Source organism: Serratia sp. HNCC26DJ206, from assembly GCF_057180605.1.
This window is the reverse complement of record NZ_JBXUGP010000007.1, coordinates 114,310-171,980: the sequence shown is the minus strand read 5'-3', so window position 1 is coordinate 171,980 and position 57,671 is coordinate 114,310. Positions and strand designations below refer to the sequence as shown.

Genomic DNA, 57,671 nt, shown 5'->3' with positions numbered 1-57,671 from the left:
GGACTCATCGTCGATCGTCTGGATCTTGATCTTCACGCTGCCGGGCCGCTGGTTAAACACCGATTCTGCGACTTTGATACCTTCGTGCATGCCTGTGCCGCCCCGGGCATTGACCCCGGTCAGTGAGATCACTTCACCGACCTGATATTCCGCCGCGTTAACGGCAGAGAGTGGGGAGAGTGCTGCGGTACAGGATAAGCCGATTACTAGCCATTTTATTAAGTTCATCGTTCCTCCCAGGATAACGGTGCGTTTTGCATCCCCGCGTGGGGATGCAAAACGACGACCGGATTACTTTTATGTGAATAACTCTTTTGCCGTAGCGATGGGTACGGCGCAGAAGCGTTCCTGTTTCTCTGGTGTTGGCTAAAGACAGGGTTTACTTATGGGCATTGCAGGTCAATAACGATGTCATTCTCAATTAATATAGACATAATGGAATAATTTATACAAAATATTGTTACCAAAAATAGTCAAAAGTTAGAGTTATGTTGCAAATAATGAGTATTTATTTACAAGTAAACGTAACGGAGAGTCGCTTCATTGCGCAGGTTCAACCGGTGATGAAATTATTTAATGTGATGTTTTTATTGAGGAAAATACTATGCGGTACGCATTTATCTGTGACGGAGTACGGACACCCATAGGCCGTTATGCTGGTCAACTTGCCAGCTTGCGTGCCGATGATCTCGCCGCGATCCCTCTTCAGGCATTATTGGCGCGCTATCCGGCACTGGATTGGCAACGGGTCGATGATGTCATTCTCGGTTGTGCCAATCAGGCCGGGGAAGATAACCGTAATCTGGCACGCATGGCCGCTTTATTGGCGGGCTTACCGATTGATGTCCCAGGGGCTACCATTAACCGCCTGTGTGGTTCAGGTCTGGATGCGTTAGCCATCGCGGCGCGCAGTATCAAATCGGGTGAGGCGGGTTTGTTGCTGGCCGGAGGGGCAGAGTCGATGACGCGCGCGCCGTGGGTGATGGGTAAAGCCGAGACTCCCTTCAGCCGTCAGGCACAGATGTTTGATACCACGCTGGGCTGGCGTTTTGTTAACCCATTGATGCATCAACAGTATGGTACGGACTCTATGCCGGAAACCGCCGAGAACGTTGCCAGCAAGTTCGATATCAGCCGCGAGGCGCAGGATGCCTTCGCGTTACGCAGCCAACAGCGTACCGCCCGTGCGCAACAGCAGGGCTTGCTGGCAGAGGAAATCACTCCGGTCACCGTGCGCAATCATAAAGGCGTGGAAACGCAGATCGCCGAAGATGAACATCCGCGGGCCAGCACCACGCTTGAACAGCTGCAACGTTTGAAAGCCGCTTTTCGAACCCCCGGCACGGTCACGGCGGGTAATGCCTCCGGCATCAACGATGGCGCAGCGGCTTTGATTGTGGCTTCAGAAAGCGTGGCACTGCAACAGGGGTTAACGCCGCGCGCCCGGATTGTCGCCACGGCGGTTTGCGGCGTTGAACCAAGCCTGATGGGCATCGGCCCGTTACCTGCTACGCGGAAAGTCCTGGCAATGACCGGGCTAAGTTTGGCGCAGATGGACGTGATCGAACTCAACGAAGCTTTTGCCGCACAGGCTCTGGCGGTATTGCGCCAGTTGGGGCTGCCCGATGATGCCGAGCAGGTGAACCCGAATGGTGGTGCTATCGCCTTAGGGCATCCTTTAGGCATGAGTGGCGCACGGTTGGCGTTGGCAGCGACCTTAGAACTGGAGCGGCGCAAGGGGCGTTATGCGCTTTGCACCATGTGCATTGGCGTGGGGCAGGGGATTGCGATGATTCTGGAGCGTGTTGGGGATTGAGCGGGGAGCCGACACTCCCCTGAGGTTGATGACAAAGTCGTCTTTTAGCCCGAGATACCCGGGTCTAGCGCACCGAGGGGCACTCCGACGGCTTACGCCGTTACGACCCCTTCGGCACGCTCCCCCTAATAACCGGCTTTGTCAGTAGTCTGCGGGGAGCCTAACCCCCCACTTAAGATTACTGGTGAGTGACCACCACCAGACGGATGGCATCCAAGCGCCAGCCCGCTTCGTTCAGGTTAACCAGCACCTGTTTACGGTTGAACTCCAACGCTTCCACTTCGTCGTCACGAATGTTCGGGTTCACCGCTTTCAGGGCTTCCAAGCGTGCCAACTCGGTACTCAGCTTGTCATCGGCTTCCTGCTTGGCCAGCTCGATCAGTTCGCGCGCCTGCGCTTCCACCAGGCTTTCTGCCTGTTGCAGCATTGCGTGCACATCCTGCTGCACCGCATTGACCAGCTTGCTGGAGGTGTGGCGATTCACCGCGTTCAACTGGCGGTTAAAGCTTTCGAACTCCACCTGCGCCGCCAGATTGGTGCCTTTACGATCCATCAGCATACGGATTGGCGTTGGCGGCAGGAAACGGGTCAGTTGCAGGTGTTTCGGCGCCTGTGCTTCGACCACATACACCAGTTCCACCAGCAGCGTACCCACCGGCAGTGACTTGTTCTTTAGCAGAGAAACCGCGCAGCTACCGGTATCACCGGACAGGATCAGATCCAGGCCGTTGCGGATAATAGGGTGTTCCCAACTGACGAACTGGGCATCTTCACGCGACAGCGCCTGTTCGCGATCGAAAGTCACGGTACAGCCATCCTGCGGCAACCCTGGGAAATCCGGCACCAGCATATGGTCTGACGGCGTCAGCACGATCAGGTTATCGCTGCGGTCTTCCTGATTGATACCGACAATATCGAACAGGTTGAGGGCGAAACTCACCAGATTGACGTCGTTGTCCTGTGCGGCAATGGCTTCCGCCAGCGCCTGGGCTTTTTCGCCGCCGTTGGAGTGCATTTCCAGCAAGCGATCACGGCCCTGTTCCAACTGGGCTTTGAGCTGATTATGCTGCTGACGGCAGGCGTGAATAAACTCGTCCAGCCCTTCCTGCTCGGTCGGCGCGGCCAGGTAGCCAATCAACTGCTCGTAGCTGCTGTCATAAATCGGCCGGCCGGTGGGGCAGGTGTGTTCGAAGGCATCCAGCCCTTCATGGAACCAACGGCCCAAGATCGCCTGCGCGGTGTTTTCCAGATAAGGCACCATGATCTGGATGTCGTGCATCTGGCCGATACGATCCAGGCGGCCAATACGCTGTTCCAGCAGATCCGGGTTGAACGGCAGATCGAACATCACCATCTGGCTGGCGAACTGGAAGTTACGCCCTTCGGAGCCGATTTCAGAACACAGCAGCACCTGCGCGCCGTCTTCTTGTGAGGCGAAGTAGGCGGCGGCGCGGTCGCGTTCGATAATCGTCAGCCCTTCGTGGAATACGGCGGCGCGGATCGCTTCCCGCTCACGCAGCACCTGCTCCAGTTGCAGCGCGGTGTCGGCCTTGGCGCAAATCACCAGCACTTTTTCGTGGCGGTTGGCGATCAGGTAATCCAGCAGCCATTCCACGCGTGGGTCGAAGTTCCACCAGGTGGCATTTTCCCCTTCGAATTCCTGATAAATCTGCTCTGGATACAGCATATCGCGGGCGCGGGCTTCGACGGTTTTCTTCGCGCCCATAATGCCGGAGACTTTGATCGCCGTTTGATACTGGGTTGGCAGCGGCAGCTTGATCTGATGCAGATGGCGGTGCGGGAAGCCTTTCACCCCGTTGCGGGTGTTACGGAACAGCACGCGGCTGGTGCCGTGGCGATCCATCAGCATGGTGACCAGTTCCTGGCGCGCCTGCACGCTGTTATCGCTGTCGCTGTTGGCGGCTTTGAGCAACGGCTCAATGTCCTGCTCGTCGATCAGTTCGCCCAGCAGGTTGAGTTTGTCATCGGCTAACCGTTCACCGCTCAGCAGCAGCGTGACCGCATCGGCGATCGGGCGGTATTTCTCCTGTTCGTTCACAAACTCTTCGTAGTCATGGAAACGGCTTGGATCCAGCAGGCGTAGGCGGGCAAAGTGGCTTTGCTGGCCGAGTTGCTCGGGGGTTGCGGTCAGCAGCAGCACGCCGGGGGTATGTTCCGCCAACTGCTCGATAACCTGATATTCGCGGCTGGGTGCCTCTTCGCTCCACGCCAGATGGTGGGCTTCGTCCACCACCAGCAGATCCCAGTGGGCATCGGCCAACTGCTCCAGGCGCTGCTTGTTGCGGCGCACGAAATCCAGCGAGCAGATTACCAACTGTTCGGTTTCGAACGGGTTGCTGCTATCTAGCATCGCTTCGGAATAACGGCTGTCGTCAAACAGTGAGAAATAGAGGTTAAAGCGACGCATCATCTCGACCAGCCACTGGTGCTGCAAGGTTTCTGGCACCACGATCAGTACGCGTTCGGCACGCCCTGCCAGCAGTTGCTGGTGAATGATCATCCCGGCTTCGATGGTTTTGCCTAGGCCAACTTCATCCGCCAGCAGCACGCGCGGCGCATGGCGCTGGCCTACTTCATAGGCGATATGCAACTGGTGTGGGATCAGGCTGGCACGCATGCCGCGCAGGCCAGCGAACGGCAGGCGGTACTGCTCGCTCTGGTATTTACGTGCGCGAAAACGCAGCGCAAAGCGATCCATACGGTCAATCTGGCCGGCAAACAGACGGTCCTGTGGCTTACTGAAGGTCAGCTTGCTGTCCAACAGCACTTCGCGCATGGCGACGCCCGCTTCCTCGGTATCCAGCCGCAGGCCGATATAGGTCAGCAGACCGTTCTCCTCTTTGACTTCCTCCACCTGCAACTGCCAGCCTTCGTGGTGGCTGATGGTATCGCCCGGGTTGAACATCACGCGGGTGATCGGCGAGTCGTTTCTGGCATAGAGGCGGTTTTCACCGGTGGCGGGGAAAAGCAAGGTAACCATACGCACGTCCAGCGCTACCACGGTTCCCAGTCCCAGTTCGCTTTCCGTATCGCTGATCCAGCGTTGACCAAGTGTAAAAGGCATAGTTTGTCGGCTCGATTCTTATTAAGTAAGTCTTATCGCCAGGCAGGTGAGGGCTGGCGACCTGTTTCAAATACTTTTTATTCTCTAATGCTGGTCAGTTAAGACTAACCAATTCCCTCTCCTTGGGGAGAGGGTTAGGGTGAGGGGAAGATCATCGAACTAAAAGCCCCTCACCCCGGCCCTCTCCCACAGGGAGAGGGGGCGCAATTTTCAGCATTGTGCCGAATGGTGATGCACTTTCTGCTTAACTGACTGACATTATGCTATTCCCGGTTTGTTTTCATTTGACGGGCAATAGTTATTCACACCATGAATACGTCATCAATACGGCACGGTGAGTGGTTCAGAATTTGGGAAGGGCGCTATGGTAATGGAAGGCGACGCATTCGTCACCTGCAAAACCCGATGATTTTTCTGACCTGTTCCTACAGCTTAGCTTGTAGGAATAATATCAGAATAGCCCCATCTGCCCGGTCACCAAGGTGGTGAAATCATCGTGCAGAAATGGAAGTATAGCGTCTGCTACCGGTTGTAGCTGACGTTCGAAGTAATGATCGTAATCGATCGCCGAATGTTGGGTTTCCAGCGGCTCTGGCCCGGAGACGGTCATCACGTAGCTAATCCAGCCGCCGTTCTGATACTGCAATGGCCGCCCCTGCTGGCGGTTATAGTCGTCGGCGAGGCGTGCCGCACGCACATGGGGTGGCACGTTGCGTTGATAGTCGCTCAGTTTGCGCCGCAGGCGCTTGCGGTACACCAGTTGATCGTCAAACTCGCCGTTGAGCGTTTTCGCCACGTAGTCACGGACAAAATCCTGATAGGGCAACTGCTTGAAAATCAGCCGGTAAAGCTGCTGTTGGAACTGCTGTGCCAGCGGGGTCCAGTCGCTGCGCACCGTTTCCAGGCCTTTATACACCATCTGTTCGCTGCCGTCTGGTTTGGCTATCAGCCCGGCGTAACGCTTTTTGCTGCCCTGTTCCGCACCGCGAATGGTGGGCATCAGAAAACGGCAGTAGTGGGTTTCAAACTCCAGCTCCAGCGCGTTTTCCAGCCCATACTGCTGTTGCAGATGCTGCTGCCACCACTGATTGACCTGTGCAACCAGCCTGCGGCCGATCTCGGTTGCCTGCTGCTCGCTGTGCGCTTGCTTCAGCCAGACAAAGGTTGAGTCGGTATCGCCGTAGATCACCTGATAGCCTTCTGCCTCAATCAGTTCCCGCGTCTGGCGCATGATTTCATGACCGCGCAGGGTGATCGACGAGGCCAGACGAGGATCGAAGAAGCGGCAGCCGCTCGAGCCCAGCACGCCGTAAAAGGCATTCATAATGATCTTCAGCGCCTGCGACAGCGGCTTGTTCTGCTGGCGTTTGGCCGCCTCGCGCCCTTGCCAGATCTGGCTGACGATGTCGGGCAGGCAGTGCTTGCTGCGCGAGAAACGGGCCTGACGAAAACCGGGGATGGAATCAGCATCGTCAGGGTGCTGCATACCTTCCACCAGCCCAACCGGGTCGATCAGAAAAGTGCGGATGATCGATGGGTACAGGCTTTTGTAGTCCAGCACCAGCACCGAATCATACAGGCCGGGCTGTGAATCCATCACAAAGCCGCCGGGGCTGTGCTCTTCGGGCAGTTCGCCCAGATTGGGGGCCACATAGCCCTGCCGATGCATGCGCGGGATATACAGGTGGCTGAACGCTGCCACCGATCCGCCACTGCGATCGGCCGCCAGCCCGGTGACGGTGGCGCGCTCCAGCAGAAAGGTCAGCAATTCGGTTTTGGCAAAGATGCGCGTTACTAATTCGCAATCTTTCAGGTTGTAGCGCGCCAGCGCGGGTTTGTCTTCGGCAAAGCGCCGATCGATTTCCGCCATGCGCTGATAAGGATTGTCGATCGACTTGCCTTCTCCAAGCAGCGTTTGCGACACCGATTCCAGGCTGAAAGAGGGGAAGTTCCAGGTCGCTGATTTCAGCGCCTCGATGCCGTCGATAATCAAGCGCCCGGCGGCGCTGGCGAAAAAGTGGTTTTGCTTGAAACCGTGCTCGCGCCACTCCAGCAGATTGCCGCCCCGGCCAAAGCGCAGCGGGATCTGGTAGCGTTCGGCGTGTTTTTGCAGCACCCGCAGATCGAACTGCACCAGATTCCAACCGATAATCGCATCGGGATCGTGCTGCTCCAGCCACTGATTTAACCGCTCCAGCAGCTGTGGGCGGCTGTTGCAGTATTCCAGATCGAAATCCAGCGTTTCATTGCCGCCATTGGCCGGGCCGAGCATGTACACCTGGCGCTGGCCGCAGCCTTCCAGCGCGATGGAGTAGAGCTCGCCGTGAGCGGTGGTTTCGATGTCCAACGACACCAGTTTGAGGTTCGGGCGATAGTCCGGTGCCGGTTTCATCTGGCCGTTGAGTAAGGGGCCATTGCCATGGGCTTGGCCGCTGAACCACACCGGTGCGGTGATAAAACGCTCCATCAGATAGCGCTCGGGCGGGCGGATATCGGCCTCATAAACGTTAATGCCGCCTTCTCTCAGCACTTTTTCCAGCTTGATCAACTGGCGGTGTTGGCGGCAATAGAGGCCGACCACCGGGCGGGAATGGAAATCCAGCAGCGGCAAGGGTTTGAGTTCGACATGGCGTTCTTCACGCAGCAGTAACTCGGCGCGCGCTTGCTGCTCGGCAGGGATAAAAGCCACCGAAGGCTGAGGAGCCAGTTTGAGCTGTTGTGGCCCGCTGTCGGTCGCCAACCAGAATTCGACTTCGGTTCCGGCCGGAGTGTCGCGCCAGTGGCGAGTGAGTAGGAAGCCTTGTTGGAGAGATCTCATATACCCTTCGTCTTTCAAGCCGCAGCGTTGTTGGCTGCGTGCGCTTACCCCAGTCACTTACTTGAGTAAGCTCCTGGGGATGCTCGCCCTTGCCGCCTAGCTGCAACTTGAAATCCATTGGGTATATACCCTTCTTCAAGCCGCAGCGTTGTTGGCTGCGTGCGCTTACCCCAGTCACTTACTTGAGTAAGCTCCTGGGGATGCTCGCCCTTGCCGCCTAGCTGCAACTTGAAATCCATTGGGTATACACCCTTCTTCAAGCCGCAGCATTGTTGGTTGCGTGCGCTTACCCCAGTCACTTACTTGAGTAAGCATCCTGGGGATGCTCGCCCTTGCCGCCTAGCTGCAACTTGAAATCCATTGGGTATATACCCTTCTTCAAGCCGCAGCGTTGTTGCGAAATCAAATGAATTTTAGCATGGTCTTTTATACAGTATTTTTTCATGATCGTCTTATCTAAACAAAAGCACATATAATTCATTGGTTGACTCGCTGTGAGGTGAGCCGGACAATCCTTCGCCCACACGCTCTTGCTAACGAACAGAGGTCTAATGGAAGCCTATTTACAGCATCTGATCACTCAGTCATTGGCTTTCACCCTGCTGGTGGTGATGTTAGTGGCGTTTCTGGAGTCACTGGCGCTGGTCGGCCTGCTGCTGCCCGGCACGGTGATGATGGCCAGCATCGGCGCACTGATTGGCAGCGGCAAGGTGGATTTTTACATGGCCTGGGGGGCCGGGATTGTCGGTTGCCTGCTGGGCGACTGGAGTTCCTATTTTATCGGCCGTGCCTTTAAGGGGCCGCTGCACCGCTGGTCATTTCTGCAAAGAAATCGGGCGATGCTGGATAAAACCGAGCATGCGCTGCATCAGCACAGCATGGTTACCGTGTTGATTGGCCGCTTTATTGGCCCAACGCGGCCGTTGGTGCCGATGGTGGCCGGTATGCTCGATCTGCCGCCCTACAAATTCGCCCTACCGAATATCATCGGCTGCCTGACCTGGCCGCCGGTCTATTTCTTCCCCGGCATTCTGGCCGGTGTGGCGATCGATATTCCTAACAGTGATGGCGGCGGTTTATTCAAAGGGTTACTGCTTGAGGTGGCGCTGCTGATTTGTCTGGCAGCTTGGCTGAGCTGGCGCTGGTGGCGTGAAGGTAAACGTGGGGCTGATAAGTTGGCACTCTGGCTTACGCCGCTGCGTCTGCGCGTCGTCTGTGTTGTGAGCTGGGTAGCTGCGCTGGTCAGTTTCTATTATTTGCTGCAACAACCGTTGATGCCGGTTTATCGTCACTTACTGTGGAAGGTGTTGGCGGGTTGAGATACCCGCCAACGGGCAATCGGGGTGCCGTCAATCTTATTGGAAGAACGCTTCCAATTGTTCAAACACCCGCATATCTTCGCTGTGGCGCTTCACCTGCAACACATCTTCCAGCTTTTCTACCTGGCTGATCATCTGCACCAGGCGCTGATCGTCGGCCACCAGCAGCCAGATGCGGCTTTGCGTGCCGTCTTTCAGCGGCATACAGAGGATCCCTTCCACGTTGAACGCGCGACGGGCAAACAGGCCACAAACGTGCGTCATGACACCCGGATGGTTACGCACGGCCAGCTCCAGGATCACCTGCGGATTCTTTTGTAGTGACTGCATGGCTTATTCTCCAATCATTTCGATGTTGGCGGCACCCGGTGGCACCATCGGGTAAACTTTTTCATTGATATCGATCAGCGCATGAATCAGGCATGGGCCAGGGCGCTGGATGGCGGCCATCAGCGCGGCTTCTGGATCTTCCTCTGCGTTCAGATCGCAGGTGTCCAGGCCGAAACCGGCGGCAATTTTCAGGAAGTCGGTACGCTTCGGATAGGTGGCGGCATAGATATGTTGCTGATAAAAAAGGGTTTGCTGCTGATGCACCAGCCCCAGCGCCTGGTTGTTCATCAGGATAATTTTAACGTCCAGATCGTGTTCAACCGCCGTCGCCATTTCCTGAATGTTCATCATCAGGCTGCCGTCACCGGAGAAACACAACACCTTGCGCTGTGGTTCGGCCAATGCAGCGCCGATCGCCGCTGGTAGGCCAAAGCCCATAGTGCCTAAACCGCCGGAGGTCTGCCATTGGCGCGCGCGGCTCAGTGGATACGCCTGCGCAACCCACATCTGATGCTGGCCAACGTCGGTGGTGATAATGGCGTTTTCATCCACGCAGCGCGCGGCGGCTTTCACCAGCCCGTAATGGCTCAGCGGATCCTCAACATTCGGCATGTTGAACGGGAATTCACCCTTCAGATCGTTAACGATTTTCAGCCATGCGCTGCGTGGCTGCGCTTCGATCAGCGGCAGCAGTTGTTGCAGCACCTGACCGACATCGCCATGAATCGCGATATTGGCCTGCTTAACCTTGCCGAGTTCGGCGCGATCGATATCCACGTGGATGATGTCGGCGTTCGGGCAGAACAACTCGGTTTTGCCGATGGCGCGATCGTCGAAACGGGCACCCAGCACGATCAGCAGATCGGCTTCCTGCAAGATAAAGTTGGTGCTGCGCGCCGCATGCATGCCCAGCATCCCCAGCGACAATGGATGTTCTACCGGCATCGCGCCCAGCGCCATCAGCGTCATGGTGGTGGGCAGATTGGCGCGCTCGGCCATCTGCAAGGCGGCTTTATGCGCTTCGCCACTGATAATGCCGCCACCCAGATACAGCACCGGGCGCTTGGCCTGGTTGATCATAGCGGCAGCCTGAGTGACTTGTGCGCTATCAAAGGCAGGTGCGGCATCCGGCACGGCGATCGGCGGCAGCTCATCCAGCTCAATCACTGCGGTTTGCACGTCTTTCGGGACGTCGATCCATACCGGGCCTGGGCGGCCAGATTCGGCAATGCGGAAGGCATCGCAGATCACCTGCGGCAGATCGCGGATATCGCGCACCAGGTGGTTGTATTTGGTAATTGGGATCGAAATACCGTAGGTATCGACTTCCTGAAAGGCGTCGGTGCCGATCATCGAGGAAGGCACCTGGCCGGTAATACACACCAGCGGAATGGAATCGAGCTTGGCATCGGCGATGGCGGTGACCAGATTGGTGGCCCCTGGGCCGCTGGACGAGATGCAGACCGCCGCTTTGCCGTTAGTGCGCGCCATGCCCTGGGCCATAAAACCGGCACCCTGTTCATGACGGGCCAATACGTGCTTGATCACGGTGCTTTGGCTCAGTGCGTCATACAGCGGCAGCGCAGCGCCGCCGGGGATCCCTGCAATGGTGGTAATGCCCTGGCGCTCCAGCAGATGTACGATCAGCTCTGCGCCGGTGAAGCGGTGTTTCTGGTGTGGCGTACCCGAAATTGCCATGTTCCTATCCTTAGTCAAGGCCGGTTCGCATTTCTGGGCAGGGGACTAAAACAAGAAACCCCGCCCGGTTTGCGCCGGCGGGGTTTGGGAATCGATGCGTTGATTCGGACCCTACGGCGCACTGCCGACGACCACCACCACACGCACGACGACTACCGCGGCTGGTAGCGCGGTTGGTAGTAGAGTCGAAGTCAGCGAGGATGTGATCACAGGGAACCTTATCATCAGTAGTAAAAAACAGGATTTTATAAAACCACAGGTGCAAAACTCGCACAACAGGTTTATTAATTCAGCATAAAAAACGCGCCTTGGATCACGTTCTTGCTGCAATGCCCAGCACGCGAGCTGCTGGGGTGCTGCCCTCTATCAACGCCTGGGTTGGGCCGTCGTAATAGATGCGGCCATCCACCACCAGTAAAGTACGGGGGGCGATGTGGGCGGCATCTTCCAGATTGTGTGACACCATTAACAGCGTGAGCTGACGGAGATCGCACACCTCTTGCAGCAGTTGCAGCATCTCATTACGCAGCGCCGGATCGAGCGCGGAGAAAGGTTCGTCGAGCAGCAGAATCGGTTGCTGGCGAATCAGGCAGCGCGCCAATGCGGCACGCTGGCGTTGGCCGCCGGAAAGCTGTGCAGGCAGGCGTTGCAGATGTTCCTCCAGCCCCACCTGCTGGGCGATCTGCGCCAACTGCTGCTTCTGGACGCTATTCAAACGCAGGCCAGGATCCAGCCCCAGCCCGATGTTTTGCGCCACCGTCAAATGTGCAAACAGATTGTTTTCCTGAAACAGCATAGAAACCGGGCGCTTGGCCGGCGACGTAGCGGTGTGGTCGCTGCCGTTCAGCAGAAGTTTGCCACTGGCCGCTGGTAAAAAACCGGCGATCAGGCTGAGCAGGGTGCTTTTACCGGCACCACTTGGCCCCAGCACCGCGACGTGCTCGCCCGGTTGAATGCGCAGGTCAAAACGCATCGGCAGGTGTTCGTACAGGTAGGTCAGTTTTTCAAGCTTTAGCATGGCGGCCCGGTAAGCGTTCAATCAGGGTAAACAGCAGGAAGCACAGTAACAGCAGCAGGGCTGCGGTCACGGCACCGTCGTTGCTGCGGTAAGAACCAATCTGCTGATACAGATAAAAAGGCAGCGTGCGGAACTGTTCGTTGCCGAACAGGGCAACCACGCCGAAATCGCCAATCGACAGCACGCAGGCAAATGCCAGGGCCTGTGCCAGCGGGCGTTTCAGCGCTTTCAGCTCAATCCAGCGCAAACGCTGCCAGCCGTGAATGTCCAGCGACAGGCAAAGAGGATTATAGCGCTCGGCCAGATCGCGCATCGGGTTTTCCAGCACTTTCAACGCGTAAGGTACCGCCATCAGTGCGTTGGTGAGGATCACCAGCGCATAGGGGGATTGCGGCAGCCCGACGGTATCGCTCAGCAGCAGGAAGAAGCCGGTTGCCAGCACAATGCCCGGCATCGCCAGGATCAGCATGCCGCTCAGTTCCAGCATTTGGCCCTGTGCGGGCCGCTGCCGTAGTTTCAGTTCGCGGCTGCTCCACAGCAGCATCATAGTTAGCACCACGCATAGCAGACCGGCACCGAGTGCGATACGCAGCGACGTCAACAGCGCCTGCCACAGTAGCGGCTGTTGCAGCACGCTGATCAGGCGGTGATTGGTTCCGTCGATAATCACCGCCAACAGCGGCGGTAACAGCAATAACAGGGCGGCGCTAATCAGCAGCGTATCGCCGATGCGCCGTCCGCGGCTGTCTTCTGGGTTGCGCCAGCTTTGAGCATGGGTATGGCCGACCGGCAGCGCCTGGTTCAAGCGTTGGCTGAGCACCACCAACCCAAGGCAGCAGGTCAGTTGGATCAGCGCCAGCAGCGCGGCGCGGCTGAGATCGTAGTCGTAACTCAATGCCTGATAGATCGCCAACTCAATGGTGGTGGCCTGTGGCCCACCGCCCAGCGACAGCACGGTGGCAAAACTGGCGAAACACAGCATAAAAATCAATGCGCCGCTGGGCAGGATCTGGCGGCGCAGCGCGGGCCATTCCACAAAGCGGAACTGCTGCCAGCCATTCATCCCCAGTTGTGCCGCCAGTTGGCGCTGTTCCGTGGGGATATTTTCCAGCGCCTGCAACAGTAAACGGCTGGCCAGCGGCAGATTAAAGAACAGATGTGCCAGCAGGATGCCCTGTAGGCCATAGGGCGAGAAACTGTAATGGATCCCTAGCCAACCGCACACCACCGCCAGCCAGCCTTGCTTGCCGTACACGCTCAGGATGCCGAAAACCGCCACCAGCACCGGCAAGACCAGCGTCATGGCGCATAGGCGCAGCAGTAGGTTGCGGCCAGGGAAGCGCCGCCGATAGAGCGCACGAGCCAGCGGGATGGCGGGAAGTACCGAGATCAGGGCCGACAGCAGCGCCTGCCAGAAGGTAAAGCGCACCACGTGCCACAGATAGCTGTCTTGCCATAAGCTACGCCAGTCGCTGCTGGGTGCGTGTCGCCATAAGGAGCCCATCGCCAGCAGTGCGATCAGCCCGATCAGGCCAGCGGCCATCAGCCCCGGCCATAGCCAACGCGGGATCAGTGGCTGACGGCGGTTTGCCATGCCCGTACCCAGTCACCACGCTGTTTTGCCACTTCTTCTGCACTGAATTGCAATGCGGTTTGCGGCACGGTCATCTGTTCAAAACCCGCAGGCAGCGTGGTTTCAATCACCGGGTACATCCAGTTGCCGGTAGGAATGGTGTTCTGGAAGGCTGGCGTAACCATAAACTGCATAAAGCGCTCTGCCAGCTCCGGGTTTTTGCTGGCCTTCAGTTTAGCGGCCACTTCGACTTGCAGGTAATGGCCTTCGCTGAAGTTGGCGGCTGCGTAGCTGTCTTTTTTCTCTTCAATCAGATGGTAAGCCGGGGAGGTGGTATAGCTCAGCACCAGATCGCCTTCGCCTTTCAGGAACAGGCCATAGGCTTCGCTCCAGCCTTTGGTGACGGTAACGGTTTTTTTCGCCAGTTGCTGCCAGGCTTCCGGTGCTTTGTCGCCATACACTTTCTGCATCCACAGCAGCAGGCCGAGCCCCGGCGTGCTGGTGCGCGGATCCTGATAGATGATTTTCCAGGGTTGATCGCTGCTCACCAGCTCTTGCAGGCTTTTCGGCGGGTTTTTCAGTTTGTCTTTGTTGTAAACAAAGGCGAAGTAGCCGTAATCGTAAGGGATGAAGGTGTTGTCCTGCCAGCCACCTGGCACGGTGAGCTTGCCGGTATCAACCTGGCTCTCGGCGAACAGGCCGGTTTGTTTTGCCGCTTGCAGCAGATTGTTGTCCAACCCCAGCACGATATCGGCAGCGCTGTTGTTGCCCTCCATCCGCACGCGGTTGAGCAGTGAAACGCCGTCTTCCAGCGCCACAAATTTCAATTCGCAGTCACAATCGGCCTCGAAGGCTTTTTTAATTGCTGGGCCAGGGCCCCAGTCGGCGGCGAAAGAATCGTAGGTGTAAACCGTCAGCGTAGGCTTGGCCAGCACGGGGGCCGCAGCCAACAGCAATAGGTAAGGCAGGTATTTTTTGACCACTTTGCACTCCTGAAATTTAAGGGGGCAAAGGACTCTGAGGGCGTGAATCCCCATCATCTTTCAAGCCGCAGCGTTGTTAGCTGCAACTTGAAATCTATTGGGGATAAGCGACGCGGTACTCAAATCCCTCCGCCGGTATTGACCGGATCAGGTTCGACGGGTGTACTCTCAGCGGAAAAAAACGTGCTGCGTTTTCATGCAGCGCTCGTTGTTTTCCGCACCCCGTTGAGACGGCGCTATTGTAGAGATTAACGGGCAGTGGTGAAAGAGACTTATGTTTCCGGCGGGGCGAACCAGGCCGATTTAAAATCGAACCACCCAAGGGTATTCATGCGTACCCCGCGCATGCTGCGTTGGCCGTGCAGTTGCAACCAGTGATGGAACAGCGGGTGCAACTGATGGCTGCTGACCAAGCGTTGGCAGAACTCCGCCAGCGGCAAGCGGTTATCGCGCCACAAAGCCGCATCCTCGGCGATATCTTCGCTCAAACAGTGCTGGATTAACGGCGTTTCATACAGCGTGGCAAACAGGGAAAACTCCAGCGGCAGCGTGAAGTTGGCGCTGCCAAGCCATAAATCGCTGTTCGCCTCGCCCTTATGCCAGTCATCGTAGTTGATGATTTGTACGTTAAGCTTGATTCCGTGTTGCGCCAGTAAGGCGGTGATGGCCTGCTGGATGGCGTGGAATTCCGAGTGCTCGCTGTAGAAAGTTAACGTCAGTTCGGTTAGCCCCGCAGGTTTGGGTTGCTGCCCCAATGCGCGGTTATGTAACCAGCGTGGCAGAATGCCGTAGGCCGGTGCCCAATAGCGTTGATATACCGATCCTGCGTGGCTCAGCAGGGCGATCGGGTTGATCAGTTCACTCAGCCAACTGCGGATTTCAGGATTGGCCGCCAGCGTTGAGCGCTGGTCAAACAGCAGGAAATAACAGCCTTCTTCAAGGCGGCTTTCCAACTCATTTTTACCCGTTTCATCCCCCTGCAACTGCACGCCTGAATGCACCAGTTCTTCGGTGACTTCTGGCAGCACCCAGATGTTGACTTCATCAATCAGCGCGCGATAGCCAAAGTAATCATCGAAGGCATGGATCTTCATCTGGCTGCGATGATTGTGCACCACGCTGTAAGGACCGGTGCCGACGGGATGGCGGGCGAAATCCGGCAGGCTCTGCCATTCGCGCGGCAGGATCATGGCATGCACACTGCCCAGCAGCCAGGGCAGCCAGTAGTCCGGGCTGTGCAGATGGACGTCGATCACATAGGGCGTGGGGGAAGTGACTTTATCGATATGGGAAAACAGAGGCTGCGGGATCAGCCGGTTCAGGGAATGGATCACGTCTTCCATCTCTAGCTCGCGGCCATGGTGGAAACGAATCGCCGGGCGCAGATAAAAACGCCAGTGCAAAGGCGTTACTGTCTGCCAGTGGTGGGAAAGATCGGACTCGATTTCCCCATTTTCCTCATTTATGCGCGTTAAACCGTTAAAAATCTGCCGCGCCAGATGGGTTTCTGAACGGCGTAGCGCCGAGCCGGGCAGCAGGTTGTAAAGCTGGCGATAGTAGAGCACGCGCAGGATATGTTTGCCTTGGCGAAAGCTGCGCCCCAGTTGGGAAAGCAGCATCTGGCGCACGGCATTTTTGTCGCCCACCAGCTGTACCAACTGATCAATTTTGTCCTGCTCCAGCAACTCTTCAGCCCGCTGTTGCTGAAGTGCCAGGCCGGTGTATTGGAAACTGAGCTGTGAACGCTTGCCTCGTCCGGCTTCGGCCTGCCAGGTGAGCCAGCCTTGCTGCTGCATTGCGCCTAATAAGGAGCGCACGTGGCGGCGCGAACAACTGAGCACGTCGGCCAGTTCCTGCAACGTGGTTTCTGTGGGTTGGCCATGACAGCGTTGCCACAGGCGGATGAACTGTTGTTGCAAGCGTGAGGTAGACATAAAAGAGGAACTCCAAGGCATCAATCCGTCAATTTATCTTTCCCTATATTACGCCAATAATGGTTTCAGTCCAAAGAGCGGAGGGGCACTTAATGAAGGTTCTCTTAACGAAACAGTTTTATCAGCGTTATTTCACGGCGATTCGCTGCCAGAACGCCGACTGGCTGGAGGTGATCCCGCAACAGACAAGGTTGGATATGCTGGCCCACTTGACCCAGTGGGACATCAATACGCTAAACGATAAGCAATACCGTGAGCGTATCTAGCGCTCATAGCAAAAGTGTTTCTGAGTAATGGTGCTTTTTCACCAGCCAGTGGGGTAACCCACTGGTATTTTTCTCTGACACATCACTTTATTCTGTAATTCCCCTTCTGTAGCATACCCCCGTCGCCCTTCAGGATGCAGGGGTGTTGGCTGCGTTACTCGGCCTATGTAGGGCCCAAGCGCGGTTCAAATCGGTCAAAGACCGATTTGTCGCTCAGTTGCCGCCTACCTGCATCTCGAAGTAGCTTGGGCGTAGGCTTCTTTATTCTCTGGTCAGGGACGCAGGTATGAATGTCAAACGCTGGTTGCCACGCCGTTTTAATCCCGTTTTTGCCGCTTTTCTGATCATCGCCTTTCTTTCCGGCATCGCTGGCGCGTTGCAGGCCCCCACGCTGAGCTTATTTCTCACCACCGAGGTGAAAGTCCGCCCGCTCTGGGTTGGGCTGTTTTATACCCTGAATGCCATCGCCGGGATTATCGTCAGTTTCCTGCTGGCGAAGCGTTCCGACACCCGCGGCGACCGGCGTAAGCTGATCCTGCTGTGCTGCCTGATGGCGGTGGGTAACAGCCTGTTGTTTGCCTTCAATCGCGATTATTTGACGCTGATTACCGCCGGGGTGCTGTTGGCGGCGATCGCCAATACCGCCACGCCGCAGATTTTTGCGCTGGCGCGTGAATATGCCGACAGCTCGGCACGTGAAGTGGTGATGTTCAGCTCGCTGATGCGTGCCCAGCTTTCTTTGGCCTGGGTGATCGGCCCGCCGCTTTCTTTCATGCTGGCGCTGAATTACGGCTTTATGGTGATGTTTCTGGTCGCGGCGTCGATTTTTGTCATCAGCGCGTTGTTGGTGTGGCTGATGCTGCCTTCGGTGCCGCGTGCGCAGGTTGAAATCAGCGTCGATTCACCACCGATTGCGCCGCTCAGTGCCTGGCGCGATCCTGATGTGCGCTTGCTGTTTCTGGCTTCGGTGCTGATGTGGACCTGCAACACCATGTATTTCATTGATATGCCACTGTATATCACTGCCGATCTTGGCCTGCCGGAGAGGTTGGCAGGCCTGCTGATGGGCACTGCGGCGGGGCTGGAAATCCCGGCCATGCTGTTGGCGGGGTACTACGTCAAACGCTTTGGTAAGCGCAACATGATGCTGTTTGCGGTCGCGGCTGGCGTGCTGTTCTATGCCGGGCTGGTGCTGTTCAAGTTCAAGGCCGCACTGATGGTGCTGCAATTATTCAATGCGATCTTCATCGGCATTATTGCCGGGATCGGCATGCTGTATTTCCAGGACCTGATGCCGGGGCGGCCGGGTGCGGCGACCACGCTGTTTACCAACAGTATCTCTACCGGGGTGATCCTGGCTGGCATGCTGCAAGGGGCGTTGGTGGAGAACGTCGGCCACTATGCGGTCTACTGGCTGATTACCCTGCTGGCGATGCTGGCACTGTGGATGTGCGCCAGAGTGCGCGAAGTGTGAAGCTGAACAGTGGCTTACTTGATACATGTCATTGAGAAAATTGCGCCATACTCCCTAAGATGATTATCATCAGAGCGCGAACCTCGCGCTCTTGTCCATCTTGCTGCTGAGATGCCGATCCCGTTGATAAAAGTGGGTATGTTATGGATAAACTAACGCCGCTCAAGCCCGTTCCTTCTCTTGTTGCCGTTATTGTTGCTCTGATTATCTGGTTTGTGATTCCGGTGCCTGAAGGGGTTGCCCCCAATGCCTGGCATTTGCTGGCGCTGTTTATTGGTACCATCGTTGCCATTATTGGCAAGGCGATGCCGATTGGCGCGGTTTCGATTATTGCCATTGCGCTGGTGGCAGTGACCGGCGTCACCAATCCCGGGAAGCCTGCGGCCGCTCTGGATGATGCACTCAGTGGCTTCTCCAATCAGCTAATCTGGCTGATCGGCTTTGCGATCATGATCTCCCTCAGCCTGAATAAAACCGGCTTGGGCGCGCGCATTGGCTACTACTTTATCTCGCTGTTCGGCAAAAAGACGCTGGGGATCGCCTATGCGCTGACCATGGCAGAAACGGTGCTGGCACCGGTGACGCCAAGTAACACCGCCCGCGGTGGCGGGATCATCCACCCGATCATGAAGTCGATCGCCGACAGTTTTGGCTCTAAACCGGAGCTGAATACCTCTGGCACCATTGGCCGCTACTTGGCGTTGGTGAACTACAACATCAACCCGATCACTTCGGCGATGTTTATCACCGCAACTGCGCCGAACCCGTTGGTCGTCAACCTGATCGCTAAAGGGGCCGGATCTGAATTTGAACTGACCTGGTCGATGTGGGCGATCGCCGCATTGGTACCGGCGATCTGTTCGCTGATCGTGATGCCGCTGGTGGTTTATCTGCTGTATCCGCCGGAAATTAAAAGCACCCCGGATGCGCCGCGTTTTGCGCAGGAAAAGCTGCAAGTGCTTGGGAGAATAACGCTGGCAGAGAAAATCACGCTGGGCGTGTTTGCCCTGTTGCTGGTGCTGTGGGCCGGGGTTCCCGCCATGATCTTTGGCCCGGAACTGGCGGTGAACCCAACCACCGCAGCGGTTATTGGTTTGGCAATCTTACTGATGACCGGCGTGCTGAGCTGGGATGACGTGCTGAAACACAAAGGCGCCTGGGATACGGTCGTATGGTTCGCCGCACTGGTGATGATGGCGACCTTCCTCGGTAAGCTCGGGCTGATTGGCTGGCTGTCGAAGACCGTCGGAACGGGTATTGATAATATGGGGATGAGCTGGGTTGGCGGGACGATACTGCTGACGCTTATCTATCTGTATTCGCACTATTTCTTTGCCAGTACCACCGCCCACGTTACCGCGATGTTTGCCGCCTTCTTTGCCGCCGGTATTGCTTTGGGCGCGCCGCCTGCGCTGCTTGGCCTGATTCTGGCATTCTCTTCGTCGCTGATGATGTCTTTGACCCACTATGCTACCGGTACCGCGCCGATTATCTTTGGTTCTGGTTATGCCACGCTGGGGGAATGGTGGAAAACCGGCTTTGTGATGAGCGTGGTCAACCTGCTGATCTGGATGGTGGTTGGCGGGCTGTGGTGGAAATGGTTGGGCTATTGGTAATACCCGTCATACTTGAAGCTGCTGCTGTGTTGGCTGCGTAAGCTCACCCCTGTCACTTAGTTATCTAAGCTCCAGGGGATTATGAGCCTCATGACTGAGGCTCACCCTGCGGGCCAGCGCAAGCGCTGTTCAAATCGGTCTGCGACCGATTTGTCTCTTACTTGCCGCCTTGCCGCAGCTCCAATTATTTAGGGTATTACAGAGGATTAGTTCAGAAACGCCAACTGCTGGGCCTCGAAGCGTGAAATTTCCGCTTCGTGTTGCAGCGTCAGACCGATGCTGTCCAAGCCGTTAATCATGCAGTGGCGGCGGAAGCTGTCGATCTCAAACGAATAGCTTTTGCCTCCGGCATTCACCGTCTGGTTTTCCAGATCCACCACAAACTCGATCCCTTCGTTCTCTGCCACCAGCTTGAACAGCGTGTCGACATCCTGCTCACTCAAACGGACCGGCAGTAGCTGACTGTTGAACGAGTTGCCGTAGAAGATATCGGCGAAGCTCGGTGCAATCACCACTTTAAAACCGTAATCGGCCAGCGCCCAAGGCGCGTGCTCGCGGGAAGAGCCACAGCCAAAGTTTTCGCGTGCTAACAGGATGCTGGCCCCTTGGTAGCGCGGTTTATTCAGGATGAACTCTGGGTTAGGCTGCTGACCGGCATCATCCAGAAAACGCCAGTCGTTGAACAGGTGCTGACCAAAACCGGTACGGGTTACTTTCTGCAGAAACTGCTTCGGGATAATGGCGTCGGTATCGACGTTAGCCGCATCCAGAGGCACCACTAAACCGGTATGTTGAGTAAATTTAGCCACGGTGGTGCTCCCTAGTGTTTTTCATGAATATGGTGCAGTTCACGGACATCGGCAAAATGGCCAGTCACGGCAGCGGCAGCCGCCATCGCCGGGCTGACCAGATGGGTACGCCCACCACGGCCCTGACGCCCTTCGAAGTTACGGTTGCTGGTGGACGCGCAGCGCTCGCCGGGGTTCAAGCGATCGTTATTCATCGCCAGACACATAGAGCAGCCTGGCAAGCGCCATTCAAAACCGGCTTCGATAAAGATCTGATCCAGCCCTTCGGCTTCCGCCTGGGCTTTCACCGGGCCGGAGCCTGGGACCACAATCGCTTGCACGCCGTTAGCGACTTTACGCCCTTTGGCAATTGCTGCCGCTGCGCGCAGATCTTCGATGCGTGAGTTGGTGCAGGAACCGATAAACACTTTATCGATCGCCACCTCGGTCAGTTTGATACCGGGTTTCAGATCCATATAGGCCAGCGCCTTTTCGGCAGACGCGCGCTCAACCGGATCGCTGAAGGATTCTGGTGCCGGGATCGCCTGATTAACGGCGATAACCTGGCCGGGGTTGGTTCCCCAGGTGACTTGCGGTGCAATCTCTTCAGCGCGCAGGGTGACGACGGTATCGAACTTGGCGTCGGTGTCAGATTTCAGCGTGCGCCAGTAGGCAACTGCCTGTTCCCAGTTGGCTCCGGTCGGCGCAAACTGGCGGCCCTTCAGGTAATTGAAGGTGGTGTCGTCTGGCGCCACCAGGCCTGCTTTAGCTCCCATTTCAATCGCCATGTTGCACAGCGTCATGCGGCCTTCCATGCTCAACGCTTCGATCGCTTTACCGCAGAACTCGACGACGTGGCCGGTACCGCCCGCACTGCCGGTTTTACCAATAATGGCCAGCACGATGTCTTTGGCAGTAATGCCTTCTGCGGCATCGCCGGTCACTTCAATCTTCATGGTCTTGGCGCGGCCCTGTTTCAGGGTTTGCGTTGCCAGCACATGTTCAACTTCCGACGTGCCGATACCGAAGGCCAGTGAGCCAAACGCGCCGTGGGTGGCGGTATGGGAGTCGCCACACACAATGGTCATGCCCGGCAGCGTCATGCCCTGCTCAGGGCCGATAACGTGCACAATGCCTTGGAACGGGTGATTCAGGTCGTACAGCGAGATACCGAACTCCGCACAGTTCTTGATCAGCTCCTGCATCTGGATGCGCGCCATTTCGCCGCTGGCATTGATGTCTTTGGTCTGGGTGGAAACGTTGTGATCCATGGTGGCAAAGGTTTTGCCCGGCTGGCGCACTTTACGCCCCATCGCGCGCAGGCCATCAAACGCCTGCGGAGAAGTGACTTCATGCACCAGGTGGCGATCGATGTACAGCAGCGGCGTTTCGTTCGGTGCTTCATGCACCACGTGGGCATCGTACAGTTTCTGATATAAGGTCTTGGCCATGATTTATGCCCCCTGAGCCACGAAGCGGGCAATGATGTCGCCCATTTCACTGGTGCCGATCGCTTTGCCGTCACCGGCCAGATCGGCAGTGCGGTAACCCTGTTCCAGCGCCTGATTGATGGCGTGCTCAATGGCGTCTGCGGCTTCATCGGCACCCAGGCTGTAACGCAGCAGCAGGGCTGCGGACAGAATTTGTGCGATTGGGTTGGCAATGTTTTTGCCTGCGATGTCCGGTGCGGAGCCACCCGCGGGTTCAAACAGACCGAAGCCTTGTTCGTTCAGGCTGGCGGAAGGCAGCATCCCCATGGAGCCGGTGATCATCGCGCATTCATCAGACAGAATATCGCCGAACAGGTTGGAGCACAGCAGCACGTCGAACTGGGACGGATCCTTGATCAACTGCATGGTGGCGTTGTCGATATACATATGCGACAGCGACACGTCTGGGTAATCTTTAGCGACCTGAGTCACCACTTCACGCCACAGGATCGAACTTTGCAGCACGTTGGCTTTATCGATAGAAGTCACTTTGCTGCGGCGCTTGCGGGCTGATTCAAAGGCGATACGCGCAATACGTTCGATCTCAAAGCGGTGATACACTTCGGTATCGAAAGCACGCTCATGCATGCCTTGGCCTTCACGGCCCTTCGGTTGCCCGAAGTAGATGCCGCCGGTCAGTTCACGTACGCACAGAATATCGAAGCCGCGGGCTGAGATGTCGGCCCGCAGCGGGCAGAAATCTTCCAGCCCCTGATACAGACGCGCCGGACGCAGGTTGCTGAACAGCTTGAAGTGTTTACGCAGCGGCAGCAGCGCACCGCGCTCAGGCTGCTCTGCCGGTGGCAGGTTTTCCCACTTAGGGCCACCGACCGAGCCGAACAGAATGGCATCGGCCTGTTCACAACCGGCGAGAGTGGCCGCTGGCAGCGGGCTGCCGTGGCGATCGATGGCAATGCCCCCGACGTCATACTCTGACTGGGTGATGCGGATACCAAAACGCTGGCGTACTGCGTCCAATACTTTGTGGGCTTGGGCCATTACTTCCGGGCCGATTCCGTCTCCGGGCAAGACGGCAATGTGGTAAGTCTTCGTCATGTTCACACCGTTTCCTGATTATTTTGTTGTTTGGTTTGCTGCAAGCGCTGTTTTTCTTTTTCTACCTGCTGTGAGCGCCAGATATTATTTAATACGTGAATCATTGCCTTGGCGGAAGATTCGACGATGTCGGTAGCCAAGCCTACGCCATGGAAACGGCGGCCTTGGTAAGACACGACGATATCAACCTGGCCGAGTGCGTCGCGGCCCTGGCCTTTAGCGGTCAACTGGTATTTCACCAGTTCGATCGGGTATTCGGTGATACGGTTAATTGCTTGATACACCGCGTCCACCGGGCCGTTACCGGTTGCCGCTTCGGCTTTTTCTTCATCGCCACAGATCAACTTGACCGAGGCGGTAGCCATAATACTGCTGCCAGACTGTACGCTGAAGTAGCCCAGGCTGAAATGTTCGGGTTCTTCCTGCTGTTTGTTGATAAAGGCCAACGCTTCCAGATCGTAATCGAACACCTGGCCTTTTTTGTCGGCCAGTTTCAGGAAGGCCGCATACAGTACGTCCAGATTGTAATCCTGCTCCTTGTAGCCCATCTCTTCCATACGGTGTTTAACTGCTGCACGGCCAGAACGTGAGGTCAGGTTCAGCTGTACGTCTTTCAGACCGATGGTCTGCGGGGTCATGATTTCGTAGTTTTCGCGATTTTTCAGTACGCCATCCTGATGGATACCGGAGGAGTGGGCGAACGCGTTGGAACCGACGATAGCTTTGTTGGCAGGAATGGGCATGTTGCACAGTTGGCTGACCAACTGGCTGGTACGGTAAATTTCCTGATGATTGATATTGGTGTGCACATTCATGATGTCCTGGCGAACTTTGATCGCCATGATCACCTCTTCCAGTGAACAGTTACCGGCGCGCTCACCGATACCGTTCAATGTGCCTTCTACCTGGCGAGCACCGGCCTGCACTGCTGCGATGGAGTTGCCGACTGCCATGCCCAGATCGTCGTGACAGTGAACGGAAATAATCGCTTTATCAATGTTAGGCACGCGATCATACAAGGTGGTGATAATGCCGCCGAACTGGTTGGGGGTGGTATAACCAACCGTATCGGGAATGTTGATGGTGGTGGCACCGGCGTTGATGGCGGCTTCCACCACGCGACACAGGTTATCAATCGGTGTACGGCCAGCATCTTCACAGGAGAATTCAACATCATCCGTATAGTTGCGCGCACGTTTCACCGAGCGCACCGCCATCTCCAGCACTTCGTCAAATGAGCGCTTTAATTTTGATTCGATGTGCAGGGTGGAGGTGGCCAGGAATACGTGGATACGGAAAGCTTCGGCAACGCGCAGTGCTTCGGCCGCTACGTCAATGTCTTTGTCCACACAGCGGGCCAAGCCACAGACGCAGCTGTTTTTGATCTGGCGGGCAATAGTTTGTACCGATTCAAAATCCCCCGGAGAAGAGACCGGGAAGCCGACTTCCATCACGTCGACACCCATTCTTTCCAGCGCCATGGCGATCTGAATTTTTTCTTTCACACTCAGGCTGGCTTGCAGTGCCTGTTCGCCGTCACGCAATGTGGTATCGAAAATAATGACTTGTTGGCTCATTTGATAGTTCCTTATCGTGTTTGTTTCACGCTAAGCGGGCAAAAAAAAACCCGCGCACTAGCGCGGGTTTTTACAGGTGATGGGCTGAATCAGTTCTGAACTCCGTCCACCAACATACCGCGCAAAGAAGATGCGTTAAGTAGTAGGCCTAGTAGACGATGAGTACGGATCATTGAGGTCAGCTTCTCTAAAAATGTTTTCGTTGCCTAATTTGATACTTTATTGGCTGTGTGATGTCAACATTTGATTGATAACCGGGCGATCGCAGGGACTCAGATAAGGAGTAAGGGCGACAGACGAAAGCTCGGTAAAAAAACCGATCAAGAGGTCAAAAAACGCGTCATTTTTGCGAGTTTTTTAGCATAAATGACATGAATCCCGTGCTACTAGATTGATTCTTAATGTCGCTCAGTTAGAATTCCCAGTGCGAAAAGATGAGGAAGCACAGGCTTGGACGTGAAATTGACGACAGAATTGCATTCATTGGCTGAATTAGTGTAATTTATTAATTCATTTTATGTATTTAATCTGAAATGCCGACGCATCAGAGGCAATTAAGTCACATCAAAGGTACCTATTTTGAGATCTCATTATTGTCCATTATCTCATTTTATGGTCTGATTCAATATGACTATGGATGTCTGCTTGGTGCCCATTACTTGAGCGTGAAACCTGCCAACATGTTTGCATGCCGTCATTGTTTTCCGACCTGAAGTGTGTCGGGCGTTACGCACAGCGTGTAAGTACTCGCCGTTGTGTCATGTTTTTATAGGATGATGCTCGATTGTTATCCGACGTGGATAGTCAATAGGGATAACTAATTTCGCCGTGTGGGAATAACGTAATGTTACTTTTGACATGATATTCCCCTGCGCGCTGGCGGAATTATCTACATGGGACTTAGTGGAGTTAGATATGTCTGAATATAATTCAGGAACTGTCTTAGAAAAAGAAAACAGCGATATTCATTTGCGTAGCGTGGATCTTAATTTACTGACTGTTTTTGATGCGGTTATGCAAATGCAGAATATTACTCGCGCTGCCAATTCGTTGGGTATGTCGCAACCCGCAGTGAGTAATGCCGTCGCGCGTTTAAAAGTTATGTTCAATGATGAACTGTTTGTGCGTTTTGGCCGCGGCATTCAGCCTACCATGCGGGCGCGCCAGCTTTTTGGGCCGGTACGCCAAGCGTTGCAGTTGGTTCAGAATGAGTTGCCAGGTTCAGGTTTTGATGCCTTGACCAGTGAACGTACTTTTACGCTTTCTATCTGCAGCCCGTTGGATATTCGCCTTACGGCCAAGATAATTAACAACGTCAAGAATATGGCACCTAATGTGCGGTTGCAGGCAAAATCCTATCTGAACAATAACATTGAGCATCAGCTGCGTTATCAGGAAACTGAATTTGTTATTGGTTATACCCGTTTTGAACATCCTGAATTTCAAAACATCGCTTTATTTGAAGATGAATTAAGCCTGGTTGCGGCACAGTCACACCCACGCTTGATGAACAGCGTTACCCAAGAGCAAATGCTGGTTGAACAGCATGCGGTCATATCGTTAGAGCGTTTCTGCTCCTTTAGTAAACCCTACTATGTTGAAGAGGCCGCACAGCGTGGTATCACTCAGCAATGTACCGATCTGTTCAGCGTGCTGAATATCGTCGCAATGACAGAGATGGTGGCTATTACCCCACGTTGGTTTGCTGAGCAACATGCACAAGCGTTACAACTAAAAATCATGTCATTACCGTGGGATAGGAAAAATGCCACCTGTTATCTTTCCTGGCACGAATCTGCCGAACGAGATAAAGGTCACCAATGGATGAAATCTGTTCTGAGCCAGTCTGAGTTATTGCGTTAATCTCGCGCTTTATTAACCCGACGTACTTGCGTGTACTTCGGGTTAATAGTTCAGAGTTATTACTCATAATGAGAAAATGCCTAGTTTATATCTAAGAGAAGTCTTATTATTTTTTTCTTCCACATCTTTTTTGCCGTATTTTAATAGATTTCTATTTATGAAATTAAATTCTGTATTAAATATCATACTTGGAACTTTAACCTACTAGCCGTTCGTCAGTTTTCCTTCTCATTTGTTAGCCCATAATTAAACCTTCCGTTAGCTATCGCTGTTCAATATCAGGGCTTCATACTTCAAGTTGCTTGGGTGTTGGCTGCGTCCGATTACTCGGCTCCTCCCCCCTTTGGGGCCGCTGCAAGCAGCGTTCAATTCTGCTCCCGGCAGAGTTGTCGCACCAGTCACAGAGTTATCTATGCTCTTGGCGACTTTCGGACTGGCCGCCTACAAGCAACTCAAATTATTTTGGGTATAAACAGACGTCACGCAAGTTTTAGCTCACACTTCTACGCTGAAATCTCTTTTCCGAGCAGCGGAGAGTAGGTAGACTGCGAAAAAAAAGTAAACACGTGTAAGCTGAGATAGAGGAACTTGCGTTCCGATCACGGTTGACCGTTTGATTAATTTCAGGCTTAGAGCGCTATGATCAATAAGTTGCAGCACTATCATCTGGTCCAACGTATACAGCATCAAATTTCTCAGCGTGCTGACTGCATTGCTTTTCGCCAGTGGTCCCCCCATGGTGAAACTCAATTGACCTGGTCGCAGGTGGGTACTCATGTAAACCATATTGCCAGCGCGCTTTTGGCTCTTGGCGCTGATGTGCAGGAACGCATTGCGATCTTTGCTAATAATTGCATGGCTTGGTCGTTGGCCGATCTGGCTATTCTGCAATTGCGTGCTGTCAGTGTGCCGCTGTACGCCACCAATACCGCAGCACAGGCCGCTTTTATCATCAATGATGCCGATATTCGCATTGTATTTGTCGGTGCGCAGGCACAGTTGGATGCTGCCATTGCGCTGCGCGGTGTATGCCCACAACTCACCCATATTATTGTTTTTGATGACGCTGCCGATTTGCGCGGTTGCGAAATTGCGCAGTATCTGAGCCACTTTGAACGTGAGGCCGATGTCGAACGTTTTGATACCGCGCGTCAGGAAAGGATTGCTGATAGCTGCCTGCAAGATTTATTCACTTTGATTTACACCTCCGGCACCACCGGTGAACCGAAGGGCGTGATGCTGGATTACCGCAATATGGCGGCGCAACTCCAGTTGCATGACGATCGTCTGACGGTAACGGAGGACGATGTTTCACTCAGTTTCCTGCCGATGTCGCATGTTTTTGAACGAGCCTGGAGCTTCTTCATCATGCATTCCGGCGCTCAGAACGTTTATCTGCCGAATACCGACTGGGTGCGTGAGGCGATGGCTGAAGTACGGCCAACCCTGATGTGCGCGGTGCCGCGTTTTTATGAAAAAATCTTCAGTGCGGTACATGAGAAGGTGGCGCGGGCACCTTGGCTGCGTCGTGCTTTGTTCCACTGGGCGATCGTCTGCGGTGAGCGTAAGTTTTTGCAAGAACGCGCAGGCAAGCCGCTTGGCAAGTTGTTCGATCTCTCCCACCGTTGGGCGGATAAGCTGGTGCTGAGTAAACTGCGTGCGATTTTGGGCGGTCGGGTACGTTTCTTACCCGCGGCCGGAGCCAAACTGGATGACAACGTCATTCTGTTCTTTGAGGCGATGGGCGTTAACATCAAGTACGGTTACGGGATGACGGAAACCTGTGCCACGGTCTCCTGTTGGGAAGAGAATAATTTCCGCTTTGGTTCGATCGGTAAACCCTTGCCGGGTGTGGAAGTGCGCATTGCTGAGGAGAATGAGATCCAGGTGCGCGGGCCGATCGTGATGCGTGGTTATTTCAACAAGCCGCTGGAAACTGCCGATACCTTTACCGCTGATGGTTGGTTAAAAACCGGTGATGCCGGCATGATCGATGAAAATGGCAACCTGTTTATTACCGAACGCCTGAAGGATTTGATGAAAACCTCCGGCGGTAAGTATATTGCCCCACAAATGCTGGAGGGCACGCTGGCGCAGGATCGTTTTATTGAACAGGTGGCAATCATTGCCGATGCGCGCAAGTTTGTTTCCGCACTGATTGTGCCGAGTTTTGAATCGCTGGAAGATTATGCACGATCGATTAACCTGAAGTATCAGGATCGACTCGAACTGCTGCGCAATAGCCATATCATTGAAATGTTTGAAACCCGGCTGCGTGAGATGCAAAAAGAGCTGGCACTGTTTGAGCAGGTGAAAAAGTTTACTCTATTGCCCGCTGCCTTTTCCATGGAACTGGGTGAACTTACGCCGACGCTGAAGCTGCGGCGTAAGGTGATCCTTCAGCGTTACCAGAATGAGATTGAATCGATGTATCGGGAAAAATGATGAGGTTGCCGCTTGACGGTTTTTCTCGGTGAGAAATCCATCATACCTCTCATCTAATATCGCTCTGTAATTTCCAGAATTTCCGAAACAATGCCTAGCTGTTATTCCTTATGGCTAGTGTATTGTTTCTGTAAATCATCTATCCCCAGTCTAATGGCAATAACCTTGTTGTTAATAAGTTGTTTTGCCGTTTGCCTGCCTCATATTCTAACGTTATGTTAGGCTGTAGCGCGGCATTGAGCGCCGCTGACACTGCTCAATGTCACGTTACAATCAGACCATCCATCAATTTTGGGGGCATTGCCCCACAGCAGGCGCTTCGTTCCAGCGCCAGACAAGTATTAAGTAAGCCTGGAGGCAAACCCATGGAGATGTTGTCAGGAGCCGAGATGGTCGTCCGATCGTTGATCGATCAGGGCGTTAAACATGTATTCGGCTATCCGGGCGGGGCGGTACTCGATATCTATGACGCCCTGCACACGGTAGGCGGAATCGATCACATTCTGGTGCGGCATGAACAGGGTGCAGTGCATATGGCCGATGGCTATGCGCGTGCTACCGGTGAAGTGGGGGTGGTTCTGGTCACTTCCGGCCCGGGTGCGACCAATGCGATTACCGGTATCGCCACGGCCTATATGGACTCCATCCCAATGGTGGTGCTTTCCGGCCAGGTTCCCAGCTCGCTGATTGGTTACGATGCCTTCCAGGAGTGCGATATGGTGGGGATCTCCCGCCCGGTGGTAAAGCATAGCTTCTTGGTCAAACGCACTGAAGATATTCCTTCCGTATTGAAGAAAGCGTTCTATCTGGCTTCTACCGGCCGCCCAGGCCCGGTAGTGATCGATCTGCCTAAAGATATCGTCGGCCCGGCGGTAAGAATGCCTTATGCCTATCCGAAAGAAGTCAGCATGCGTTCTTATCACCCAACGGTGCAAGGGCATCGTGGGCAGATAAAGCGTGCATTACAGACCATTCTGGCGGCAAAAAAGCCGGTGATGTACGTGGGTGGCGGGGCGATCAATTCAGGCTGCCATGAAGAATTGCTGCAACTGGCGGAAAAACTGAATCTGCCGGTGACCTGCACGCTGATGGGATTGGGCGCTTTCCCTGGCACGCATCGGCAAAGCGTGGGCATGCTGGGTATGCACGGTACTTATGAAGCCAACAACACCATGCATAACTCCGATGTGATCTTTGCCGTCGGGGTGCGTTTTGACGATCGTACCACCAACAACCTGATTAAATATTGTCCGGACGCTACCGTGCTGCATATTGATATCGACCCGACTTCGATTTCCAAAACGGTCGATGCTGATATTCCTATCGTGGGTGATGCTAAACAGGTTCTGGTGCAAATGCTGGAACTGTTGGCGCAGAGTGATAAAGCGCAGGATTTCGATGCGCTGCGCGATTGGTGGCAATCCATCGAACAGTGGCGGGCACGCGATTGTCTGGGTTACGACAAGAACAGTGGCACCATCAAGCCTCAGGCGGTGATTGAAACCTTGCACCGGCTGACCAAAGGCGATGCCTATGTCACTTCTGACGTGGGTCAACATCAGATGTTTGCCGCGCTCTATTATCCGTTTGATAAACCACGCCGTTGGATCAACTCCGGCGGTTTGGGCACCATGGGCTTTGGCCTGCCAGCGGCGCTCGGGGTGAAGCTGGCGCTGCCGGAAGAAACCGTGGTGTGCGTGACCGGTGATGGCAGTATCCAGATGAACATTCAGGAGCTGTCTACCGCTCTGCAATACAACCTGCCGGTGATTGTGCTCAATCTGAATAACGGCTATCTGGGCATGGTGAAGCAGTGGCAGGATATGATCTACTCTGGCCGCCACTCCCAGTCCTACATGAATTCGCTGCCGGACTTTGTAAAACTGGCGGAGGCTTACGGCCATGTGGGGATTGCCATTCGCACGCCAGATGAGCTGGAAAGCAAGTTGGCACAGGCGCTGGCCGAGAAAGAGCGGCTGGTATTTGTCGATGTTACCGTCGATGAAACCGAACATGTTTACCCAATGCAAATCCGCGGTGGAAGCATGGACGATATGTGGTTAAGCAAAACGGAGAGAACCTGATGAGGCGCCGTATTTTATCTGTACTACTGGAAAACGAATCCGGTGCGTTGTCGCGCGTGGTAGGGCTGTTCTCCCAGCGTGGCTATAACATTGAAAGCCTGACGGTAGCGCCGACCGACGATCCTACTCTGTCACGCATGACCATTCAGACCGTTGGTGACGAAAAGGTGCTGGAGCAGATTGAAAAGCAGCTGCACAAACTGGTCGACGTGCTGCGCGTTAGCGAACTGGTCCAAGGGGCGCACGTTGAGCGTGAAATCATGCTGGTGAAATTGCAGGCCAGCGGTTACGGGCGTGAAGAAGTGAAGCGCAGTACGGACATTTTCCGCGGTCAGATTGTGGATGTCACGGCTTCGCTGTATACCGTCCAACTGGCTGGTACCAGCGACAAACTCGATGCGTTCCTCAATGCCGTGCGTGAAGTGGCTGAAATTGTTGAAGTCGCACGTTCAGGGATTGTGGGTGTTTCGCGCGGTGATAAAATCATGCGCTAGCCAAGCCGAATTTTAGCTGGCTAACGAGAGGGTGTAGCTTCACGGCTACGCCCTTTCTTTTTTACTTTTTGCCCATTTGCTGGCACCTTTCTGCAAAAGCGGTTGCTCGGCTGGGTTTTCTGCTGTTAGATCCAAAGACTGGGTTGAATAACCATAGTGATTATTATGGTTACTCGCTATCTTCCCTCTTTCAAACCGCAGCGTTGTTTAGCCGTGATCTGAGAGTGAAAGACTAAAACCGCACTCTTTATTTCTACTTTATTTTCAGCGTCATTAAGGGGTTAACGTGAAACTGGATGAAATCGCGCGTCTCGCAGGCGTTTCGCGCACTACGGCCAGTTATGTCATCAACGGCAAGGCGAAGCAGTATCGTGTCAGCGATAAAACCGTCGAAAAAGTGATGGCCGTGGTCAGGGAGCACAACTATCACCCGAATGCTGTCGCGGCAGGGCTACGCGCTGGCCGCACCCGCTCAATCGGCCTGGTGATACCGGATCTTGAAAATACCAGCTATACCCGCATTGCTAACTATCTGGAACGCCAGGCGCGCCAGCGGGGTTATCAACTGTTGATCGCCTGTTCGGAAGATCAGCCGGACAACGAAATGCGCTGTGTTGAACATCTGCTGCAACGCCAGGTGGATGCGATCATTGTGTCTACCGCGTTGCCGCCGGAGCATCCTTTCTATCAGCGCTGGGCCAACGATCCTTTCCCGATCATTGCGTTAGACCGTGCGCTGGATCGTGAACATTTCATCAGCGTGGTCGGGGCCGATCAGGAAGACTCCCTAGCGCTGGCGCAGGAGTTACGTAGCTTCCCGGCCGAGTCAGTGCTGTATATTGGGGCACTGCCGGAGCTTTCGGTGAGTTTTCTGCGTGAGCAAGGGTTCCGCCAGGCTTGGCAGGATGATGAGCGCCATGTGGACTATCTGTATGCCAATAGCTACGAACGCGAGGCCGCTGGAGCCCTGTTTGCCGAATGGCTGAAAACCCACCCAATGCCGCAGGCACTGTTTACCACCTCTTTCTCCCTGTTGCAGGGGGTGATGGATGTGACGCTGAAAAAATTTGGGCGTTTACCGACGGATCTGGCTATTGCCACCTTTGGTGATCATGAGCTGCTGGATTTCTTGGAATGCCCGGTGCTTGCCGTGGCACAGCGCCACCGTGATGTGGCTGAGCGGGTGTTGGAACTGGTTCTGGCCAGCCTTGATGAACCACGTAAACCGAAACCGGGCATGACGCGCATTCGTCGTAACCTGTTCCGCCGTGGCAGCTTGAGCCGGAAATAAGTCTACAGTACAGGGGGCCAGCAAGTTGGGCCCCTGTTTTTATACATATCCCACGACCCGGAACAGCCGGCGGCAATACTCCAGAAAATAGCCGTACACCACCCCCATTGCCATCGATACCACCGCATTACTGGCTACCGCTGCCATAATTTGTTGCCCATCAGCCCCCACGCTCCACAGAATTGCCGCGTAAACCGGTGACTGAAAACTGACATAGGCCAGAAGATCGGCCAGATTGCGCAGTAAAAACTGCCCACGTGGGAAATGGCGAGCCGTAGCGATAAAAAAGTCGCGATAGCGGCCATACGGCCAGGCAATAAGAATGTTGACGGGAATCGACAATAAGCGGGAAGAGAGAGATTGGCTGAAACTCATGCCAGAAATCAGGATTTCAATCGCCATGCCTGCCAGAAAGCAGTACACCACCAAGGCAAAAGTATCGGCGGCGGCGCTGCGTAAGCGTGAAGCAGGTGAAAACATGGGGTGAGCTCCTGTGTATTAGGTTAATGCTTTTACTTTAAATGTTAATTTGGTGTAATAATCCTTAATTTAAAACAAAACCAGTTTACTAAACTACATTGGTTATTTTAACTAGCTCAATATTTTTATTTTTAACAATTGAGTGGTTTTTGTCCTGACGGAATGCGCCAAAATACAGTTTGGAGGGATTAAAAATGGGAGATATCAACAAAGTTATTAGAAACAGTATGTTGCGATTTTTTTCTTGGTTTGGATGCTAAAAGGCGATTTACACAGCAACAAATAGAAATGTAAAAAAGTGCAACCTGAATTGTAAGTGAGTATTTTGGGAATAATCCCACTCAATTAACTGAAAGTGGAATTGGTAAGCCTTGCAATATCCGCTCAATATATTTTTTCTGTGTGTCCTTCATTGATGGGATAATTGACGTAAAATAGCGCCCGGCTTACGGCGAAATATTTATCGAGTGTTATTAAGTCAATGGCTTATAACACATAACTGTAGGCCAGCAACGTGAAGCCAGGCCTTGGCGGACGCGGCTTGCCGCAGAGTGGCAACCGGTGATTGTCCGGTTTGAAAGTGAGACCTGGATTGCAGAAGGAAGTAATGAGTTAATTAATCACCAATTTGTGAGTTTTTTAATCACCTTATTGCCGTTTAGAAAATTCTTCCCGTTTATCATGGTGTTAATTTTTATTCGTTTAATAAATAGAGTTCCTTTCGTGAGTCAGCCCCCAGAATGAACACTGAAATATTGCCAAAGCGCTGCCGCTCTGGCTTGACAAGGTTTTCATACCCTCCGTAAACTCTAATGTGTGGTAATTTGTGGGGGAAAGTGGTGAAAAAGGTCACGAGGGGGTAGCTCAGGTATGTTCCGTGGAGCAACGATGGTTAACCTCGACAGTAAAGGGCGGCTTGCCGTACCTACCCGTTATCGGGATTTACTGAATGAGGAGTCGCAAGGCCAAATGGTTTGTACCATTGACCTCCATCAGCCCTGCCTGCTGCTTTACCCATTACCCCAATGGGAAATTATCGAACAGAAATTGTCCCGTCTTTCGAGCATGAATCCCGCCGAGCGCCGCGTTCAGCGCTTACTTTTAGGGCATGCCAGCGAGTGTCAGATGGATGGTGCCGGTCGGTTGCTGTTAGCCAGTACGCTGCGCCAACACGCCGGGCTGACGAAAGAAGTGATGCTGGTCGGGCAGTTCAACAAGTTTGAACTGTGGGATGAACAGACCTGGTATCAACAAGTCAAGGACGATATTGACGCAGAACAATCCACTCAGGAACCCTTGTCTGAGCGGCTACAGGACTTGTCACTATAAGCATGTTGGAAAACTATAAACACACCACCGTACTGTTGGATGAGGCCGTGAATGGCCTCAATATTCGTAGTAACGGTACATACATTGACGGAACTTTTGGTCGCGGTGGCCATTCTCGTCTGATTCTGTCCCAACTGGGGCCGGAAGGGCGTTTGTTGGCTATTGACCGCGATCCGCAGGCCATTGCCGCTGCCCAATCTATTGAAGACTCTCGTTTTACTATCGTACACGGCCAGTTTTCTGATTTGTCGCACTATGTGCGGGAACGCGATCTGGTTGGCAAAATTGACGGCGTGTTGCTCGATCTGGGGGTTTCTTCCCCGCAGTTGGATGACGCTGAGCGTGGTTTTTCCTTTATGCGCGATGGCCCGCTGGATATGCGCATGGATCCCTCAAGCGGCCAGTCCGCCGCCGAATGGCTGATGAAAGCCGAAGCTGATGACATTGCCTGGGTGCTGAAAACCTTCGGCGAAGAGCGTTTTGCCAAGCGTATTGCGCGTGCCATCGTGGAAAGAAACCGTACTGAACCGATGACGCGCACCAAAGAACTGGCGGATCTGATCGCTAACGCCAGCCCGTTCCGTGAAAAGCACAAACATCCGGCGACGCGCAGTTTTCAGGCGATCCGTATTTATATCAACAGCGAACTGGAAGAGATCGAGCGTGCGCTGGATGGTGCGCTGGAAGTGTTGGCTCCGCAGGGCCGCTTGTCGATCATCAGCTTCCATTCGTTGGAAGATCGCATCGTCAAACGCTTTATGCGCCACCACAGCCGTGGGGCTCAGGTTCCGGCCGGTATTCCGTTGACCGAAGCGCAACTGCGCGAGATGGGCGGGCGCACGCTGAAAGCATTGGGCAAAATGATGCCATCTGATGCGGAAGTGGCAGAAAACCCGCGTGCGCGCAGTTCGGTACTGCGTATTGCCGAGAGGATGCCCGCGTGATTGGCAATGAACGCCACGGATTGGTCGGGGTCATTAGCGGTGATTTGCTGCGTAACGCCAAGATCCCGCTGATTCTACTGGTTGCCGTACTGGTTTCCGCCATTTTTGTGGTCACCACGGCGCACCGCACCCGTTTGCTGACCGCCGAGCGCGAACAGTTGGTGCTGGAGCGTGATGCGTTGGATATCGAGTGGCGCAACCTGATTCTGGAAGAGAATGCTCTTGGCGATCACAGCCGTGTGGAACGTATTGCTACTGAGAAACTGCAGATGCAGCACGTTGATCCATCGCAGGAAAATATCATCGTTAAACCATAAAAGGGCTTAACCGAATTCACGACACGGAGCAGAAAGAGAACCAATGAAAGCAGCACGCCCCGGTAAGTTGAAACGCCAGGAAGATCAAGCCAGCTTTGTTAGCTGGCGTTTTGCGTTGCTGTGCGGCTGTATTTTGCTGGCGTTGACAGGGCTGTTGGTGCGTGTGGCTTACCTACAGGTGATCAACCCGGATCGGCTGGTGAAAGAGGGCGATATGCGCTCGCTGCGCGTGCAGGAAGTGCCTACCGCACGCGGCATGATTAGCGATCGCTCTGGCCGCCCATTGGCCGTAAGCGTGCCGGTGAACGCCGTCTGGGCCGATCCGAAAGAGCTGATTGAGCGCGGCGGAATTACGCTGGATTCGCGCTGGAAAGCGCTTTCCGATGCGTTGCAGATCCCACTGGATCAGCTATCTAACCGCATTAACGCCAACCCGAAAGGGCGCTTTGTTTATCTGGCGCGTCAGGTTAACCCGGCAATTGGTGACTATATCCACAAACTGAAACTGCCGGGGATCTACCTGCGCCAGGAATCACGCCGTTACTACCCTTCTGGGCAGGTGACCTCGCACATTATCGGCGTCACCAACATTGATGGCGAAGGGATCGAAGGGGTTGAAAAGAGCTTTGACCGTTGGCTGACCGGGCAACCGGGCGAGCGAACCGTACGTAAAGATCGTTATGGCCGGGTGATTGAGGATGTCTCCTCAGTGGATAGCCTGGCGGCGCACAACCTGATGCTGAGCATTGACGAACGCTTGCAGGCGCTGGTGTATCGCGAATTGAATAATGCCGTGGCCTTTAACAAGGCGGAATCTGGCACCGCCGTGTTGGTGGATGTGAATACCGGCGAAGTGTTGGCAATGGCCAACAGCCCATCGTACAACCCGAATAATATGGCCGGTACGCCGAAAGACACCATGCGTAACCGTGCAATTACCGATATTTTTGAACCGGGTTCCACAGTGAAACCGATGGTGGTAATGACGGCATTGCAGCGCGGCGTAGTGAAAGAAAACAGCGTGCTCAATACCATTCCTTACCGCATTAACGGCCATGAAATCAAAGATGTGGCGCGTTATTCGGAACTGTCCATGACCGGGATCTTGCAGAAGTCGAGTAACGTCGGTGTTTCTAAACTGGCGTTAGCGATGCCGTCCTCAGCGTTAGTAGATACTTACTCACACTTTGGACTGGGAAAGGCGACCAACTTGGGGCTGGTCGGAGAAAGTAGTGGCTTATACCCAAAAAAACAACGGTGGTCTGACATAGAGAGGGCCACCTTCTCTTTCGGCTACGGGCTGATGGTAACGCCGTTACAGTTAGCGCGAGTCTATGCCACGATCGGCAGTTTGGGCGTATATCGCCCATTGTCGATCACTAAAGTTGACCCGCCGGTCGCCGGTGAGCGCGTCTTCCCTGAAGCTACGGTGCGTACCGTGGTGCATATGATGGAAAGCGTGGCCTTGCCGGGCGGCGGCGGCGTGAAAGCCGCCATCAAGGGTTACCGTATCGCCATTAAAACCGGTACCGCTAAAAAAGTCGGCCCGGACGGTAAATACGTCAACCGATATATCGCTTATACCGCGGGCGTGGCGCCCGCCAGTCAACCCCGTTTTGCCTTGGTGGTAGTGATCAACGATCCACAGGGTGGCAAGTATTACGGCGGTGCGATTTCTGCGCCAGTGTTTGGTGCAATCATGGGGGGCGTGTTGCGGATCATGAACATTGAGCCGGATGCTTTGCCCACCAACGACAAAAGCGAATTAGTGATCAACAGTAAAGAGGGTACAGGTGGCAGATCGTAATTTACGCGATTTACTCGCTCCTTGGGTGCCAACGGCACCCGAGCGCCAGCTTAGGGAAATGATATTAGACAGCCGTATTGCGGCTGCCGGGGATCTGTTTGTCGCCGTTGTCGGCCATCAAACGGATGGCCGACGCTATATTCCGCAAGCCATCGCGCAAGGGGTTGCCGCCGTTATCGCCGAGGCTGAAAGCCAGGCTGAAGACGGCAAGATCTGTGAAATGCACGGTGTGCCAGTGATTTACCTGAGCCAACTTAATCAGCGCCTTTCCGCACTGGCCGGGCGTTTTTACCAGCAGCCCGCAGATCGCCTGCGTTTGATCGGCGTGACTGGTACCAACGGCAAAACCACCACCACGCAACTGTTGGCGCAGTGGAGCCAACTGCTGGGCGAAACCGCTGCGGTGATGGGAACGGTCGGTAATGGGTTGCTGGGGCAGGTTTGCCCAACGGAAAATACCACCGGTTCTGCGGTGGATGTCCAGCATATCCTGAACGATCTGGCCGAACAGGGCGCTACCTTTGCCGCAATGGAAGTCTCTTCTCATGGTCTGGTGCAACACCGCGTAGCCGCTTTACCCTTCGCAGCGGCCGTATTCACCAACCTGAGCCGCGATCATCTTGATTATCATGGCGACATGGCCAGCTACGAAGCGGCTAAATGGTCGCTGTTTGCGGATCATGAGGTTGGGCAGGCGATCATTAATGCCGACGATGAAGTCGGGCAGCGCTGGCTGGCTAAACTGCCGGATGCCGTGGCCGTGACCATGCACGATAACGTGCAGCTTGGCTGCCGTGGCCGCTGGTTGAAAGCCACCGCGGTGAATTATCACGATAACGGTGCCACCATCCATTTCAGCTCAAGCTGGGGCAATGGCGAGATTGAAAGCCGCCTGATGGGGGCGTTCAACGTCAGTAACCTGCTGTTGGCGCTGGCAACATTGCTGTCGCTCGGTTATCCGTTTGATGACTTGGTGAAAACTGCCAATCAATTGCAGCCGGTCTGTGGCCGCATGGAAGTGTTTAATGCGCCGGGCAAACCGACGGTAGTGGTGGATTATGCCCACACCCCGGATGCCTTGGAAAAAGCCTTGGAAGCCGCACGCTTGCATTGCCAGGGGCAACTGTGGTGCGTGTTTGGCTGCGGCGGCGATCGCGACAAAGGTAAGCGCCCACTTATGGGCGGCATTGCCGAGCAGTTCGCCGACCGCGTGGTGGTCACCGACGACAACCCGCGCACCGAAGAACCGCAGGCCATCATCAAAGATATTCTCGCCGGATTGCTGGATGCCGGGCATGTGCAGGTGATCCACGGGCGTGCAGAAGCCGTCACCAGCGCCATCATGCAGGCAAAAGGACAGGATGTCGTCTTGGTGGCAGGTAAAGGCCATGAGGATTACCAGGTGGTGGGGAACCGTCGCTTGGACTACTCCGATCGCACCACCGTCGCGCGTCTGCTGGGGGTGTTGGCATGATCCCGGTATCCCTTAAGACACTGGCGAAGGTATTGAGTGCCGAACTGATCGGTGCTGATTGCCAAATCACCGAAGTGACGACCGATACCCGTCAGGTCACGACAGGTTGCCTGTTTGTGGCGCTGAAAGGTGAGCGTTTCGACGCTCATGACTTTGCCGTTGATGCTGTCGCCGCAGGTGCAGGCGCGTTGCTGGTAAGTAAGCGCTTATTGGGGGATGTGCCGCAACTGGTAGTGAAAGACACCCGCATTGCGTTGGGGCAGCTTGCCGCTTGGGTGCGTCAGCAAGTTTCGGCCAAAGTGGTGGCGCTGACCGGCTCATCGGGCAAGACCTCGGTGAAAGAAATGGCCGCTGCCATTTTGCGTGAATGTGGCGAGGTGCTGTATACCGCCGGGAATTTCAATAACGACATCGGCGTGCCGCTGACGTTACTGCGTTTACAGCCGCAGCATGATTTTGCCGTTATTGAGCTGGGCGCGAATCATATTGGTGAGATCGCTTATACCACCGCTTTAACCCAACCGCAGAGCGCGTTGGTGAACAACCTGGCGGCAGCACATTTGGAAGGGTTCGGTTCTTTGGCTGGGGTTGCTCAGGCAAAAGGTGAAATCTTTGCTGGTCTGCCTGCCGATGGTGTGGCGATCATCAACGCCGACAATAACGACTGGCCGCATTGGCAGGCCCAATTACAGGGCAAGAAAGTGTGGCGCTTCTCGCCGCAGGCGGCAGAGTCCGTAGACTTTTTTGCCAGTGACGTACAGGTGAATGGCAAGGGTACGCAGTTTACTCTGCACACCCCATTTGGAACGGTGGCTATCGAGCTGCCACTGCCGGGCCGCCATAACGTGGCCAATGCCCTGGCGGCAGCGGCATTGGCAATGTCAGTCGGCGCAACCTTGGAAGCGGTGCGTGCGGGATTGCAACGACTGCAAGCGGTGCCGGGGCGTTTATTCCCGGTCGTGCTGGCGGAAGGCAAACTGTTGCTGGATGACAGCTATAACGCCAACGTCGGTTCCATGATTGCGGCTGCACAGACGCTGGCAGAAATGCCGGGTTACCGGGTGATGGTGGTTGGTGATATGGCCGAACTGGGTGCAGAAGCCGAAGAGTGTCACCGTCAGGTGGGAGAAACCGCCCGTCTGGCAGGGGTGGATAAAGTGATCAGCGTAGGCCAACTGAGCCAAGTGCTGAGTTCGGCAGCCGGTAACGGCGAGCATTATCAGGATAAAACAGCAGTGACCGCACGCGTGGCGGAATTACTGTCAGCACATGCGGTAATTACCGTGTTAATCAAAGGGTCACGTAGTGCCGCAATGGAGCAGGTAGTACGCGCGTTACAGGAGAAAGCACCATGTTAGTTTGGCTGGCCGAACATTTGGTCAAATATTACTCAGGCTTTAACGTCTTTTCCTATCTGACGTTCCGGGCCATTGTCAGCCTGCTGACCGCGCTGTTTATTTCTCTGTGGATGGGGCCGCGGGTGATCAAACGCCTGCAGGAAATGTCCTTCGGCCAGGTAGTGCGTAACGACGGGCCGGAATCGCACTTCAGTAAACGCGGCACGCCAACCATGGGCGGCATCATGATCCTGACCTCCATCACCATTTCGGTGCTGATGTGGGCTTATCCCTCTAACCCTTATGTCTGGTGCGTACTGTTCGTGCTGGTGGGCTACGGGATCGTCGGGTTTGTCGATGACTATCGCAAAGTGGTGCGCAAAGATACCCGAGGGTTGATTGCCCGCTGGAAGTACTTCTGGCAATCGGTGATTGCGCTGATTGCCGCTTTTACCATGTATGCCATAGGAAAAGACACGCCAGCCACCGAGCTGGTGGTGCCATTTTTTAAAGACGTCATGCCGCAACTCGGCCTGTTGTACGTGCTGCTGGCTTACTTTGTGATTGTCGGTACCAGTAACGCCGTTAACCTGACCGATGGATTGGATGGTTTGGCGATTATGCCAACCGTGCTGGTCGCCGCTGGTTTTGCGCTGGTAGCCTGGGCGACCGGTAACGTGAATTTCGCCAGCTACCTGCACATCCCGTATCTGCGCCATGCCGGTGAACTGGTGATTGTGTGTACCGCCATTGTGGGTGCCGGTTTAGGCTTCCTGTGGTTCAACACCTACCCGGCTCAGGTGTTTATGGGTGATGTCGGTTCACTGGCGTTAGGGGGAGCATTGGGGACTATCGCCGTGCTGCTGCGTCAGGAGTTTTTGCTGGTGATTATGGGCGGCGTATTCGTGGTTGAAACGCTGTCGGTGATCTTACAGGTGGGGTCGTTCAAGCTGCGCGGGCAACGTATTTTCCGCATGGCACCGATTCATCACCACTATGAATTGAAAGGTTGGCCAGAACCGCGCGTGATCGTGCGCTTCTGGATTATTTCGCTGATGCTGGTGCTGATTGGCCTGGCGACGCTGAAGGTGCGCTAATTATGGTGGATTATCAGGGTAAAAAAGTGGTCATCATCGGGTTAGGCCTTACCGGTTTGTCCTGTGTTGATTTCTTTATGATGCGTGGTGTGACGCCGCGCGTTATGGATACCCGTATTTCTCCGCCGGGGCTGGATAAGTTGCCTGAGAGCGTGGAGCGGCATTTGGGCGATCTGAATCAGGATTGGTTGCTGGATGCAGATTTGATCGTCGCCAGCCCAGGTATCGCCTTAGCGACGCCGGCCTTGAGCACCGCTGCTGATGCCGGTGTGGAAATCGTCGGCGATGTGGAGCTGTTTTGCCGCGAGGCACAGGCACCGATTGTGGCGATCACCGGTTCTAACGGTAAAAGCACGGTGACCACGCTGGTGGGTGAAATGGCTAAAGCTGCCGGTTGGGCGGTGGGGGTCGGCGGTAATATCGGCCTGCCTGCGCTCAGTTTGTTGCGTCAGGAATGCCAGCTTTATGTGCTGGAGCTGTCGAGTTTCCAACTGGAAACCACTAACAGCCTGCGTGCTGCCGCGGCGACGATCCTCAACGTGACCGAAGATCATATGGATCGCTACCCGTTTGGTTTGCAGCAGTACCGTGCCGCCAAACTGCGCATTTATGAAAATGCCAACTGGTGCGTAGTGAACGCAGATGATGCGCTAACCATGCCGGTGCGTGGTGCCGATGTACGCTGTGTCAGCTTTGGTGCCGACGTGGGGGATTATCACCTCAACCGCCAGCAGGGCGAAACCTGGCTGCGGGTTAACGGTGAGAAAGTTCTCAACACCCGCGAGATGAAGCTCACTGGTCAGCATAACTACACCAATGCGCTGGCTGCCTTGGCGTTGGCCGATGCGGTCAAACTGCCGCGCTCTTCCAGCCTGAAGGCGCTGACCACCTTTACCGGCTTGGAGCACCGTTTCCAACTGGTGTGGGAACACAATGGCGTGCGCTGGATTAACGATTCTAAAGCCACCAACGTTGGCAGCACCGAAGCGGCGCTGAACGGCCTGCAGGTTGAGGGTACGCTGCACCTGCTGCTAGGCGGTGATGGCAAATCTGCGGATTTCTCATCGCTGGCGCGTTATCTGCAAGGTGACAACGTGCGTTTGTACTGCTTTGGCCGCGATGGTGCCCAACTGGCAGAGTTGCGTCCAGAGATTGCGGCCTTGACTGACACCATGGAACAGGCGATGCAAACGATCGCTGGCCGCGTGAAAGCGGGCGATATGGTGCTGTTATCACCCGCCTGCGCCAGCCTGGATCAGTTCCGTAATTTTGAAGTGCGCGGCAACGAGTTTGCCCGTCTGGCGCAGGAGCTCGGCGGATGAGACTACGGGTGCCGACGTTTGGCCTGACCAACAAGCTGAAAGACTGGGTGATGGGGTCGCGTGAAAGCGATTCGAACAGTATGGTGCTGTATGACCGCACCCTGCTGTGGTTAACCCTTGGCCTGGCGGTGATCGGTTTTGTGATGGTGACGTCGGCCTCAATGCCGATCGGCCAACGTCTGGCAGAAGATCCGTTCCTGTTTGCCAAACGTGATGCACTTTATCTGGTACTGGCATTTGGCCTGTCGCTGGTTACGCTGCGTATCCCGATGGAAGTGTGGCAGCGCTACAGCAACGTCATGCTGCTGGTGTCGATGGTGATGCTGCTGATCGTGTTGGTGGTCGGCAGTTCGGTCAACGGCGCATCGCGCTGGATCTCTCTTGGCCCGCTGCGTATTCAGCCAGCCGAACTCTCCAAACTGTCGCTGTTCTGTTACCTGTCGAGTTACTTGGTGCGTAAGGTCGAAGAAGTACGTAGTAACTTCTGGGGCTTCTGTAAACCGATGGGGGTGATGGTGGTGTTGGCAGTGTTGCTGCTGGCACAGCCGGATTTAGGTACGGTGGTGGTGCTGTTTATCACTACCTTGGCGATGTTGTTTCTGGCCGGTGCCAAGATGTGGCAGTTCCTGGCGATTATCGGCTCCGGTGCGTTTGCGGTAGGGCTGCTGGTGATTGCCGAGCCCTATCGTATGCGCCGTGTGACCTCGTTCTGGAACCCATGGGCCGATCCGTTCGGCAGCGGCTACCAGCTAACCCAGTCGCTGATGGCCTTTGGCCGTGGTGAGTTCTGGGGGCAGGGGCTGGGCAATTCGGTACAGAAGCTGGAGTATTTGCCGGAAGCGCACACCGACTTTATCTTCGCGATTTTAGGTGAGGAATTAGGCTATATCGGTGTGGTTTTAGCCCTGTTAATGGTATTCTTCGTCGCTTTTCGCGCGATGTCGATTGGCCGCCGCGCCCTGGAGATCGATCAGCGATTTTCCGGTTTCTTGGCGTGTTCGATCGGCGTTTGGTTCAGTTTCCAGGCGTTGGTTAACGTGGGTGCGGCTGCGGGAATGCTGCCGACCAAAGGGCTGACGCTGCCGCTGATCAGCTACGGTGGTTCGAGTTTGATCATTATGTCGACGGCGATTGTGCTGTTGCTGCGTATTGACTATGAAACGCGCCTGACCAAAGCGCAGGCGTTTGTGAAGAGGTAACGGATGAGCGGTAAAGCTAAGCGTTTAATGGTGATGGCGGGCGGTACCGGTGGGCATGTGTTCCCGGGGCTGGCGGTTGCGCATCATCTGATGGCGCAGGGCTGGCAGGTGCGCTGGCTTGGAACCGCCGACCGTATGGAAGCCGATTTGGTGCCAAAGCACGGGATCGAAATCGATTTCATCCGTATTTCCGGCTTGCGCGGCAAAGGGCTGAAGGCCCAGTTGACCGCGCCGCTACGCATTTGGCGTGCTGTGCGTCAGGCCAAGGCGATTATGTGCAACTATCAGCCCGACGTGGTGCTGGGGATGGGCGGTTACGTTTCCGGCCCTGGTGGCCTGGCCGCCTGGTTGTGCGGTATCCCGGTGGTGCTGCATGAGCAGAACGGTATTGCGGGTTTGACCAATCGCTGGCTATCGCGCATCGCCAAGACGGTGTTACAGGCTTTCCCTGGCGCGTTCCCAAATGCGGAGGTCGTGGGTAACCCGGTGCGTACCGATGTGTTGGCATTACCGCTGCCAGCGGAACGCTTGGCTGGGCGTGAAGGGCCGGTTCGCGTGCTGGTGATTGGCGGCAGCCAGGGCGCACGCGTGCTGAATCAGACCGTTCCTGAAGCCGCAGCGCTGCTGGGCGATAAGATTACCCTCTGGCATCAGGTAGGCAAAGGGGCTCTGGAAACGGTACTGCATGACTACCAGAGGGTAGGGCAGACCCAGCACAAAGTGACTGAATTTATCGATGACATGGCGGCTGCTTATGCCTGGGCTGATGTGGTGGTGTGCCGTTCCGGTGCTTTGACCGTCAGTGAGATTGCAGCGGCCGGTTTGCCCGCCATCTTCGTGCCTTTCCAGCATAAAGATCGCCAGCAGTATTGGAATGCGCGTCCGCTGGAAGCCGCAGGCGCAGCGAAAATTATTGAGCAGCCGCAGTTTAACGCTGGAGCAGTCGCGGAACTGTTGGCGGGCTGGGATCGCCCAACGTTACTGATGATGGCTGAGAAAGCCCGTGCGGTGGCGATCCCGGATGCAACGGAACGCGTGGCGGCGGAGATCGTTCGCGTAGCTAAATAGATAATGCAGGGCTTGGCTCGCCGAGCCTTATGAAGAATAAGCAATGTGGGGTTCGCAAATTGAACCCGGATAGAGAGAGTGATGAATACACAACAATTGGCGAAACTACGTACTTTCGTGCCTGAGATGCGACGCGTCCGGCACATCCACTTTGTTGGCATCGGTGGTGCCGGCATGGGGGGTATCGCCGAAGTGTTGGCTAACGAAGGTTATCAGATCAGCGGTTCCGATTTGGCACCGAATCCGGTCACCCAACAGTTAAGCGAGCTTGGGGCAACGATTTATTTCCACCACCGCCCAGAGAATGTGTTGGATGCGAGCGTAGTCGTGGTTTCCACCGCGATTTCGGCAGATAACCCGGAGATCGTCGCCGCCCGTGAGGCACGTATTCCAGTGATCCAGCGTGCAGAGATGCTGGCCGAACTGATGCGTTATCGCCATGGCATTGCGATCGCCGGTACGCACGGCAAGACCACCACCACGGCGATGGTATCGAGTATTTACGCAGAAGCCGGTTTGGATCCGACTTTTGTTAACGGCGGGTTGGTGAAGGCGGCGGGGACTCATGCGCGCTTGGGCTCCAGCCGTTACCTGATTGCCGAGGCCGATGAGAGCGATGCGTCGTTCCTGCATCTGCAACCGATGGTGGCGATTGTCACCAATATCGAAGCCGACCATATGGATACCTACCATGGCGATTTCGAAAACCTGAAGCAGACGTTTATCAATTTCCTGCACAACTTGCCGTTCTATGGCCGTGCGGTGATGTGTATTGATGATCCGGTGGTGCGTGAATTGCTGCCGCGCGTGGGCCGCCATATTACCACTTACGGCTTCAGTGAAGATGCCGATGTGCGCGTAGAGAGCTATCGCCAGATCGGCCATCAGGGGCACTTTACCCTGAGCCGCCAGGACAAGCCGTTGCTGACGGTGACTCTGAACGCACCGGGCCGTCATAATGCGCTGAACGCGGCGGCGGCGGTTGCGGTAGCAACGGAAGAAGGCATCGCCGATGAAGCCATTCTGCGTGCGCTGGCTGGTTTTCAGGGAACGGGCCGTCGTTTTGATGTCCTTGGTGACTTCCCGTTGGCAGCGGTTAACGGGAAACCGGGCAGTGCGATGCTGGTGGACGATTATGGTCACCATCCGACCGAAGTGGACGCCACCATCAAGGCCGCGCGGGCAGGTTGGCCGAGCAAGCGCCTGGTGATGATTTTCCAGCCGCACCGTTTCACGCGTACCCGCGATCTGTACGACGATTTTGCCCATGTGTTATCGCAGGTGGATGTGCTGCTGATGCTGGATGTTTATCCGGCGGGTGAAGCGCCGATCCCAGGTGCCGACAGCCGTTCGCTGTGCCGCACCATTCGCAATCGCGGCAAGTTGGATCCGATCCTGATTGCCGATGCGGAAATCGTGCCGGAAACGCTGGCGCAATTGTTGCAGGGGGACGATCTGATTCTGGTGCAAGGTGCGGGCAACGTCGGTAAAATTGCGCGCAAATTAGCTGAGTTGAAGTTGCAGCCACAGAATAAAGAGGAGGGCTACCATGGCGGATAAAGTTGCCGTGTTGCTGGGTGGAACCTCCGCAGAACGAGAAGTGTCACTGCAATCCGGTGCCGCAGTGCTGGCCGGGTTGAGAGAAGCCGGTATTGATGCTCACCCGATCGATACCCGCGATTTCCCGGTGACCCAATTGAAAGAACAAGGGTTTAACAAGGTCTTTATCGCGCTGCACGGGCGTGGCGGTGAAGATGGTACCTTGCAGGGCCTGTTGGAGTTTTTGCAATTGCCTTATACCGGCAGCGGTGTAATGGCATCGGCCCTGACCATGGACAAGTGGCGCACCAAGCTGGTGTGGCAATCTATGGGTTTACCGATCGCCCCTTATGTGGCGCTGTGCCGCCAGCAGTATTTTGGTAGCGAACGGGATAGCCTGCTGGCCGCCGTGGCAGCGCTGGGTTTACCGTTGATCGTCAAGCCGAGCCGCGAAGGCTCCAGCGTTGGGATGAGTAAGGTCACCGAGAGCAGCGCTCTTGAAAGCGCGTTGACAGAGGCTTTCCGCCATGACGACGACGTGTTGGTGGAAAAATGGTTGAGCGGCCCCGAATATACCGTGGCGATCCTCGGTGATCAGGTGTTGCCTTCCATTCGCATTCAGCCGGCTGGGGTGTTTTACGATTATCAGGCCAAATATATTGCCGACGACACGCAATATTTCTGCCCGAGCGGCCTGAACGCGCAGCAGGAAGCCGATATGGCTGCACTGGCACTGCGCGCCTATCGTGGGCTTGATTGCAGCGGTTGGGGACGTGTTGACGTGATGCAGGACAGCGATGGCGGTTTTTATCTGCTGGAGGTGAATACCTCGCCAGGCATGACCAGCCACAGTCTGGTGCCGATGGCGGCGCGTCAGTCAGGGCTAACGTTCTCGCAGCTGGTTGCGGCAATTCTGGCACTGGCTGACTGAGATGTCGCAAGCGGCTCTGAATACGCGCGATCGCGAGGTGGATAACGGCCCGCGCCGCAGCAATGGAACACAACTGGCAGGCATGATTTTCCTGCTGATGGTGTTGGGAACCATTTTGTGGGGCGGTTGGGCGGTGATTGGCTGGATGAAAGATGCCAGTCGCCTGCCGCTCTCGAAGCTGGTGGTGACCGGTGAACGCCATTACACCACCAACGACGATATTCGCCAGGCGATCCTGGCACTGGGAGCACCCGGCACCTTTATGACGCAGGATGTGGACATCATCCAGCAGCAGATTGAACGCCTGCCGTGGATCAAGCAGGCCAGCGTGCGTAAACAGTGGCCGGATGAGCTGAAGATCCATCTGGTGGAGTATGTCCCGGTGGCGCATTGGAATGATTTGCACATGGTTGATGCTGAAGGGAAGTCGTTCAGCGTACCGACAGAACGCTTAGGCAAACAGAAATTGCCGTTGCTCTATGGCCCTGAGGGCAGCGAGCAGGATGTTCTGGAAGGTTACCGCGCGATGAACAGCATGTTAGCGGCCAGTAAGTATACGTTGAAGATGGCGGCAATGACTGCCCGCCATTCATGGCAGTTGGCTTTGGATAACGATGTTCGGCTGGAGCTGGGACGTGACGATCGCATGGGGCGTCTGCAACGCTTTATCGGGCTTTATCCCGTATTGCAGCAGCAGGCGCAGGCGGAAAACAAGCGTGTCAGCTATGTCGATTTACGTTACGACACTGGTGCTTCGGTAGGTTGGACTCAGGCGTTTATCGACCCGCAGGCGGGTGTACAGGCAGCAGGCGATCGGCCAAACAGTAATCAGCAACAGAATCAGGCACAGGCAAAACAACAATGATCAAGTCGACGGACAGAAAACTGGTAGTTGGACTGGAGATCGGAACTGCAAAAGTTTCCGCATTGGTAGGGGAAGTTCTGCCCGATGGCATGGTCAATATTATCGGGGTGGGCAGTTGCCCTTCTCGCGGGATGGATAAGGGTGGTGTCAACGACCTGGAATCGGTAGTCAAATGCGTCCAGCGTGCTATCGATCAGGCCGAACTGATGGCTGATTGTCAGATTTCTTCGGTTTATCTGGCATTATCGGGTAAACATATTAGCTGTCAGAACGAAATAGGGATGGTTCCTATTTCAGAAGAGGAAGTGACTCAGGAAGATGTAGAGAATGTGGTGCATACCGCCAAGTCGGTACGCGTACGCGATGAACACCGCATCCTGCATGTGATTCCTCAGGAATATGCCATCGATTATCAGGAAGGCATCAAAAACCCGGTGGGGTTATCCGGCGTGCGTATGCAGGCCAAGGTGCACCTGATCACCTGCCATAACGATATGGCGAAGAATATTGTCAAAGCGGTGGAACGCTGTGGTCTGAAAGTGGATCAGCTGATTTTCGCCGGTCTGGCGGCCAGCTATGCGGTGCTGACCGAAGATGAGCGTGAACTCGGCGTTTGTGTGGTGGATATCGGCGGCGGTACCATGGATATCGCGGTGTATACCGGCGGGGCTCTGCGCCATACCAAAGTCATCCCTTATGCCGGGAACGTGGTCACCAGCGATATCGCCTATGCCTTTGGTACACCACCGGCAGATGCGGAAGCGATTAAAGTTCGACACGGCTGTGCGCTTGGGTCGATTGTCAGCAAGGATGAGAGCGTAGAGGTGCCGAGCGTTGGCGGGCGCCCACCACGTAGTCTGCAAAGACAGACATTGGCTGAAGTGATTGAGCCACGCTACACCGAACTGTTGAATCTGGTTAACGATGAAATTTTGCAATTGCAGGAGCAACTGCGAAGCCAAGGGGTGAAGCACCATCTGGCAGCGGGTATTGTGCTGACCGGCGGTGCCGCTCAGATTGATGGCTTGGCAGCCTGTGCGCAACGGGTATTCCACACCCAGGTACGCATCGGCCAACCCTTGAACATCACGGGTCTGACGGATTACGCACAGGAGCCTTATTATTCCACTGCGGTAGGGCTGTTGCACTATGGAAAAGAATCTCACCTGAGCGGTGAGGCAGAAGTAGAAAAACGCGCCTCGGTGGGCAATTGGTTTAAACGTATCAATAGCTGGCTGAGAAAAGAGTTTTAATGTTTCAACAAAGAGATCATGCTGAATTCATCTTTTTATGATCTCGCAGCGACAGGCACAAAACGGAGAGAAACTATGTTTGAACCAATGGAACTAACCAATGACGCGGTGATTAAAGTCATCGGCGTCGGCGGTGGCGGTGGCAACGCCGTTGAACACATGGTGCGCGAGCGCATTGAAGGTGTTGAATTCTTTGCCGTTAACACAGACGCTCAAGCGTTACGTAAAACGGCAGTGGGCCAAACCATCCAAATTGGTAGCGGTATTACTAAAGGATTGGGGGCAGGCGCGAACCCGGAAGTGGGTCGTAATTCGGCGGAAGAAGACCGTGAAGCCCTGCGTGTAGCCCTGGAAGGTGCAGACATGGTCTTTATCGCAGCAGGCATGGGTGGCGGTACTGGCACCGGTGCTGCGCCCGTGGTGGCTGAAGTTGCCAAAGAACTGGGTATCCTGACCGTCGCTGTGGTGACCAAGCCTTTCAATTTTGAAGGCAAGAAGCGCATGGCATTTGCTGAGCAGGGTATCGCCGAGTTGTCCAAGCACGTGGACTCGCTGATCACTATCCCGAACGACAAGTTGCTGAAAGTTCTGGGCCGTGGCATTTCTCTGCTGGACGCGTTTGGCGCGGCTAACGACGTGCTGAAAGGCGCGGTGCAGGGGATTGCCGAACTGATCACCCGTCCTGGCCTGATGAACGTCGACTTCGCCGACGTGCGCACCGTAATGTCCGAAATGGGCTACGCGATGATGGGCTCAGGTGTCGCGAGCGGTGAAGACCGTGCGGAAGAAGCGGCGGAAATGGCGATCTCCAGTCCACTGCTGGAAGATATCGACCTGTCCGGCGCCCGTGGCGTTCTGGTCAACATCACCGCTGGCTTCGATCTGCGTTTGGATGAGTTCGAAACCGTGGGTAACACTATCCGTGCTTTCGCTTCTGACAACGCGACCGTGGTGATCGGGACTTCGCTGGATCCAGAAATGAACGATGAATTGCGTGTAACCGTGGTGGCTACCGGTATCGGTATGGACAAACGTCCTGAAATCACTCTGGTAACCAACAAACAGGCCAGCCAGCCAGTGATGGATCATCGTTATCAGCAGCATGGGATGTCGCCGCTGCCGCAGGACGTTAAACCTGCTGCTAAAGTGGTGAACGATCAGAGCACGCAACCGAATAAAGAGCCTGATTATCTGGATATTCCGGCCTTCTTGCGCAAGCAGGCAGACTAGGAATAAGCTGGAAGTTTGGAATCTCCGCTCTTTGTGCTAAACTGTCCCGCCAGCTTTGCTATATGCTTGGCTGGTAGGATGGATAAACATTGCGAGATAAAACGATGATCAAACAAAGGACATTAAAACGTATTATTCAGGCGACTGGTGTCGGTTTGCATACCGGCAAAAAAGTCACGCTGATAATGCGCCCAGCGCCGGCTAATACCGGGGTCATCTATCGTCGCACTGACTTGAATCCACCGGTTGACTTCCCGGCTGATGCAAAATCCGTGCGTGATACCATGCTCTGTACTTGCTTGGTTAATGAGCATGACGTGCGTATTTCTACCGTTGAGCATCTCAATGCTGCCTTGGCGGGTTTAGGTATCGACAACATCATTATTGAAGTTGACGCTGCTGAAATCCCCATCATGGACGGTAGTGCCAGCCCGTTTGTTTTCCTGTTGCTGGATGCCGGCATCGAAGAGCTGAACTCAGCGAAGAAATTCCTGCGTTTGAAAGAGACAGTGCGCGTTGAAGATGGCGATAAATGGGCCGAGTTGTCCCCACATAATGGGTTCCGCTTGGATTTCACTATCGACTTCAACCACCCGGCGATTGATGCCAGTACACAACGATATCGCCTTGATTTCTCGGCCGATTCGTTCGTGCGTCAAATCAGCCGTGCGCGTACTTTTGGCTTCATGCGTGATATCGAGTACCTGCAATCCCGTGGCTTGGCCTTGGGCGGCAGTTTTGATTGCGCGATTGTGGTAGACGACTACCGAGTTCTCAACGAAGACGGCCTGCGCTTTGAAGATGAATTCGTACGCCACAAAATGCTGGATGCCATCGGTGACCTGTTCATGTGCGGCCATAACATCATTGGCGCGTTTACCGCGTACAAATCGGGTCATGCGCTGAACAATAAACTGCTGCAGGCGGTTCTGGCGAAGCAGGAAGCTTGGGAATACGTGACATTCCAAGATGAAGAAGAAATGCCATTGGCATTCAAAGCTCCTTCCATGGTTTTGGCGTAAAACTCATACTGCTGTTATTTATCACGACTGGTAGCGTTGGCTCTCTCTCCTGCCAACGATGCCAGTCGTTCTAATACTTTCCGCAATTTTTCTGGGCTACGTGCCGCTAATCCTCGTAATTCATCCGCGCTTTCCTGGCTCAAGTGACGCAATGGTGCGCTTGGTTGTTTATTTTCTGTCGTTTGGGCCGCACTTTGCACCTGGTTGTTGCCTTTTGCCATCAAGGCTGGATTAATCCTGATGTCGATTGACGACAATGATGGTAGAATTTGCGCTCGTAGTGCGGATAGCAGGCTGGGTTGTTCATAGCGTAAGCGCATCATCCAACTGGCATTAGCGGTTTCCAGCACTAAAACACCCTGTCTGAAGTTAGCGACACGGCACCATGGGTGCAACTGAGCAGGCAACAGGCCTCTCACTGCACGGTTGAGTTTCAGTAGCGCCACGGCGCGTTGCTGAACGTTATGCAGCGGCCCTTTCTCTGCTGCAGATGCGTCGTCGAACAGGACATCTAATAATTGTGGACGGCTATCGCGCATAATGGGCTCCGGCGGATTATAAACTTGTGATCGGTATTCTAAATCGTTGGCGACAATTTGGCAGACGTTATTTCTGGCCCCATCTCCTGTTAGGGATGGTCGCGGCCACGCTTGGCGTACCCCAAAATCTGTCCGGCACGTCCGATCAAACCGCATTGCCGAGCACCTCATCCAGCCTTAACCGCCAGAATTCGGCCAGTAACGCTTTTAATAGCCTGGCGTTACTGCAGGAAGTGCATCGTCGTCCAACGTTTGGCGTTGATTACTGGCACCAGCATGCGCTTCGTACCGTCATTCGTCACCTCTCTTTTGCTCTTGCCCCGCAGGCAGTCTATGCGCGAGTGCAGGAAACGGAGAGCGATGCCGTTGAACCCCCTTTGCAGGTGGCGCAATTGGCGTTGCTCTCCACGCTCAATGCGTTGCTGACGCATGAGCCGAAACCACCGACCATCATTCGTGATACTAATCATCCCGTTGTCCCTTCTTTGGCGCAGCATCAGGCCGGGCTGTGGCTCGCTCAGGTGCAGGGTATCCGCGCTGGGCCTAGCGTCCTCAGCTGATTCTTGCCCTTCGGGCAACAAAAACCAACGAAACAATAGCGAGTTGACGGCCGATATCGCGTCGTCGCGTAAGAGATATTAAGAATCATGTTAAACAGATTATTGACCAAAGTTTTTGGCAGCAGCAACGATCGTACCCTGCGCCGTATGCGTAAATCAGTTGAGGCGATCAACCGTCTAGAGCCGGACATGGAAAAACTGTCCGACAGCGAATTACAGGCCAAGACTAACGAATTCCGTGAGCGCCTGAAGAATGGCGAAGTATTGGAAAGCCTGATCCCAGAAGCGTTCGCCGTGGTGCGTGAAGCCAGTAAGCGTGTGTTCGGCATGCGTCACTTCGATGTGCAGTTACTGGGCGGCATGGTGCTGAATGACCGTTGTATCGCCGAGATGCGTACCGGTGAAGGTAAAACCCTGACGGCGACCTTGCCTGCTTACCTGAATGCCCTGAGTGGCCGCGGTGTGCACGTGGTTACCGTCAACGACTATCTGGCACAGCGTGATGCCGAAAACAACCGTCCGCTGTTCGAATTCCTTGGCCTGAGCGTAGGTATCAACCTGCCGAATATGCCAGCTCCGGCCAAGCGTGAAGCTTATGCCGCAGATATCACTTACGGTACCAACAACGAATACGGTTTTGACTACCTGCGCGACAACATGGCGTTCAGCCCGGAAGAGCGTGTGCAGCGCAAACTGCACTATGCGCTGGTGGATGAGGTTGACTCCATCCTGATCGATGAAGCGCGTACTCCGCTGATTATCTCCGGCCCGGCCGAAGACAGCTCAGAGATGTATATTCGCGTTAACAAGCTGATCCCACAACTGATCCGTCAGGAAAAAGAAGACTCTGATAGCTTCCAGGGCGAAGGCCACTTTTCGGTGGATGAGAAAGCGCGTCAGGTTCACCTGACAGAACGCGGTCTGATCCTGATCGAAGAGATGCTGGTTGGTGCCAACATTATGGAAGAAGGCGAATCGCTGTACTCGCCAACCAACATCATGCTGATGCATCACGTTACCGCCGCGCTGCGTGCCCACGTGCTGTTCACCCGTGACGTCGACTACATCGTTAAAGACGGCGAAGTGATCATTGTTGATGAACACACCGGCCGTACTATGCAGGGCCGCCGCTGGTCTGATGGTTTGCATCAGGCGGTGGAAGCCAAAGAAGGCGTGGAAATTCAGAACGAAAACCAGACGCTGGCTTCGATTACTTTCCAGAACTACTTCCGTCTGTATGAGAAATTGGCCGGTATGACCGGTACTGCCGATACCGAAGCGTTTGAATTCAGCTCGATCTACAAGCTGGATACTATCGTTGTGCCGACTAACCGCCCAATGATCCGTAAAGATATGCCGGATCTGGTCTACATGACCGAAAAAGAGAAGATCGATGCGATCATTGAAGATATTCGCGAACGTACCACTAACGGTCAGCCGGTGCTGGTCGGTACGATCTCGATTGAAAAATCAGAAGTGGTTTCTCGTGAGCTGACCAAGGCAGGCATTGAGCACAAAGTGCTGAACGCCAAATTCCACGCCATGGAAGCCGACATCGTGGCCAATGCGGGCCAGACGGCGGCGGTGACCATCGCGACCAACATGGCAGGCCGTGGTACGGACATCGTGCTGGGCGGCAGCTGGCAGTCCGAAATCGCGCAGTTGGAAGAGCCGACCGAAGAGCAGATCGCGGCGATCAAAGACGCGTGGCAAATCCGCCATGATGCGGTGTTGGCTGCTGGTGGTTTGCATATTATCGGTACCGAGCGCCATGAATCACGCCGTATCGATAACCAGCTGCGTGGTCGTTCCGGTCGCCAGGGGGATGCTGGTTCTTCCCGCTTCTATCTGTCGATGGAAGATGCACTGATGCGTATTTTTGCCTCGGATCGCGTATCCGGCATGATGCGTAAATTGGGTATGAAAGATGGCGAGGCCATTGAGCACCCATGGGTGACTAAAGCGATTGCCAACGCGCAGCGCAAGGTTGAAAGCCGTAACTTCGATATTCGTAAGCAACTGCTGGAATATGACGATGTAGCGAACGATCAACGTCGGGCGATCTACAGCCAGCGTAACGAACTGCTGGATGTGTCGGACGTGAGCGAAACCATTAACAGCATCCGTGAAGACGTCTTCAAAACCACCATTGATAGCTACATTCCGCCGCAGTCGCTGGAAGAAATGTGGGATGTTAAGGGGTTAGAAGAACGCCTGAAAAACGATTTCGATCTGGATATGCCAGTCGCCGAATGGCTGGACAAAGAGCCGCAACTGCACGAAGAAACATTGCGTGAACGTATTCTGGAGAAAGCGAAGGAAGATTACCTGCGCAAAGAAGACGTTGTCGGTGCTGAGATGATGCGTAACTTCGAGAAGGGCGTGATGCTGCAAACGCTGGACTCCCTGTGGAAAGAGCATCTGGCGGCCATGGATTATCTGCGCCAAGGGATCCATCTGCGCGGTTATGCGCAAAAAGATCCTAAGCAGGAATACAAACGTGAATCCTTCAACATGTTTGGCACCATGCTGGAATCACTGAAGTATGAAGTGATCAGCGTACTGAGCAAGGTTCAGGTACGTATGCCGGAAGAGGTTGAAGCTCTGGAGTTGCAGCGTCGTGAAGAGGCCGCACGTCTGGCGCGTCAGCAACAGCTGAGCCATCAGGAAGAAAACGCCTTGGCCATGGAAGATCCGAATGCACCTGAGATCGCTGAGCGTAAAGTGGGCCGTAACGATCCTTGCCCATGTGGTTCCGGCAAGAAATACAAACAGTGTCATGGCCGCTTGCAAAAGTAAGCGGGCAGTAGCGAGTCACTAAACATAGGGGGTTCAGCTTGCTGAACCTCTTTTTTATACGCCAAGAGCGGGAGAATGCGATGAAGCACCTGAACATCGCCGTAGGCATTATTCGTAACCCACAGCAGGAAATTTTTATCACGCGCCGTGCTGCCGATTCGCATATGGCGGGTTTTTGGGAGTTCCCCGGTGGCAAGATTGAGCTGGGGGAAACACCGGAACAGGCATTACGTCGTGAATTGCTGGAAGAAACCGGGATTGATGCACATCAGGTAGCGTTGCTGGAAGTGTTGGAGCATCGTTTCACCGATCGGATCGTAACGCTGAATTTCTATTTGGTGGAAGGTTGGACGGGTGAACCTTATGGTCGTGAAGGCCAGCCGATGCGCTGGGTTAAGCAGGCCCATTTGCGTGAGGACGAATTCCCGGAAGCCAACGCCAGTATCATCAATCTATTGATTACGCAGGCCAGTGCGGCACAATGATTTTTTCGGCCTGGCAATGCCAGGCCGCTATTATGGCAGACGCTTAACGCTCGTCTTCCTCACTCCAGTCTTCCGTATCTGATAGATCGCCGCGACTTGGAATGCGTTTTTCTTCATCGGCCCATTCGCCGAGATCGATCAGTTGGCAACGCTTGCAGCAGAATGGGCGATAAGGGCTGACTTCTCCCCAAACCACACCTTTGCCGCAGGTTGGGCACTTCACTACGGTCGTCATATTTTTCCTTACCTCCCTCAATAGGCGAAAGTTTTATTGCAGTGTCTTAACAGCAGGCCAGTTCAAAGTTCAAACGCTCTGGCACCATGCCGTTTTCGCTATCTAGCGGTAGGAAGCGGATGGCATAACGCGTTTTGTGACCGGAAATCTGTGGGTAGAGCTGGTAAGCCAAATCGATATTTAAGCGTAACAGATCTGCCCCTTCCGCGTTGTCCTGAAAGAAACCGTTCAAACTGATTTGGTTACGAAATGCCCCGGCCTGACGCACCAGATCCAATACCATGGTCAGTGCCTGATGCAGTGGTTCCAGCGTTTCCAACCAGGCGGCAACGTCGGCATCACGTTCATATTGGGCAATGTGCATCCACATGTGCAGCGTCGGTAAATCAAAACTGCAACAGCCACCTGGAATACTCAGGCGCTGGCGTACCAGACTGATCAGGCGATCTTCACGCAGTGCCTGGCCCATACGCGGGGCAGACATTAATGATGCTGCCCGTGCTTTCAACTGACTGCGCAACTGATTGACCCGCGACATGTCTACGCCAGGGCGTTCGGCCCATTGCAGCAGTTTTTGCTGTTGGCGTTCCAGCTCTTTTAATAGTTCGGTACGGACTTCGCCCCGTTCCAAAACGTCCAACAGGTCGGCGACGGTACGGAAAAAAGTCAGGGCAATGGCGGTTTCGCTTAATGCTCTTTGTCCATGCAGTTGCTGCAGTAAAAACTCGATTCGCAGCCAGGTACGCATTTTTTCATTTAACGGGTGTTCAAAGAGAACGGTTAGGGAAGCGTCACTCATTCAGTGTAATCCTGTCGGGTCG

The 57,671-nt window shown here is 54.7% G+C and carries 48 protein-coding genes and 1 riboswitch (2 of these 49 only partly in view); of the genes, 29 read left to right on the top strand and 19 right to left on the bottom strand.

The genetic code is table 11. The features are described 5' to 3' along the window. Positions 1 to 228: the start of an ABC transporter substrate-binding protein gene (locus tag AC2A1E_RS06835; protein ID WP_473188609.1), read on the bottom strand. It extends 942 nt beyond the left edge of the window; 228 of the gene's 1,170 nt are visible here — the first part of the coding sequence; its start codon is at positions 226 to 228; its stop codon lies beyond the left edge, outside the window. Between the two features lie 376 nt (positions 229 to 604). Here AC2A1E_RS06835 and pcaF point away from each other — a divergent pair, with 376 nt between their 5' ends. Then, positions 605 to 1,816, top strand: a complete 1,212-nt coding sequence (pcaF, locus tag AC2A1E_RS06830) for a 3-oxoadipyl-CoA thiolase (RefSeq protein ID WP_484383123.1) — start codon at positions 605 to 607, stop codon at positions 1,814 to 1,816. 178 nt (positions 1,817 to 1,994) lie between these two features. Here the strand turns inward: pcaF and rapA are convergent, their stop codons facing one another. Continuing rightward, positions 1,995 to 4,901, bottom strand: a complete 2,907-nt coding sequence (gene rapA, locus AC2A1E_RS06825; protein ID WP_484383122.1) for an RNA polymerase-associated protein RapA — start codon at positions 4,899 to 4,901, stop codon at positions 1,995 to 1,997. 451 nt (positions 4,902 to 5,352) lie between these two features. After that, the gene (locus AC2A1E_RS06820) at positions 5,353 to 7,719 is read right to left on the bottom strand and encodes a DNA polymerase II (protein ID WP_484383121.1); all 2,367 of its coding nucleotides are present in this window, start codon (positions 7,717 to 7,719) and stop codon (positions 5,353 to 5,355) included. 551 nt (positions 7,720 to 8,270) lie between these two features. Between AC2A1E_RS06820 and AC2A1E_RS06815 the strand changes: the two genes are divergently transcribed. Further along, on the top strand, positions 8,271 to 9,038 hold the full coding sequence (locus tag AC2A1E_RS06815; RefSeq protein ID WP_484383120.1) for a DedA family protein: 768 nt from the start codon (positions 8,271 to 8,273) through the stop codon (positions 9,036 to 9,038). A 36-nt stretch (positions 9,039 to 9,074) separates the two neighbouring features. On the opposite strand, the gene ilvN (AC2A1E_RS06810) is transcribed toward AC2A1E_RS06815, so the two are convergent. The 7 genes from ilvN (AC2A1E_RS06810) to sgrR form a co-directional block, all read right to left on the bottom strand. Further along, positions 9,075 to 9,368 carry an acetolactate synthase small subunit gene (gene ilvN / locus AC2A1E_RS06810; RefSeq protein ID WP_024527189.1) on the bottom strand — a complete coding sequence of 98 codons (294 nt, stop codon included), beginning with the start codon at positions 9,366 to 9,368 and terminating at the stop codon, positions 9,075 to 9,077. Positions 9,369 to 9,371: 3 nt separating this feature from the next. Further along, positions 9,372 to 11,066, bottom strand: coding sequence for an acetolactate synthase large subunit (ilvB, locus tag AC2A1E_RS06805; RefSeq protein ID WP_484383119.1), 1,695 nt, complete (start codon positions 11,064 to 11,066; stop codon positions 9,372 to 9,374). 111 nt (positions 11,067 to 11,177) lie between these two features. Next, complete coding sequence (ivbL, locus tag AC2A1E_RS06800; protein ID WP_484383131.1) at positions 11,178 to 11,276, bottom strand: ilvB operon leader peptide IvbL; 99 nt, start codon at positions 11,274 to 11,276, stop codon at positions 11,178 to 11,180. A 103-nt stretch (positions 11,277 to 11,379) separates the two neighbouring features. Then, positions 11,380 to 12,084: a thiamine ABC transporter ATP-binding protein ThiQ gene (thiQ, locus tag AC2A1E_RS06795; protein ID WP_484383118.1), complete on the bottom strand. Its 705-nt coding sequence runs from the start codon at positions 12,082 to 12,084 to the stop codon at positions 11,380 to 11,382. Beyond that, positions 12,071 to 13,678, bottom strand: coding sequence for a thiamine/thiamine pyrophosphate ABC transporter permease ThiP (gene thiP / locus AC2A1E_RS06790; protein WP_484383117.1), 1,608 nt, complete (start codon positions 13,676 to 13,678; stop codon positions 12,071 to 12,073). Before thiP ends, thiQ begins: the two co-directional genes overlap by 14 nt. Beyond that, positions 13,654 to 14,640, bottom strand: coding sequence for a thiamine ABC transporter substrate binding subunit (gene thiB / locus AC2A1E_RS06785; RefSeq protein ID WP_484383116.1), 987 nt, complete (start codon positions 14,638 to 14,640; stop codon positions 13,654 to 13,656). The genes thiP and thiB overlap by 25 nt, the downstream gene beginning before the upstream one ends. Positions 14,641 to 14,746: 106 nt before the next feature. Continuing rightward, positions 14,747 to 14,875, bottom strand: a riboswitch (TPP riboswitch). A gap of 37 nt (positions 14,876 to 14,912) precedes the next feature. Continuing rightward, positions 14,913 to 16,574 carry an HTH-type transcriptional regulator SgrR gene (gene sgrR, locus AC2A1E_RS06780; protein ID WP_484383115.1) on the bottom strand — a complete coding sequence of 554 codons (1,662 nt, stop codon included), beginning with the start codon at positions 16,572 to 16,574 and terminating at the stop codon, positions 14,913 to 14,915. Between the two features lie 92 nt (positions 16,575 to 16,666). On the opposite strand from sgrR, the gene sgrT reads away from it, so the two are divergent. From sgrT to AC2A1E_RS06765, 3 genes are all read left to right on the top strand, one after another. After that, positions 16,667 to 16,840 carry a glucose uptake inhibitor SgrT gene (gene sgrT / locus AC2A1E_RS06775; RefSeq protein ID WP_484383114.1) on the top strand — a complete coding sequence of 58 codons (174 nt, stop codon included), beginning with the start codon at positions 16,667 to 16,669 and terminating at the stop codon, positions 16,838 to 16,840. A gap of 286 nt (positions 16,841 to 17,126) precedes the next feature. Beyond that, positions 17,127 to 18,314 (top strand): sugar efflux transporter, encoded by a 1,188-nt coding sequence (locus tag AC2A1E_RS06770; RefSeq protein ID WP_484383113.1) that lies wholly within the window; start codon positions 17,127 to 17,129, stop codon positions 18,312 to 18,314. A 143-nt stretch (positions 18,315 to 18,457) separates the two neighbouring features. Next, a complete protein-coding gene (locus tag AC2A1E_RS06765) occupies positions 18,458 to 19,930 on the top strand; it encodes a DASS family sodium-coupled anion symporter (protein ID WP_484383112.1) in 1,473 nt (490 codons plus the stop codon). Between the two features lie 206 nt (positions 19,931 to 20,136). Here the strand turns inward: AC2A1E_RS06765 and leuD are convergent, their stop codons facing one another. From leuD to leuA, 4 genes are read right to left on the bottom strand one after another with little or no spacing between them, the layout of a single operon-like run. Further along, positions 20,137 to 20,739 carry a 3-isopropylmalate dehydratase small subunit gene (gene leuD, locus AC2A1E_RS06760; RefSeq protein WP_459401281.1) on the bottom strand — a complete coding sequence of 201 codons (603 nt, stop codon included), beginning with the start codon at positions 20,737 to 20,739 and terminating at the stop codon, positions 20,137 to 20,139. Positions 20,740 to 20,750: 11 nt separating this feature from the next. Then, positions 20,751 to 22,169 (bottom strand): 3-isopropylmalate dehydratase large subunit, encoded by a 1,419-nt coding sequence (gene leuC / locus AC2A1E_RS06755; protein ID WP_484383111.1) that lies wholly within the window; start codon positions 22,167 to 22,169, stop codon positions 20,751 to 20,753. A gap of 3 nt (positions 22,170 to 22,172) precedes the next feature. Then, positions 22,173 to 23,264 carry a 3-isopropylmalate dehydrogenase gene (gene leuB / locus AC2A1E_RS06750; protein ID WP_459401283.1) on the bottom strand — a complete coding sequence of 364 codons (1,092 nt, stop codon included), beginning with the start codon at positions 23,262 to 23,264 and terminating at the stop codon, positions 22,173 to 22,175. A gap of 2 nt (positions 23,265 to 23,266) precedes the next feature. Further along, positions 23,267 to 24,841 carry a 2-isopropylmalate synthase gene (leuA, locus tag AC2A1E_RS06745; protein WP_484383110.1) on the bottom strand — a complete coding sequence of 525 codons (1,575 nt, stop codon included), beginning with the start codon at positions 24,839 to 24,841 and terminating at the stop codon, positions 23,267 to 23,269. A gap of 915 nt (positions 24,842 to 25,756) precedes the next feature. Here leuA and leuO point away from each other — a divergent pair. From leuO to cra, 5 genes are all read left to right on the top strand, one after another. Further along, positions 25,757 to 26,704, top strand: a complete 948-nt coding sequence (gene leuO / locus AC2A1E_RS06740; RefSeq protein WP_484383130.1) for a transcriptional regulator LeuO — start codon at positions 25,757 to 25,759, stop codon at positions 26,702 to 26,704. Between the two features lie 639 nt (positions 26,705 to 27,343). Further along, positions 27,344 to 29,149 (top strand): AMP-dependent synthetase/ligase, encoded by a 1,806-nt coding sequence (locus AC2A1E_RS06735; protein ID WP_484383109.1) that lies wholly within the window; start codon positions 27,344 to 27,346, stop codon positions 29,147 to 29,149. A gap of 365 nt (positions 29,150 to 29,514) precedes the next feature. Further along, positions 29,515 to 31,233, top strand: a complete 1,719-nt coding sequence (gene ilvI, locus AC2A1E_RS06730) for an acetolactate synthase 3 large subunit (protein WP_459401287.1) — start codon at positions 29,515 to 29,517, stop codon at positions 31,231 to 31,233. Next, positions 31,233 to 31,727: an acetolactate synthase small subunit gene (ilvN, locus tag AC2A1E_RS06725; RefSeq protein WP_095996131.1), complete on the top strand. Its 495-nt coding sequence runs from the start codon at positions 31,233 to 31,235 to the stop codon at positions 31,725 to 31,727. The genes ilvI and ilvN (AC2A1E_RS06725) overlap by 1 nt, the downstream gene beginning before the upstream one ends. A 286-nt stretch (positions 31,728 to 32,013) precedes the next feature. After that, positions 32,014 to 33,018 (top strand): catabolite repressor/activator, encoded by a 1,005-nt coding sequence (gene cra / locus AC2A1E_RS06720; RefSeq protein WP_484383108.1) that lies wholly within the window; start codon positions 32,014 to 32,016, stop codon positions 33,016 to 33,018. A 39-nt stretch (positions 33,019 to 33,057) separates the two neighbouring features. On the opposite strand, the gene AC2A1E_RS06715 is transcribed toward cra, so the two are convergent. Continuing rightward, positions 33,058 to 33,498, bottom strand: coding sequence for an L-alanine exporter AlaE (locus AC2A1E_RS06715; RefSeq protein ID WP_484383107.1), 441 nt, complete (start codon positions 33,496 to 33,498; stop codon positions 33,058 to 33,060). 870 nt (positions 33,499 to 34,368) lie between these two features. Between AC2A1E_RS06715 and mraZ the strand changes: the two genes are divergently transcribed. The 16 genes from mraZ to lpxC all read left to right on the top strand — a co-directional run bounded on the left by mraZ (position 34,369) and on the right by lpxC (position 52,232). After that, positions 34,369 to 34,827 carry a division/cell wall cluster transcriptional repressor MraZ gene (mraZ, locus tag AC2A1E_RS06710; RefSeq protein WP_459401290.1) on the top strand — a complete coding sequence of 153 codons (459 nt, stop codon included), beginning with the start codon at positions 34,369 to 34,371 and terminating at the stop codon, positions 34,825 to 34,827. A gap of 2 nt (positions 34,828 to 34,829) precedes the next feature. Then, complete coding sequence (rsmH, locus tag AC2A1E_RS06705) at positions 34,830 to 35,771, top strand: 16S rRNA (cytosine(1402)-N(4))-methyltransferase RsmH (protein ID WP_473188588.1); 942 nt, start codon at positions 34,830 to 34,832, stop codon at positions 35,769 to 35,771. Then, positions 35,768 to 36,088 (top strand): cell division protein FtsL, encoded by a 321-nt coding sequence (gene ftsL / locus AC2A1E_RS06700; protein ID WP_484383106.1) that lies wholly within the window; start codon positions 35,768 to 35,770, stop codon positions 36,086 to 36,088. The genes rsmH and ftsL overlap by 4 nt, the downstream gene beginning before the upstream one ends. A gap of 43 nt (positions 36,089 to 36,131) precedes the next feature. Further along, positions 36,132 to 37,895, top strand: a complete 1,764-nt coding sequence (locus tag AC2A1E_RS06695; RefSeq protein WP_459401293.1) for a peptidoglycan glycosyltransferase FtsI — start codon at positions 36,132 to 36,134, stop codon at positions 37,893 to 37,895. After that, positions 37,882 to 39,369 carry a UDP-N-acetylmuramoyl-L-alanyl-D-glutamate--2,6-diaminopimelate ligase gene (murE, locus tag AC2A1E_RS06690; RefSeq protein ID WP_484383105.1) on the top strand — a complete coding sequence of 496 codons (1,488 nt, stop codon included), beginning with the start codon at positions 37,882 to 37,884 and terminating at the stop codon, positions 39,367 to 39,369. The genes AC2A1E_RS06695 and murE overlap by 14 nt, the downstream gene beginning before the upstream one ends. Further along, positions 39,366 to 40,727, top strand: a complete 1,362-nt coding sequence (gene murF, locus AC2A1E_RS06685) for a UDP-N-acetylmuramoyl-tripeptide--D-alanyl-D-alanine ligase (protein ID WP_484383104.1) — start codon at positions 39,366 to 39,368, stop codon at positions 40,725 to 40,727. Before murE ends, murF begins: the two co-directional genes overlap by 4 nt. Next, the gene (mraY, locus tag AC2A1E_RS06680; RefSeq protein WP_459401296.1) at positions 40,721 to 41,803 is read left to right on the top strand and encodes a phospho-N-acetylmuramoyl-pentapeptide-transferase; all 1,083 of its coding nucleotides are present in this window, start codon (positions 40,721 to 40,723) and stop codon (positions 41,801 to 41,803) included. Before murF ends, mraY begins: the two co-directional genes overlap by 7 nt. Positions 41,804 to 41,805: 2 nt before the next feature. Then, on the top strand, positions 41,806 to 43,125 hold the full coding sequence (gene murD / locus AC2A1E_RS06675; protein ID WP_484383103.1) for a UDP-N-acetylmuramoyl-L-alanine--D-glutamate ligase: 1,320 nt from the start codon (positions 41,806 to 41,808) through the stop codon (positions 43,123 to 43,125). Continuing rightward, positions 43,122 to 44,324: a cell division protein FtsW gene (gene ftsW, locus AC2A1E_RS06670; RefSeq protein ID WP_459401298.1), complete on the top strand. Its 1,203-nt coding sequence runs from the start codon at positions 43,122 to 43,124 to the stop codon at positions 44,322 to 44,324. Before murD ends, ftsW begins: the two co-directional genes overlap by 4 nt. Positions 44,325 to 44,327: 3 nt before the next feature. Beyond that, the gene (murG, locus tag AC2A1E_RS06665) at positions 44,328 to 45,392 is read left to right on the top strand and encodes an undecaprenyldiphospho-muramoylpentapeptide beta-N-acetylglucosaminyltransferase (RefSeq protein WP_484383102.1); all 1,065 of its coding nucleotides are present in this window, start codon (positions 44,328 to 44,330) and stop codon (positions 45,390 to 45,392) included. A gap of 81 nt (positions 45,393 to 45,473) precedes the next feature. Then, positions 45,474 to 46,952: a UDP-N-acetylmuramate--L-alanine ligase gene (gene murC / locus AC2A1E_RS06660; RefSeq protein ID WP_484383101.1), complete on the top strand. Its 1,479-nt coding sequence runs from the start codon at positions 45,474 to 45,476 to the stop codon at positions 46,950 to 46,952. Beyond that, on the top strand, positions 46,942 to 47,862 hold the full coding sequence (locus AC2A1E_RS06655; protein WP_484383100.1) for a D-alanine--D-alanine ligase: 921 nt from the start codon (positions 46,942 to 46,944) through the stop codon (positions 47,860 to 47,862). Before murC ends, AC2A1E_RS06655 begins: the two co-directional genes overlap by 11 nt. A gap of 1 nt (position 47,863) precedes the next feature. Next, complete coding sequence (gene ftsQ / locus AC2A1E_RS06650; protein ID WP_484383099.1) at positions 47,864 to 48,727, top strand: cell division protein FtsQ; 864 nt, start codon at positions 47,864 to 47,866, stop codon at positions 48,725 to 48,727. Beyond that, entirely contained in the window at positions 48,724 to 49,980 is a 1,257-nt protein-coding gene (gene ftsA, locus AC2A1E_RS06645) for a cell division protein FtsA (RefSeq protein ID WP_459401303.1), read from the top strand. The genes ftsQ and ftsA overlap by 4 nt, the downstream gene beginning before the upstream one ends. A 75-nt stretch (positions 49,981 to 50,055) precedes the next feature. Then, a complete protein-coding gene (gene ftsZ / locus AC2A1E_RS06640; RefSeq protein ID WP_459401304.1) occupies positions 50,056 to 51,210 on the top strand; it encodes a cell division protein FtsZ in 1,155 nt (384 codons plus the stop codon). Positions 51,211 to 51,314: 104 nt separating this feature from the next. Next, positions 51,315 to 52,232: a UDP-3-O-acyl-N-acetylglucosamine deacetylase gene (gene lpxC, locus AC2A1E_RS06635; protein ID WP_459401305.1), complete on the top strand. Its 918-nt coding sequence runs from the start codon at positions 51,315 to 51,317 to the stop codon at positions 52,230 to 52,232. Positions 52,233 to 52,246: 14 nt separating this feature from the next. Here lpxC and AC2A1E_RS06630 read toward each other — a convergent pair whose 3' ends face one another. Then, on the bottom strand, positions 52,247 to 52,771 hold the full coding sequence (locus AC2A1E_RS06630) for a DUF721 domain-containing protein (RefSeq protein ID WP_484383098.1): 525 nt from the start codon (positions 52,769 to 52,771) through the stop codon (positions 52,247 to 52,249). A gap of 26 nt (positions 52,772 to 52,797) precedes the next feature. Between AC2A1E_RS06630 and secM the strand changes: the two genes are divergently transcribed. The 3 genes from secM (at position 52,798) to mutT (ending at position 56,615) form a co-directional block, all read left to right on the top strand. Then, complete coding sequence (gene secM / locus AC2A1E_RS06625; RefSeq protein ID WP_484383097.1) at positions 52,798 to 53,331, top strand: secA translation cis-regulator SecM; 534 nt, start codon at positions 52,798 to 52,800, stop codon at positions 53,329 to 53,331. Between the two features lie 87 nt (positions 53,332 to 53,418). After that, positions 53,419 to 56,130, top strand: a complete 2,712-nt coding sequence (gene secA / locus AC2A1E_RS06620; protein WP_484383096.1) for a preprotein translocase subunit SecA — start codon at positions 53,419 to 53,421, stop codon at positions 56,128 to 56,130. 80 nt (positions 56,131 to 56,210) lie between these two features. Then, positions 56,211 to 56,615, top strand: a complete 405-nt coding sequence (gene mutT / locus AC2A1E_RS06615) for an 8-oxo-dGTP diphosphatase MutT (protein WP_484383095.1) — start codon at positions 56,211 to 56,213, stop codon at positions 56,613 to 56,615. A gap of 43 nt (positions 56,616 to 56,658) precedes the next feature. Here the strand turns inward: mutT and yacG are convergent, their stop codons facing one another. The 3 genes in view from yacG to coaE are tightly spaced (at most 46 nt apart) and all read right to left on the bottom strand, a layout consistent with a single transcriptional unit that may run on beyond the window. Continuing rightward, on the bottom strand, positions 56,659 to 56,850 hold the full coding sequence (gene yacG, locus AC2A1E_RS06610; protein WP_459401310.1) for a DNA gyrase inhibitor YacG: 192 nt from the start codon (positions 56,848 to 56,850) through the stop codon (positions 56,659 to 56,661). Positions 56,851 to 56,896: 46 nt separating this feature from the next. Next, on the bottom strand, positions 56,897 to 57,649 hold the full coding sequence (zapD, locus tag AC2A1E_RS06605; protein ID WP_484383094.1) for a cell division protein ZapD: 753 nt from the start codon (positions 57,647 to 57,649) through the stop codon (positions 56,897 to 56,899). After that, on the bottom strand, positions 57,646 to 57,671 hold the 3' end of the coding sequence (coaE, locus tag AC2A1E_RS06600) for a dephospho-CoA kinase (RefSeq protein ID WP_484383093.1). It continues 598 nt past the right edge of the window; only the last 26 of its 624 coding nucleotides appear in the window; its start codon lies beyond the right edge, outside the window; it ends in the stop codon at positions 57,646 to 57,648. The genes zapD and coaE overlap by 4 nt, the downstream gene beginning before the upstream one ends.

Coding starts and splice junctions, on each gene's coding strand:
- AC2A1E_RS06765 (WP_484383112.1), top strand. CDS start 18,458: ATGGATAAACTAACGCCGCTCAAGCCCGTTCCTTCTCTTGTTGCCGTT.
- mutT (WP_484383095.1), top strand. CDS start 56,211: ATGAAGCACCTGAACATCGCCGTAGGCATTATTCGTAACCCACAGCAG.
- murG (WP_484383102.1), top strand. CDS start 44,328: ATGAGCGGTAAAGCTAAGCGTTTAATGGTGATGGCGGGCGGTACCGGT.
- zapD (WP_484383094.1), bottom strand. CDS start 57,649: ATGAGTGACGCTTCCCTAACCGTTCTCTTTGAACACCCGTTAAATGAA.
- thiP (WP_484383117.1), bottom strand. CDS start 13,678: ATGGCAAACCGCCGTCAGCCACTGATCCCGCGTTGGCTATGGCCGGGG.
- secA (WP_484383096.1), top strand. CDS start 53,419: ATGTTAAACAGATTATTGACCAAAGTTTTTGGCAGCAGCAACGATCGT.
- ilvN (WP_024527189.1), bottom strand. CDS start 9,368: ATGCAGTCACTACAAAAGAATCCGCAGGTGATCCTGGAGCTGGCCGTG.
- murD (WP_484383103.1), top strand. CDS start 41,806: ATGGTGGATTATCAGGGTAAAAAAGTGGTCATCATCGGGTTAGGCCTT.
- thiQ (WP_484383118.1), bottom strand. CDS start 12,084: ATGCTAAAGCTTGAAAAACTGACCTACCTGTACGAACACCTGCCGATG.
- ilvB (WP_484383119.1), bottom strand. CDS start 11,066: ATGGCAATTTCGGGTACGCCACACCAGAAACACCGCTTCACCGGCGCA.
- mraY (WP_459401296.1), top strand. CDS start 40,721: ATGTTAGTTTGGCTGGCCGAACATTTGGTCAAATATTACTCAGGCTTT.
- sgrT (WP_484383114.1), top strand. CDS start 16,667: ATGAAGGTTCTCTTAACGAAACAGTTTTATCAGCGTTATTTCACGGCG.
- AC2A1E_RS06630 (WP_484383098.1), bottom strand. CDS start 52,771: ATGCGCGATAGCCGTCCACAATTATTAGATGTCCTGTTCGACGACGCA.
- murC (WP_484383101.1), top strand. CDS start 45,474: ATGAATACACAACAATTGGCGAAACTACGTACTTTCGTGCCTGAGATG.
- AC2A1E_RS06655 (WP_484383100.1), top strand. CDS start 46,942: ATGGCGGATAAAGTTGCCGTGTTGCTGGGTGGAACCTCCGCAGAACGA.
- pcaF (WP_484383123.1), top strand. CDS start 605: ATGCGGTACGCATTTATCTGTGACGGAGTACGGACACCCATAGGCCGT.
- ilvI (WP_459401287.1), top strand. CDS start 29,515: ATGGAGATGTTGTCAGGAGCCGAGATGGTCGTCCGATCGTTGATCGAT.
- ilvN (WP_095996131.1), top strand. CDS start 31,233: ATGAGGCGCCGTATTTTATCTGTACTACTGGAAAACGAATCCGGTGCG.
- ftsZ (WP_459401304.1), top strand. CDS start 50,056: ATGTTTGAACCAATGGAACTAACCAATGACGCGGTGATTAAAGTCATC.
- yacG (WP_459401310.1), bottom strand. CDS start 56,850: ATGACGACCGTAGTGAAGTGCCCAACCTGCGGCAAAGGTGTGGTTTGG.
- ftsA (WP_459401303.1), top strand. CDS start 48,724: ATGATCAAGTCGACGGACAGAAAACTGGTAGTTGGACTGGAGATCGGA.
- leuO (WP_484383130.1), top strand. CDS start 25,757: ATGTCTGAATATAATTCAGGAACTGTCTTAGAAAAAGAAAACAGCGAT.
- leuB (WP_459401283.1), bottom strand. CDS start 23,264: ATGACGAAGACTTACCACATTGCCGTCTTGCCCGGAGACGGAATCGGC.
- lpxC (WP_459401305.1), top strand. CDS start 51,315: ATGATCAAACAAAGGACATTAAAACGTATTATTCAGGCGACTGGTGTC.
- AC2A1E_RS06820 (WP_484383121.1), bottom strand. CDS start 7,719: ATGAGATCTCTCCAACAAGGCTTCCTACTCACTCGCCACTGGCGCGAC.
- leuC (WP_484383111.1), bottom strand. CDS start 22,169: ATGGCCAAGACCTTATATCAGAAACTGTACGATGCCCACGTGGTGCAT.
- AC2A1E_RS06770 (WP_484383113.1), top strand. CDS start 17,127: ATGAATGTCAAACGCTGGTTGCCACGCCGTTTTAATCCCGTTTTTGCC.
- AC2A1E_RS06815 (WP_484383120.1), top strand. CDS start 8,271: ATGGAAGCCTATTTACAGCATCTGATCACTCAGTCATTGGCTTTCACC.
- sgrR (WP_484383115.1), bottom strand. CDS start 16,574: ATGTCTACCTCACGCTTGCAACAACAGTTCATCCGCCTGTGGCAACGC.
- rsmH (WP_473188588.1), top strand. CDS start 34,830: ATGTTGGAAAACTATAAACACACCACCGTACTGTTGGATGAGGCCGTG.
- leuA (WP_484383110.1), bottom strand. CDS start 24,841: ATGAGCCAACAAGTCATTATTTTCGATACCACATTGCGTGACGGCGAA.
- ftsW (WP_459401298.1), top strand. CDS start 43,122: ATGAGACTACGGGTGCCGACGTTTGGCCTGACCAACAAGCTGAAAGAC.
- AC2A1E_RS06715 (WP_484383107.1), bottom strand. CDS start 33,498: ATGTTTTCACCTGCTTCACGCTTACGCAGCGCCGCCGCCGATACTTTT.
- AC2A1E_RS06735 (WP_484383109.1), top strand. CDS start 27,344: ATGATCAATAAGTTGCAGCACTATCATCTGGTCCAACGTATACAGCAT.
- AC2A1E_RS06695 (WP_459401293.1), top strand. CDS start 36,132: ATGAAAGCAGCACGCCCCGGTAAGTTGAAACGCCAGGAAGATCAAGCC.
- rapA (WP_484383122.1), bottom strand. CDS start 4,901: ATGCCTTTTACACTTGGTCAACGCTGGATCAGCGATACGGAAAGCGAA.
- ftsQ (WP_484383099.1), top strand. CDS start 47,864: ATGTCGCAAGCGGCTCTGAATACGCGCGATCGCGAGGTGGATAACGGC.
- murF (WP_484383104.1), top strand. CDS start 39,366: ATGATCCCGGTATCCCTTAAGACACTGGCGAAGGTATTGAGTGCCGAA.
- mraZ (WP_459401290.1), top strand. CDS start 34,369: ATGTTCCGTGGAGCAACGATGGTTAACCTCGACAGTAAAGGGCGGCTT.